Annotated in this window: 54 protein-coding genes and 1 riboswitch (1 of these 55 running past the window's edge); of the genes, 13 read left to right on the top strand and 41 right to left on the bottom strand. The window is 66.2% G+C overall.

Features of this window, described 5'->3' with window-relative positions; translation table 11 throughout:
- Both NNX38_RS16030 and NNX38_RS16025 read left to right on the top strand, forming a co-directional pair.
- Positions 1–491, top strand: partial view of a TetR/AcrR family transcriptional regulator gene (locus NNX38_RS16030; RefSeq protein WP_255798939.1) — the 3' portion only. Its footprint begins 106 nt before the window's first position; only the last 491 of its 597 coding nucleotides appear in the window; its start codon lies off the left edge, out of view; its stop codon occupies positions 489–491.
- Positions 492–548: 57 nt separating this feature from the next.
- Positions 549–1,529 carry a S41 family peptidase gene (locus tag NNX38_RS16025; protein WP_255798938.1) on the top strand — a complete coding sequence of 327 codons (981 nt, stop codon included), beginning with the start codon at positions 549–551 and terminating at the stop codon, positions 1,527–1,529.
- A gap of 114 nt (positions 1,530–1,643) precedes the next feature.
- Here the strand turns inward: NNX38_RS16025 and NNX38_RS16020 are convergent, their stop codons facing one another.
- Together NNX38_RS16020 and NNX38_RS16015 are read right to left on the bottom strand one after the other, a co-directional pair.
- Positions 1,644–2,549, bottom strand: coding sequence for a GNAT family N-acetyltransferase (locus tag NNX38_RS16020; RefSeq protein ID WP_229953219.1), 906 nt, complete (start codon positions 2,547–2,549; stop codon positions 1,644–1,646).
- Positions 2,549–3,937, bottom strand: a complete 1,389-nt coding sequence (locus NNX38_RS16015; protein ID WP_227924417.1) for a glycine--tRNA ligase — start codon at positions 3,935–3,937, stop codon at positions 2,549–2,551. Before NNX38_RS16015 ends, NNX38_RS16020 begins: the two co-directional genes overlap by 1 nt.
- Before the next feature lie 423 nt (positions 3,938–4,360).
- Here NNX38_RS16015 and NNX38_RS16010 point away from each other — a divergent pair, with 423 nt between their 5' ends.
- Together NNX38_RS16010 and NNX38_RS16005 are read left to right on the top strand one after the other, a co-directional pair.
- Entirely contained in the window at positions 4,361–5,980 is a 1,620-nt protein-coding gene (locus NNX38_RS16010; protein WP_255798937.1) for a hypothetical protein, read from the top strand.
- 23 nt (positions 5,981–6,003) lie between these two features.
- Entirely contained in the window at positions 6,004–7,968 is a 1,965-nt protein-coding gene (locus NNX38_RS16005) for an integrin alpha (protein ID WP_255798936.1), read from the top strand.
- A 115-nt stretch (positions 7,969–8,083) separates the two neighbouring features.
- Here the strand turns inward: NNX38_RS16005 and efeB are convergent, their stop codons facing one another.
- The 4 genes from efeB to NNX38_RS15985 form a co-directional block, all read right to left on the bottom strand.
- Positions 8,084–9,358 (bottom strand): iron uptake transporter deferrochelatase/peroxidase subunit, encoded by a 1,275-nt coding sequence (gene efeB / locus NNX38_RS16000; RefSeq protein ID WP_255798935.1) that lies wholly within the window; start codon positions 9,356–9,358, stop codon positions 8,084–8,086.
- Between the two features lie 10 nt (positions 9,359–9,368).
- Positions 9,369–10,520 (bottom strand): iron uptake system protein EfeO, encoded by a 1,152-nt coding sequence (gene efeO / locus NNX38_RS15995; RefSeq protein ID WP_255798934.1) that lies wholly within the window; start codon positions 10,518–10,520, stop codon positions 9,369–9,371.
- Between the two features lie 55 nt (positions 10,521–10,575).
- On the bottom strand, positions 10,576–11,418 hold the full coding sequence (gene efeU, locus NNX38_RS15990) for an iron uptake transporter permease EfeU (protein WP_255798933.1): 843 nt from the start codon (positions 11,416–11,418) through the stop codon (positions 10,576–10,578).
- A 175-nt stretch (positions 11,419–11,593) separates the two neighbouring features.
- Entirely contained in the window at positions 11,594–12,595 is a 1,002-nt protein-coding gene (locus NNX38_RS15985; RefSeq protein WP_255866569.1) for a DMT family transporter, read from the bottom strand.
- A 92-nt stretch (positions 12,596–12,687) separates the two neighbouring features.
- On the opposite strand from NNX38_RS15985, the gene NNX38_RS15980 reads away from it, so the two are divergent.
- Positions 12,688–12,918 carry an RNA-binding S4 domain-containing protein gene (locus NNX38_RS15980; RefSeq protein WP_255798931.1) on the top strand — a complete coding sequence of 77 codons (231 nt, stop codon included), beginning with the start codon at positions 12,688–12,690 and terminating at the stop codon, positions 12,916–12,918.
- Here NNX38_RS15980 and NNX38_RS15975 read toward each other — a convergent pair.
- A complete protein-coding gene (locus NNX38_RS15975; RefSeq protein ID WP_255798930.1) occupies positions 12,915–13,577 on the bottom strand; it encodes an alpha/beta hydrolase in 663 nt (220 codons plus the stop codon). The genes NNX38_RS15980 and NNX38_RS15975 overlap by 4 nt on opposite strands.
- Before the next feature lie 88 nt (positions 13,578–13,665).
- Between NNX38_RS15975 and NNX38_RS15970 the strand changes: the two genes are divergently transcribed.
- On the top strand, positions 13,666–14,508 hold the full coding sequence (locus tag NNX38_RS15970; RefSeq protein WP_255798953.1) for an SGNH/GDSL hydrolase family protein: 843 nt from the start codon (positions 13,666–13,668) through the stop codon (positions 14,506–14,508).
- A gap of 9 nt (positions 14,509–14,517) precedes the next feature.
- On the opposite strand, the gene NNX38_RS15965 is transcribed toward NNX38_RS15970, so the two are convergent.
- The 3 genes from NNX38_RS15965 to NNX38_RS15955 all read right to left on the bottom strand — a co-directional run bounded on the left by NNX38_RS15965 (position 14,518) and on the right by NNX38_RS15955 (position 17,485).
- Positions 14,518–14,958 (bottom strand): SRPBCC domain-containing protein, encoded by a 441-nt coding sequence (locus NNX38_RS15965; RefSeq protein WP_255798929.1) that lies wholly within the window; start codon positions 14,956–14,958, stop codon positions 14,518–14,520.
- A 63-nt stretch (positions 14,959–15,021) separates the two neighbouring features.
- Entirely contained in the window at positions 15,022–16,167 is a 1,146-nt protein-coding gene (locus NNX38_RS15960) for a homoserine O-acetyltransferase (protein WP_370646489.1), read from the bottom strand.
- A 1-nt stretch (position 16,168) separates the two neighbouring features.
- Positions 16,169–17,485 (bottom strand): bifunctional o-acetylhomoserine/o-acetylserine sulfhydrylase, encoded by a 1,317-nt coding sequence (locus NNX38_RS15955; RefSeq protein ID WP_255798928.1) that lies wholly within the window; start codon positions 17,483–17,485, stop codon positions 16,169–16,171.
- Positions 17,486–17,562: 77 nt separating this feature from the next.
- Positions 17,563–17,679, bottom strand: a riboswitch (SAM riboswitch).
- A gap of 160 nt (positions 17,680–17,839) precedes the next feature.
- Between NNX38_RS15955 and NNX38_RS15950 the strand changes: the two genes are divergently transcribed.
- The 3 genes from NNX38_RS15950 to NNX38_RS15945 all read left to right on the top strand — a co-directional run bounded on the left by NNX38_RS15950 (position 17,840) and on the right by NNX38_RS15945 (position 19,896).
- Entirely contained in the window at positions 17,840–18,490 is a 651-nt protein-coding gene (locus NNX38_RS15950) for a VOC family protein (RefSeq protein ID WP_229953226.1), read from the top strand.
- Between the two features lie 75 nt (positions 18,491–18,565).
- Complete coding sequence (locus NNX38_RS16975; RefSeq protein ID WP_370646488.1) at positions 18,566–19,492, top strand: type IV toxin-antitoxin system AbiEi family antitoxin domain-containing protein; 927 nt, start codon at positions 18,566–18,568, stop codon at positions 19,490–19,492.
- Positions 19,432–19,896: an endonuclease domain-containing protein gene (locus tag NNX38_RS15945; protein WP_255798927.1), complete on the top strand. Its 465-nt coding sequence runs from the start codon at positions 19,432–19,434 to the stop codon at positions 19,894–19,896. Before NNX38_RS16975 ends, NNX38_RS15945 begins: the two co-directional genes overlap by 61 nt.
- Before the next feature lie 123 nt (positions 19,897–20,019).
- On the opposite strand, the gene NNX38_RS15940 is transcribed toward NNX38_RS15945, so the two are convergent.
- The 7 genes from NNX38_RS15940 to NNX38_RS15910 are packed head-to-tail and all read right to left on the bottom strand — an operon-like array spanning position 20,020 to position 29,106.
- Positions 20,020–21,828 (bottom strand): glycoside hydrolase family 2 protein, encoded by a 1,809-nt coding sequence (locus NNX38_RS15940; RefSeq protein ID WP_255798951.1) that lies wholly within the window; start codon positions 21,826–21,828, stop codon positions 20,020–20,022.
- A gap of 32 nt (positions 21,829–21,860) precedes the next feature.
- On the bottom strand, positions 21,861–22,649 hold the full coding sequence (locus NNX38_RS15935; protein ID WP_255798926.1) for a CPBP family intramembrane glutamic endopeptidase: 789 nt from the start codon (positions 22,647–22,649) through the stop codon (positions 21,861–21,863).
- A 29-nt stretch (positions 22,650–22,678) separates the two neighbouring features.
- Positions 22,679–23,908 (bottom strand): imidazolonepropionase, encoded by a 1,230-nt coding sequence (hutI, locus tag NNX38_RS15930; protein WP_255798925.1) that lies wholly within the window; start codon positions 23,906–23,908, stop codon positions 22,679–22,681.
- The gene (locus tag NNX38_RS15925) at positions 23,905–25,320 is read right to left on the bottom strand and encodes a formimidoylglutamate deiminase (RefSeq protein WP_255798924.1); all 1,416 of its coding nucleotides are present in this window, start codon (positions 25,318–25,320) and stop codon (positions 23,905–23,907) included. The genes hutI and NNX38_RS15925 overlap by 4 nt, the downstream gene beginning before the upstream one ends.
- On the bottom strand, positions 25,317–26,516 hold the full coding sequence (locus tag NNX38_RS15920) for an allantoate amidohydrolase (RefSeq protein ID WP_255798923.1): 1,200 nt from the start codon (positions 26,514–26,516) through the stop codon (positions 25,317–25,319). The genes NNX38_RS15925 and NNX38_RS15920 overlap by 4 nt, the downstream gene beginning before the upstream one ends.
- A gap of 21 nt (positions 26,517–26,537) precedes the next feature.
- Positions 26,538–28,223, bottom strand: a complete 1,686-nt coding sequence (gene hutU / locus NNX38_RS15915) for a urocanate hydratase (protein ID WP_255798922.1) — start codon at positions 28,221–28,223, stop codon at positions 26,538–26,540.
- Between the two features lie 25 nt (positions 28,224–28,248).
- Complete coding sequence (locus NNX38_RS15910) at positions 28,249–29,106, bottom strand: IclR family transcriptional regulator (protein ID WP_255798921.1); 858 nt, start codon at positions 29,104–29,106, stop codon at positions 28,249–28,251.
- 124 nt (positions 29,107–29,230) lie between these two features.
- Between NNX38_RS15910 and hutH the strand changes: the two genes are divergently transcribed.
- A complete protein-coding gene (gene hutH / locus NNX38_RS15905) occupies positions 29,231–30,811 on the top strand; it encodes a histidine ammonia-lyase (RefSeq protein ID WP_255798920.1) in 1,581 nt (526 codons plus the stop codon).
- A 111-nt stretch (positions 30,812–30,922) separates the two neighbouring features.
- Positions 30,923–31,222, top strand: a complete 300-nt coding sequence (locus NNX38_RS15900; protein WP_255798919.1) for an acylphosphatase — start codon at positions 30,923–30,925, stop codon at positions 31,220–31,222.
- A 240-nt stretch (positions 31,223–31,462) separates the two neighbouring features.
- Here the strand turns inward: NNX38_RS15900 and NNX38_RS15895 are convergent, their stop codons facing one another.
- The 9 genes from NNX38_RS15895 to NNX38_RS15855 all read right to left on the bottom strand — a co-directional run bounded on the left by NNX38_RS15895 (position 31,463) and on the right by NNX38_RS15855 (position 40,468).
- Positions 31,463–32,377: a hypothetical protein gene (locus tag NNX38_RS15895; RefSeq protein WP_255798918.1), complete on the bottom strand. Its 915-nt coding sequence runs from the start codon at positions 32,375–32,377 to the stop codon at positions 31,463–31,465.
- Between the two features lie 183 nt (positions 32,378–32,560).
- Entirely contained in the window at positions 32,561–33,691 is a 1,131-nt protein-coding gene (locus tag NNX38_RS15890) for an FAD-binding oxidoreductase (protein ID WP_255798917.1), read from the bottom strand.
- Complete coding sequence (locus NNX38_RS15885; protein WP_255798916.1) at positions 33,688–34,422, bottom strand: protein phosphatase 2C domain-containing protein; 735 nt, start codon at positions 34,420–34,422, stop codon at positions 33,688–33,690. Before NNX38_RS15885 ends, NNX38_RS15890 begins: the two co-directional genes overlap by 4 nt.
- Before the next feature lie 61 nt (positions 34,423–34,483).
- Complete coding sequence (locus NNX38_RS15880) at positions 34,484–35,383, bottom strand: aminoglycoside phosphotransferase family protein (RefSeq protein ID WP_255798915.1); 900 nt, start codon at positions 35,381–35,383, stop codon at positions 34,484–34,486.
- Positions 35,384–35,500: 117 nt separating this feature from the next.
- Positions 35,501–36,142 (bottom strand): bifunctional 4-hydroxy-2-oxoglutarate aldolase/2-dehydro-3-deoxy-phosphogluconate aldolase, encoded by a 642-nt coding sequence (locus NNX38_RS15875; protein ID WP_255798914.1) that lies wholly within the window; start codon positions 36,140–36,142, stop codon positions 35,501–35,503.
- A gap of 8 nt (positions 36,143–36,150) precedes the next feature.
- Positions 36,151–37,296: a galactonate dehydratase gene (dgoD, locus tag NNX38_RS15870; protein WP_255798913.1), complete on the bottom strand. Its 1,146-nt coding sequence runs from the start codon at positions 37,294–37,296 to the stop codon at positions 36,151–36,153.
- A gap of 8 nt (positions 37,297–37,304) precedes the next feature.
- Positions 37,305–38,186 (bottom strand): carbohydrate ABC transporter permease, encoded by an 882-nt coding sequence (locus NNX38_RS15865; RefSeq protein WP_255798912.1) that lies wholly within the window; start codon positions 38,184–38,186, stop codon positions 37,305–37,307.
- Position 38,187: 1 nt separating this feature from the next.
- Positions 38,188–39,111, bottom strand: a complete 924-nt coding sequence (locus NNX38_RS15860) for a carbohydrate ABC transporter permease (RefSeq protein WP_255798911.1) — start codon at positions 39,109–39,111, stop codon at positions 38,188–38,190.
- Between the two features lie 73 nt (positions 39,112–39,184).
- Positions 39,185–40,468 (bottom strand): sugar ABC transporter substrate-binding protein, encoded by a 1,284-nt coding sequence (locus tag NNX38_RS15855; RefSeq protein ID WP_255798910.1) that lies wholly within the window; start codon positions 40,466–40,468, stop codon positions 39,185–39,187.
- Positions 40,469–40,597: 129 nt separating this feature from the next.
- Between NNX38_RS15855 and NNX38_RS15850 the strand changes: the two genes are divergently transcribed.
- Positions 40,598–41,371 carry a FadR/GntR family transcriptional regulator gene (locus NNX38_RS15850; protein ID WP_255798909.1) on the top strand — a complete coding sequence of 258 codons (774 nt, stop codon included), beginning with the start codon at positions 40,598–40,600 and terminating at the stop codon, positions 41,369–41,371.
- A 73-nt stretch (positions 41,372–41,444) separates the two neighbouring features.
- On the opposite strand, the gene gatB is transcribed toward NNX38_RS15850, so the two are convergent.
- The 5 genes from gatB to NNX38_RS15825 form a co-directional block, all read right to left on the bottom strand.
- The gene (gatB, locus tag NNX38_RS15845; RefSeq protein WP_227924395.1) at positions 41,445–42,962 is read right to left on the bottom strand and encodes an Asp-tRNA(Asn)/Glu-tRNA(Gln) amidotransferase subunit GatB; all 1,518 of its coding nucleotides are present in this window, start codon (positions 42,960–42,962) and stop codon (positions 41,445–41,447) included.
- On the bottom strand, positions 42,963–44,465 hold the full coding sequence (gatA, locus tag NNX38_RS15840) for an Asp-tRNA(Asn)/Glu-tRNA(Gln) amidotransferase subunit GatA (protein WP_255798908.1): 1,503 nt from the start codon (positions 44,463–44,465) through the stop codon (positions 42,963–42,965). It abuts the gene before it with no gap.
- An 8-nt stretch (positions 44,466–44,473) separates the two neighbouring features.
- Positions 44,474–44,770, bottom strand: coding sequence for an Asp-tRNA(Asn)/Glu-tRNA(Gln) amidotransferase subunit GatC (gene gatC, locus NNX38_RS15835; RefSeq protein WP_146363477.1), 297 nt, complete (start codon positions 44,768–44,770; stop codon positions 44,474–44,476).
- Between the two features lie 241 nt (positions 44,771–45,011).
- Entirely contained in the window at positions 45,012–45,506 is a 495-nt protein-coding gene (locus tag NNX38_RS15830) for a GNAT family N-acetyltransferase (protein ID WP_255798907.1), read from the bottom strand.
- A 120-nt stretch (positions 45,507–45,626) separates the two neighbouring features.
- The gene (locus NNX38_RS15825) at positions 45,627–46,148 is read right to left on the bottom strand and encodes a TraR/DksA C4-type zinc finger protein (RefSeq protein WP_255798906.1); all 522 of its coding nucleotides are present in this window, start codon (positions 46,146–46,148) and stop codon (positions 45,627–45,629) included.
- A 149-nt stretch (positions 46,149–46,297) separates the two neighbouring features.
- Here NNX38_RS15825 and NNX38_RS15820 point away from each other — a divergent pair, with 149 nt between their 5' ends.
- Entirely contained in the window at positions 46,298–47,047 is a 750-nt protein-coding gene (locus NNX38_RS15820; RefSeq protein WP_255798905.1) for a bifunctional 2-polyprenyl-6-hydroxyphenol methylase/3-demethylubiquinol 3-O-methyltransferase UbiG, read from the top strand.
- A gap of 77 nt (positions 47,048–47,124) precedes the next feature.
- Here NNX38_RS15820 and NNX38_RS15815 read toward each other — a convergent pair whose 3' ends face one another.
- The 10 genes from NNX38_RS15815 to NNX38_RS15770 form a co-directional block, all read right to left on the bottom strand.
- Complete coding sequence (locus NNX38_RS15815; protein ID WP_255798904.1) at positions 47,125–48,792, bottom strand: HNH endonuclease signature motif containing protein; 1,668 nt, start codon at positions 48,790–48,792, stop codon at positions 47,125–47,127.
- A 319-nt stretch (positions 48,793–49,111) separates the two neighbouring features.
- Entirely contained in the window at positions 49,112–49,966 is an 855-nt protein-coding gene (locus NNX38_RS15810; protein WP_255798903.1) for a phosphotransferase, read from the bottom strand.
- Between the two features lie 26 nt (positions 49,967–49,992).
- Entirely contained in the window at positions 49,993–50,787 is a 795-nt protein-coding gene (locus NNX38_RS15805; protein ID WP_255798902.1) for an inositol monophosphatase family protein, read from the bottom strand.
- Complete coding sequence (gene ligA / locus NNX38_RS15800; RefSeq protein ID WP_255798901.1) at positions 50,784–53,051, bottom strand: NAD-dependent DNA ligase LigA; 2,268 nt, start codon at positions 53,049–53,051, stop codon at positions 50,784–50,786. Before ligA ends, NNX38_RS15805 begins: the two co-directional genes overlap by 4 nt.
- 172 nt (positions 53,052–53,223) lie before the next feature.
- Positions 53,224–54,102: a hypothetical protein gene (locus tag NNX38_RS15795; RefSeq protein ID WP_255798900.1), complete on the bottom strand. Its 879-nt coding sequence runs from the start codon at positions 54,100–54,102 to the stop codon at positions 53,224–53,226.
- A 15-nt stretch (positions 54,103–54,117) separates the two neighbouring features.
- Positions 54,118–54,555 carry a hypothetical protein gene (locus NNX38_RS15790; RefSeq protein ID WP_255798899.1) on the bottom strand — a complete coding sequence of 146 codons (438 nt, stop codon included), beginning with the start codon at positions 54,553–54,555 and terminating at the stop codon, positions 54,118–54,120.
- Positions 54,556–54,602: 47 nt separating this feature from the next.
- Positions 54,603–55,034 (bottom strand): hypothetical protein, encoded by a 432-nt coding sequence (locus NNX38_RS15785; RefSeq protein WP_255798898.1) that lies wholly within the window; start codon positions 55,032–55,034, stop codon positions 54,603–54,605.
- Between the two features lie 105 nt (positions 55,035–55,139).
- Positions 55,140–55,589: a hypothetical protein gene (locus NNX38_RS15780; protein ID WP_255798897.1), complete on the bottom strand. Its 450-nt coding sequence runs from the start codon at positions 55,587–55,589 to the stop codon at positions 55,140–55,142.
- Positions 55,590–55,660: 71 nt separating this feature from the next.
- The gene (locus tag NNX38_RS15775; protein WP_255798896.1) at positions 55,661–56,095 is read right to left on the bottom strand and encodes a hypothetical protein; all 435 of its coding nucleotides are present in this window, start codon (positions 56,093–56,095) and stop codon (positions 55,661–55,663) included.
- Between the two features lie 89 nt (positions 56,096–56,184).
- Positions 56,185–56,616 (bottom strand): hypothetical protein, encoded by a 432-nt coding sequence (locus NNX38_RS15770; RefSeq protein ID WP_255798895.1) that lies wholly within the window; start codon positions 56,614–56,616, stop codon positions 56,185–56,187.
- Between the last annotated feature and the right edge of the window lie 185 nt (positions 56,617–56,801).

Below are 56,801 nucleotides of genomic sequence, written 5' to 3'. Positions count from 1 at the left end.
CCGGGGTGGCCAAGGGCAGCCTCTATTACAACTTCTCCTCCAAGGACAAGCTCTTCGAACAGCTCCTGCTGGAGGGCGTGGGCACCCTGACCGAGTGTCTCCGGAATGCGCGGAGCGGCCTGACCGGCTGGCAGGCCATCGAGTCGATGGTCCGCGCCCTGCTGGAACTGCTGTCCGAAAACCGTGCCCTGGCCAAGCTCATGGCCGCGGAGATCCTGCGCACCGACCGGACCTGGCAGCACTCCCTGCACCTGCTGCGGCAGGAGGCGCTGGCCGAGTTCGTGGAGCCCATCCGGCAGACCGGCGTGCCCTCCGGCCTGCCCGACGGCGGTTCCGACCGCGGTTCCGACCAGCTGACCCTGATTGCAGGCAGCGTCTTCGGTGCCACTCTGATGGGTGCGCTCGACTGGCTGGTGTTTGATCCGGAACGCTCCGTGGAAGACGTGGCCGCAGCCGTGCTGTACGCGTTGTCCGGGCGGCTGCAGGCCTGAGCGACGGGGACTAACCCTGTCCGTGACATTGCGGCATTCTGCAATAGCATCGACGCTATGCCGTCTAAGAGAATTTGGACCACAGGGGCAGTTGCCGTACTGGTGGCTCTTATCTTTGTGACGTTCTTTGGACCGTCAATCCACTCGAATGCGCCGGAAACGGTGGAAGAGAGGTATGTGCGGCGGGCCCTGGGCAGCATGGACAAAGGGATAAACGCGGACACCGCGCAGTGGAGACAGGCACGGGAGGATGCGCTGGCTGATGCAGGCGACCTTGAGAGTATGGCTGCGGCCCACGCTTTACTGGACCGCCTTGCTCGGATCGCAGGCGGGCCCCACAGTTCCTTCTCCGCACCGGAGCAAACGCTCGCATATCGGGAGGCCAACGGCGACCATGCCCTTCCGGAAGCCGAGGTCAAGGATCGGATCGGCGTCATCAAATTACCGGGGTTCGCCAGTGACGACCTCGAAGCACTTCAGCAGTACACCGATACCGGCATCCTGCAGATAGCGGAGGCCGCTCCGACAGTCCAGTGCGGCTGGATCCTCGATCTAAGAAGCCACTCGGGCGGGAGCATTTATTCGATCCTTGGTGCCGTCACTCCCTTGATTGAAGACGGCGAAGTGCTGTCCTATGCGTACCCGGATGGAAGCACCACCGGACTTAGGTTCGAGGGCCCCCGGATAATTGCACCGGATGGAAGCGTGTGGTCGGATTCTGCCGTTCCGTTTCCCCGGATAGATTCGCCGCGCGTCGCGATCCTCCAGGACAGGGGAACCGTCAGTGCCGGGGAAGCAATTATCGTCGCACTGGAAGGGCAGGACGGCGTCAGGAGCTTCGGACGGGACACACGAGGGTACCCTTCTTTGAACGACTTGATCCAGATGGACGACGGCGCCATCCTCGCCATCACGGTCGCTCATAACCAGGACCGGTTCGGGAAGGTCTATGACGGACCGATCCCCCCTGACGAAACAATCCTTTCGTACAACGACGACGAAGCATCGGCAAAAGAGTGGCTCATGGCTCAGTGTTAGCCGTCAACTACACGGTCCCGCGACCACCGTCCTGACACAAAAGAGGCGGCCCCCGCATTGCGCGGGGACCGCCTCTTTTCGTTCTGCTGAGAAGGACTATTCTGCTGAGAAGGACTAGTCGCTGAGGATCAGCGTTTCACTGCCGACCTGCCGGGCCACGCCCGCCTTGATCAGCGGTTCCAGGGCCCGGACCACCGCGGTCATGGACTCGTCCACTTCCAGCTGCACCGGGTACTGGTACGCGAGCATCGCCACCAGGGACTCCACCGCGGCCTGCGCCTCGTCGAGGTCCAGGGTGGTGTCGTAGCCCACCAGCACGTCGGCGGGTTCGTCCGTACGTTCCTGCGTGTAGCTCACGGCGAAGGCGGCAATCTTCCCGCCGTCCTTCTTCGGCTTGTCCCGCAGCACGACGGCGCCGGATGCTCCGGTGGCGTCGTTGAGCAGCATCTGCTGGGCACGGCCGAGGGTCATGTCGGCGCGGTCCCAGTCATGCACGGCGTTGTAGAACTGCGTGACCGACTGGGTGAGCTCCACCGAACCGGTGGCTGCCTCATCCAGCTGGGGTCCGTCGTCGGTGAACACGGGCAGTTTCAGCTTGCCCGGTTCCACCAGCACTACGCAGGACCGCTGGATCGGGGTGAGCCCGGCGGCTTCGGCGAACGCGGCGGCCGGGGTGCCCGGCTCCACCTTCGCGCGGAGCTTGGTTACGCCCGACGGCGCCGACTCGGCTTCCTTGCGCAGCATGTCCAGCAGGGTGGTGCCCAGACCGGCGCGCCGGTTTTCCCGGGCCACCTCCACGTAGGCCCACAGCCGGTCCGGGTGCAGGCTCGTCTCGTAAACGACGCCGGCGGCTACCGGAATGCCGTCGTCTTCGGCCACGATGCAGCGGCTCCACGGCTCGTTGGAGGACGGACGCAGCACGGCACGGAACTGCCCGGCCTGCGCACTCTCCGGGTCGCCCCAGAGCTGGTTGAGCTTGAGATCGTCATCTTCACGCCATTCGCGGAACGAAATAGCCATTACGCGCCGATCAGCCGTTCGGCCAGGTAGCCCTCGACCTTGTCCAGGCTCACGCGCTCCTGCGCCATGGTGTCGCGTTCGCGCACGGTCACGGCCTGGTCTTCGAGCGTGTCGAAGTCGACGGTGATGCAGAACGGGGTGCCGATTTCGTCCTGGCGACGGTACCGGCGGCCAATGGCGCCGGCGTCGTCGAAGTCGATGTTCCAGTTGCGGCGCAGCTGTGCGGCGAGGTCCTTGGCCTTGGGCGAAAGGTCCTCGTTACGGCTCAGCGGCAGCACGGCGGCCTTGACCGGGGCGAGGCGCGGATCCAGCTTCAGGACGGTGCGCTTGTCGACGCCGCCCTTCGCGTTGGGGGCCTCGTCCTCGGTGTAGGAGTCCACGAGGAACGCCATGAAGGAACGGGTCAGGCCGGCGGCAGGCTCAATCACGTACGGGGTGAAGCGTTCGTTTGTGGCCTGGTTGAAGTAGCTCAGGTCCGTGCCGGAGTGCTTGGAGTGCGTGCCGAGGTCGAAGTCGGTGCGGTTGGCGATGCCCTCGAGCTCGCCCCACTCGGAGCCCTGGAAGCCGAAGCGGTATTCGACGTCGGTGGTGCCCTTGGAGTAGTGGCTGAGCTTTTCCAGGGGGTGCTCGAAGAGGCGCAGGTTCTCCGGGTTGATGCCCAGTTCGGTGTACCAGTTGAACCGGTTTTCAATCCAGTACTTGTGCCATTCCTCGTCCGTGCCCGGCTCGACGAAGAATTCCATTTCCATCTGCTCGAACTCGCGGGTCCGGAAGATGAAGTTGCCCGGCGTGATTTCGTTGCGGAAGCTCTTGCCGATCTGGCCGATGCCGAACGGCGGCTTCTTCCGCGAAGTGGTCAGCACGTTATTGAAGTTCACGAAGATGCCCTGCGCGGTTTCGGGGCGCAGGTAGTGCATGCCTTCTTCATTGGCCACGGGGCCGAGGAAGGTCTTGAGCAGGCCGGAGAATTCCTGCGGCTCGGTCCACTGGCCCTTGGTGCCGCAGTTGGCGCAGGCAATGTCGGCCAGGCCGTTTTCGGGGGCGTGGCCCTTCTTTTCCTCGTAAGCCTCTTCGAGGTGGTCGGCCCGGTAGCGCTTGTGGCAGCTCAGGCACTCCACCAGCGGATCCGAGAACACCTCTACGTGTCCGGAAGCTTCCCAGACCTGGCGCGGAAGGATGACGGCGGAATCCAGCCCGACGACGTCGTCACGGCCGCGGACCATGTGCTGCCACCACTGCTTCTTGATGTTTTCCTTGAGTTCGACACCCAGGGGACCGTAATCCCATGCGGACCGGGACCCGCCGTAAATCTCTCCCGACTGGAAGACGAACCCCCGGCGCTTGGCCAGGGAGATGATGGGATCCAGCTTGGATTTGGTCGAAGCCATGGAATGGTACCGCCGTTCTATTCGTGTCGAGAGGGCCGCTGGGTGCGGTCCTCTTCTGGTGTCCCTGGGGCAGTATGTACCGGCAGGTTGCACGGCCAGGGACTGCGGAGGGCAGAAGCTACAACTACCAGCTTAAGGTCCCAGCGGCGAAAGCCGGCCATCGACGTCGCATCCGGGATACGGCCGCCGATGGGTCACAGATAACCGCTCCTTACTCCCACCCGGAAATGCGCCTTCCCTGCCGCGTTAAGACCGCGGTAATAATTAGCACACAAATTTGTTGCGTAACTCGGGTCTTTATACGATTCTCAAGCACTACTTAGGTCGTCCTCACCTAGGTGCGGCTCATCATTTCCGCGTTATTTCATCGTTTCCCCCCACTCACAAGGCCTGACCTATTGGTTGAGGCCGGATCAGGTTGTCTTGAAGAACCACACGAACGTTCGCGGCGAATCCGCCGCCGGAACCCTCCGCCGGTGGCATCCGCTGGCCGGAGCTATCGCCGCGGGCGCGCTGGCCGCGGGAGGCCTGGCCGCTCTGTCCCTGACCGCACCGTCGGCCCAGGCCCTGGAGCCGGCGCCCCAGGCACAGCAGGCCGAGGCCACGGCAGCCGCCGAAGCCGAGGATGACAGCCAGGAGGCCACGGCGCAGCACAATCCAGCCGTCGATTCAGGCCACGGGGTTCATGCGCCCGGTGCGCAGGAGACTGCCGCAGCGGAGTCCCTGCCCTCAGCAACGCCCGAGCCCTCCACAACGCCCGAGGCCTCCGCATCACCTGAGTCCACGCCCACGGCCGAGCCCAGCCACGAAGGCCACGAACCGTCCGGAGATTCCCAGTACTCAACCGCCTACACGGAGCGGAACTGGACGCCCACCGCTTATGACACCTGTTCCAAGGAACTCCACGCGAGCTACACCGCGCTGGGGCCCGACGGAAAGATTTATCCCACCTGGCACCCCGCCCAGGTCACCGACCCGGCCACCGGGACCCTGTGCACCTTCGGCCACGAGCACGGAGCGGATCCCGCGAGCTCCGATATCTACGGCTGGGTCGTAGACCACCTCACCCCCGAAGACACCGACGGCGGCAAGACCGGGATTCCCTTCGGTTACGCCAGCGAGGCGCTGATGACGTACGGGGCCAGCCACGAAGGCATGGCCATGCGGCACGAGGACAACGCCGGGCACAAGATCTTCATCGCCAATGATGTCCAGCTCATCGACGAGTTCCGCGACTGGGTGACCATCCCCGGAACCCAGGAGATCGTCACCTGCGACTTCCTGATCAAGCAGCACCAGGGCAGCTGGTCCCCCGACGCCACCTCGAACAACGCGCACGAGGCCATTTACGCCAGCCGCTGCTCGGACGGAACGGAAATCATCTCGACCACCCTCAGCAAATTCGGCAATTCAAATGAATTCCACCAGACCTGCGGCACCCTCGGTCCGGTAGCCACCGTCGGCAGCAAACTGCCCATGGGGTACGGCGGGCTCCGGCAGATTCCCGACGCCGAATGCGTAGCCAAGAACGCCACCGGGAATGCCGCCTCCCTCTGGGGCATGTACGAGCTGTGGAAGGGCGAAAACAAGATTATGGCCGCAGACGGCCAGACCGAGCTGGCGCACTTCGACCCCTGGTTCGGCCTGCGCAACCCCAGCCGCTACTACAACCCAGCAAACAGCACCGCCACCACCAACGGCATATCCCGGCCGGTGGACCTGGCCTGGGGCGACAACGCCGCCACGACTTACCCCTGGAACACCGTCGCCGCATCGGTTCCGCTGAACTGGCAGGATCCCGCCTCCCCGTTCGACGGCGCCCAGCGCGACTTCTATCTGACCCAGAACAAGGTCGCGGCAGGCACCCCCGCCACGGTCTACACGGACCCCTATGGTGCCGGCGCCACCGAAACCGAGTTCCCCGGCAGCATCCGCCAGCATCTGGTCTCCGGATCCGCCACCACCACGGCCAACCTCAGCACGCAGAAGTTCGACACCGATGCTGACTACGGCCACAACAACGGCGTCCACGCCCCCAACTAACGCCCGGAACGAGCAGAACACACATGAAGAAGCACTCCATCTCCGCACCGCGGAGACACCTGCTGGCCGGGACTGCCGCCGTCGCCGTCGGCCTCGGGTCACTGGCCGCCGCTGCGCCGGCCGCCGCAGAAACCACTGATCCCCCGCTTCTGGCCGCCAGCACCTGGCAGGGCGAGCCGAACGGCACTTTCGGTACCAGCGTCAGCCCGTCCACCTGCGACATCAACGGAGACGGCCTGGATGACACTATCCTGGGCGACTGGGGCTGGGACCGCCCCGGATACACCAATACCGGCGCCGCCTACGTGGCCTTGGGCGCCCCGGCGGGCAGCTCCTCACCCAGCGGCGGCGACGTCGCCAACCCTGAGGCCTCCGGAACCATCCGGATCGACGGACCGTCTGTCACCGTCCCCGCCGGAGCCTGGGTCGGGTGGTCGGTCTCCTGTCTGGGCGACGTCAACGGTGACGGACTCGACGACTTTGTCCTCGGCGCCGGCAGCCGCGGATACCAACAGGCCAGCGTGATCTTCGGCGCCCGGAACTTCACTCCCGTCGATCTGGATTTCCTGGGCACCCGGGGATTCTTCATCGAGGACTCCGGCGCCGCCGACAAGACCACCGGCGACAAATCCACTGATAACTTCGGCTTCTCCGTCGCAAACGCCGGCGACGTCGACGGCGACGGGCTGGCTGACATTGCCGTTGGCGACGTGCTGGCCGACTACAACGGCCGCACCAACAGCGGCCGGGTCTGGATCATCAAGGGGCAGACTTCCGTCCGCACCATCGACGTCCAGGCAGACTCCGCAAAGGTCATCCGGACTATTGACGGAGCGGCTGCGCAGGACCGCATGGCCGCAGTCAGCAGCGCCGGAGACGTGAACGGTGACGGCACCGCCGACCTCCTGGTGGGCGCCTACTCGGCCATGCCCTGGGGCCCCGACGTTGCTTCCCCCGGCGCCGCCTACGCCTTGTGGGGCGGACGCACCGGCGCCCTTGACCTCGCGGCCCTGCATGAGGATGGATTCATGATTGCCGGCCCCGAGCGTTCCCGGGACCGGCTGGGCACCTCGATCGCCGGCGTCGGCGATATCAACGGCGACGGCCTGGACGACATCGCGGTGGGCGCCGACGGAATTTCCCGGGCTGACGCTCCCCGCAACGGGGGCGTCGCGGTGGTGTTCGGCGCGGCGTCGTCTGCTCCGGTGATGACTGCGCCGGAGGCCGAAGGAGCCACAGTCTTTTCCTGCAGCACCGGCCGCGCCGACACCGGTTGCGAAACGAGCCGGGAACGCGGTTACTGGATCGACGGCAGCATGGACGGCGGACGGACAGGCGTTTCCGTGGCAGGCATCCCGGATCTCAACGCCGACGGCACACCGGACATCCTCATCGGCTCCGCCGGCGGAGCCGGTGAAGCCTGGGTCGCATACGGTGCCCGGACCGGCAGCGGCGTCCTGGACCTCGCCGCCCTGACCCAGGAAACCGGCGCGTTGCTCGGCACCCGCGGCGGAACATCCATCGGTTTTGCCGGGGACATCAACGCGGACGGCAGCCCCGATGCGGTGGCCGGCGGCGACAACGCGGTATCCCTTTACCTCCTGACCGCGGCCGCTCCGGCTGTCCCGTCGGATCCCGCGTCACCCGCTCCGACGCCGACGCCGATTCCGACTCCGACTCCGACTCCGACTCCGACTCCGGGCACGGTTCCGGGCGGGGGAAACGGCGGTAACGGCGAAGATACCGCCGAAGAAGGTAGCGGCACGGGCGCCGTTGACGACCCCGCCGACGGAACCACCGGCACGGCAACGGGGCAGGCCGAATCCGGGACCGGCCCGGCGGCTGCGGACGGCGCGTCCCCGGCCGCTCGATCGCAGGACCCGCTAGCCGCCACCGGACTGGGCCGTGGCTGGGCCTATGTGGCCGGAGCTGCCCTGCTGCTGGTTGCCGCCGGGGTTTGGCTTATCCGCAGGCGCCGGGCGGTGTAACGCCTGGCCCTGAGGGGCCTGGGCGTTAGATGAGAACAGCCGTCCGGTGGTATTCCACCGGACGGCTGTTTTTATCCTGCGTCCTTTTTCTGCCGTGCGCGTCCACGGTCGTTCCTCAGGCTTCGAACAGCCCCTGCCCGATGTATCCGCCGGGGGTAATTCCGGGCGGCACGGCAAACAGTCCGCTGCCGGTGTGGCGCAGATACTCGACCATCAGGTCGTTCTTGGCCATGGCCGACTGCATCGGAACATAATGGGTCCGCGGATCCACGAAATAGGCGATAAAGAACTGCCCGGCGTCCAGGCGGCCGAGCCCGTCGGAACCATCCGTATAGTTATAGCCGCGGCGCAGCATCCGGGCGCCGCCGTTATGGTCCGGATGAGCCAGGGCCAGGTGCGAGGCGGGATCGATCAACGGCCCGTCGCGGCCGGGCATCGAGAAGTCCGGAGCCGTGAATTCCGTACCGCCCGAAAGCGGAGCCCCCTCCCGTTTGGTGCGGCCCACCACCAGCTCCTGCTCGCGCAGCGTGGTACGGTCCCAGGTTTCGATATGCATCCGGATCCGGCGGACCACCATGTAGGTACCGCCGTTGAGCCAGGACTCGGCTGCCGGACCGCCGCTGACCCAGAGATGCTCCGCGAGCAGGTCGTCCTCCTGAACCTTGAGGTTGGAGGTGCCGTCCTTGAAACCGAACAGGTTTCGCGGGGTCTTCTGCTCCGCTGACGTGGACGCGGTGCGGCCAAAACCAATCTGCGACCACCGCACCCGTGCCCGGCCAAAGGCAATCCGGGCCAGGTTCCGCACCGCATGCACAGCCACCTGCGGATCGTCGGCGCAGGCCTGCACAATCAGGTCTCCGCCGCTGCGCCCCTCTTCGAGCGCATCTCCGGAAAACAGCGGGAGGTCGATCAGTGCCTCGGGCAAGTGTGCGGCCACGCCGTAGCGGTCCACCCCGTCCTTCACGAACAACGTCCGGCCGAACCCAAAGGTAATGGTCAGGTGCGCCGCGTGCAGATCCTGCGCTTCCCCCGTGTCCTCGGGCGGAGCGTCGTAGGCTCCGCCCGAGGCGCCGGTCTCCCCGATGTCCCGGCCCGCCGTCAACGATTCGGCGGCTTCGGTCCAATCCCGCAGCAGCGAGATCACGGACTGGCGGGTGGAAGCGGTCAGATCGAACGCCGCCGTGTGCATGCGGTCCTGTGCATCCGTGGTGATCCCGGCCTGATGCGCGCCGTGGAAAGGCACGACGTCGCCGGCCGCTTCCGCCCTGTCCTTGCCGAGAGCAAAGGCGCCGACGGCGCCCGCCGCCAGGCCGAGGCCGCCCGCCCCCGCCGCCGTGAACAGGCTGCGGCGGCTGAGGCGGCCCTTTCCGGGGTCAGCGTCGGAAGTCACTGACACCTGGCTACTTCACCACCGCGGCAGTCAGCTTGGACAGCGGTTCGCTGAGCGAATCAACGGCGGCACTCAGCTCCTGGACCTGCTCGTCGGTCAGTTCGGTGTAAAGCTTGAAGCCCTCGCCCACCCGGTACTGGTCCAGCAGTGCCTGCAGCGCGGAGAAGTTCTCCTCGAGGGCGGCGTCGAGTTCGCCGTCGTTCTCTGCCAGCAGCGGCTTGAGGTCCTCGTAGGCGATCCGGGCGCCGTCGACGTTGGCTTGGAAATCCCAGAGGTCGGTGTGGGAGAAGAACTCCTCCTCGCCCGTGACCTTGCCGGTGGCCACTTCGTCCAGCAGTTCCTTGGCGCCGTTGGCCAGCTTGTCCGCGGTGTAGGTCAGTTCCTGGGTACGGCTGTAGAGCTCGTTGGTGTCGGCGACCATTTTGTCCGCGATGTAGGTGCGTTCCTCGGCCGTCATCTTCGTGTAGTCCACCGGGGCCCAGAGGTCCTTTTCGGCCCGGTGCCAGCCGGTGAACTCGTCGCCTTCTTCCAGGTCGGCTTCGCGTGCGTCGAGGATCGGGTCCAGATCACCGAAGGATTCCGCAACAGGTTCGATGCGTTCCCAGTGCATACGCACCTGCGGGTAGAGGGTGCGGGCCGTGTCCTCGTCGCCGGCCGCAAACGCTGCAGCGAACTCACCGGTGCCTTCGACCAACTGCGCGGCCTGGTCCTTGACGTAAGCGGCGTAAAGGTTGACTGCCGTGTCCTGCAGTGCGGCACGGTCGGCGCTGACTTCCTGCCCGGCTGGAGCCGCGGTGACAGTGAATTCGGAACGGATTCCGTCGCCGACCATTCCCGGCTTGCATGCGGTGTAATAGTTTCCCTCGGGGGCCACGAGCACCAGGTCACGGGTGAGGCCTGGACCGATATTCTCGACCTCGCCCACAATGCGCAGGCCGTCTTCGGCCAGCAGGTAGAACTCCGTCACCTCAGATCCGTCATTGGTGACGTCAAAGCGGATTGTTCCGCCCGGGGTGGATTCCGTTGACACGGTGCAGGCGTCGGCGGTGCTGGTCACGGAAATTGCGCCGGAGATGCCGGCGCTGTTGTCGGTGCAGCCGCTGAGCGTCATTGCGGTGACCGCCAGGAGAGCGGCCGGTGCCAGGGACAGGTGCTTCTTCATTTTCTTTCCTTTGGTGCGGTGTCTGGGTGCGGCGGTATAAAGATGTGCAGGAGAATCAGGAGCCCGCGCTGACGGGCGCAGCTGTGACCGGACGGGCAGCCCTGCGGTTACGGCGGAAGTACAGGGCCATCACCGGGACGACGTAGAGCACCCAGGCGGCGGCTTCGAGCCAGGTGGTGGCCGGCGAGAAATTGAAGATCCCCTTCAGGAGGGTGCCCAGCGCACTGCCGGGCGCGACGATATGGGAAACATCGAACGCCAAGTGGTGCAGACCGGGAAGCACTGCCGCTTCCTGCAGGTCATGAATGCCGTAGGCCAGGACGCCGCCGGCCACGATTATCAGCGCGGCACCGGTCCAGGTGAAGAACCGGCTCAGGTTGATCTTCAGGACGCCCTTGTGCAGCAGTGCCCCCAGAGCCACCGCCACGAGCAGTCCGAGAGCGGCCCCGAGGATGGGCTCCCAGGTCTGGCCTGTGGCTCGGGCCGCGGCCCAGATAAACAGCGCCGTCTCCAGTCCCTCACGTCCGACGGCGAGTGCTGCCACCAGGACAATGGCCCAGCTGCTTCCTTGTGCTGCAGTGTCCACCCGGGACCGCAGATCAGCACCCAGGGACCGGGCAGCCTGCGCCATCCAGAACACCATCCAGGTCACGAAACCAACAGCAACGATGGAGAGGGACCCGCCGATGATTTCCTGGGCTTCAAAGGTCAGGCCGCGAGGGCCGAAGGTCAGCAGAGCACCGAAGGCCAGGGAGACGGCCGCCGCAACCCCCACTCCTCCGTAGACGCGGGGGATCAGCCGGCTGCGGCCGCTTTTCCTGAGGTAGGCCAACAGGAGAACAACAATCAGGACGGCTTCGAGTCCTTCACGAAGTCCGATGAGGAAATTAGCAGTCATTAGGTGCCTTGGATCGTGCCGCAGCACCGTCATTCACATTCCGAGCGCGGTCAATAATTACGCAAGGGAAGTATGCGCTATTAGAGATTAGCTTAGGCTCGGCTAAGTCAGGAATTTATTGCACCTGCGTGACATGCCAACGGTGCGGCCCTTTATCCGGGCATCAATGAAGCCGTTATTGGGGACGTTGGCGGGACGCCTTCGCCGGGGTGCGTGAGCCGCGACGGCGGAACGGCCCGCCGCCGGGCATGTTCCACGGCAGCGTGGCCAGCACGATGGCGAGCAGTGTCAGGAGCGTGCCGAGCACGGTTGCCGCCACCACCACGGAGCCCGGCGCCGGGAAGACAATGTCCAGCAGCAGCGAGCCGATCAGCTGCCCCCCGATGAGCCCGAGACTGGTGAGCAGGACACCCAGGCTGCGCACCAGCAGGGCGCCGACGCCGATGAAGATGCAGCCCAGCGGCCCGCCCAGGTACAGCCACCACTCGCCGGGCAGCGGGTTTCCCGGTCCCGAAACCGCAACCTTGATCCCCCACATCACGGCCAGCAGGACGGTGCCGGAAATGAAGTTCACCAGCGTGGCGGTGATGGGGGTGCCGTAATGCATGCCCGTGGTGCCGTTCATCGCCTGCTGGAAACTCATCAGCATGCCGGCGGTCAGTGGCAGCAATACCGGCAGGAGCCATTCGGAGGGCTCTCCCCCGGCTCCGAGCTTGGGGCTGACCGCCCAGGCCACGGCGGCAATGGTCAGGACCGCGCCCACCACGCGCATCACGGTCAGGGCCTTTTTGCCGGCCGGACCGATGCCGAGCCGGTCCACCACCAGCCCGGTGAGGGTCTGCCCGGCGACGGCGGCAACGGTGAACACAGCCACGCCCAGGACGGCGACGGTCAAGGTCTGGGAAAGCACGAAGTAGCCGCCGATCATGCCGGCCAGGACGTAGTAGCGCGGGAAGCGCCGTTCCCGCAGCGCAGGAATCAGCTGCCCGGCGCCGGCCCGGCCGCGGGGCAGGGCAAGACTGATTCCAACCATGACCACCAGCCCGACCAGGAAGCTGACCAGCGCGGCGGCCAGGCCGTCGTCGAGCCGTTCCCCAAGGGCACCGTTGACGCGGGCCTGGGACGGGATGGCAACCCCGGCGAGCAGGGACAGGGGCAGACCGATCAGCGGGGACATCCGCACAGCATTTGGCACCCGACTACCCTACCGCCCCGCCGGGCCGGACCGGCGGCAGAGAACCGGGGCGGAAAGTCGGGCAGAATGGAGGCATGAGTTCTTCCGATGCCCAAGACCTTCCCATCCGCGACGAAATGATCCGCCTGGGCCAGCTGCTCAAGCTCGCCAACCTGGCCGAGGACGGTATCGAGGCCAAACAGCTGATCGAAGACGGAATGGTCAAGGTCAACGGCGACATTGAAGAGCGCCGCGGCCGCCAGCTTCATGCCGGCGACCTGGTCTCCGTCAACGGCGAGACCGTGCGGGTTACCCGCGGGGGTTAGTTCGCCCGGGTGTTGGCGCGCAGCACCGTATGGACCAGGAACTCCTTCACATGGCCCAGCTCCTGCATATTGATGCCGTGGCCCATGTTGGAGTAGAGGATCTTGGTCAGCGCGGTGTGGGCATTGAGCCAGGCGTGCGTGTATTCGATCCGCGGCGCGTCGATGACCGGGTCAGCCTGGTCACGGCCCCAGAAGAACTGCATGCCGCCGGGCTGCAGTTCGTCGTCGTGGAAGAACGGGTTGTCCTGTGAAGGGACCACAAAGCCGGAGAGCCCGACGACGGCGGCAAAGTCCTGCGGCCGGTGCCGCATCAGGGTGGTGGCCACGGCCATTCCCATCGAAAAGCCCAGCAGGCTCACGCTGGTGTGACCGTCCCGAACGGTGTCGAGCCACGCGGCGACGTCCGCCACGGAGTCCACCACTGCGTCCACTGAGTAATCGGCGTCGCTCATCAGCGGGAACCAGGTGTAGCCCGGCCCGGAGGCCTGGGGTGCCCGGACCGAGGCGATGGTGAAGTCCGCGGGCAGGTAATCGGCCAGTCCCATCAGGTCCTCTTCATTGGCCAGGTATCCGTGGAAGAGCACCAGCAGCGGGGTGCCTGCCCGTTCAGCTTCGGGTTTGGACCAGAGGACAACAGGATTCCACGCGGATTTCGTCATGCTTTTATTCTGGCATGCCGGCATTTACAACCTACGGTCGCGTAGCCAGGGGCCGGTTTGCAAGTATTGACCGGTGAGTACAAATTCTTTGCCCGAAGCCGTTTCCGCCCCCGATTTCCGGCAGGAGCAGCGGCCCCCGCACCTTTGGTCCCGGTTCGTGGCCATGGGCGATTCCTTTACCGAAGGCATCGGCGACCCCAATCCGGACAGCCCGGGCGGCTACCGCGGCTGGGCGGACCGGGTGGCGGAGGAGCTGGCTTCGGGACAGCCCGACTTTGCCTACGCGAACCTCGCCATCCGGGGACGGCTGCTGAACCAGATCATCGACGAGCAGCTCGAGCCGGCCCTCGCCCTGAAACCGGATCTGGTCACCATCTGCGCAGGCGGCAACGACGTGATCCGCCCCGGCGGCGATCCGGACCGGCTGGCCGAACGCATGGACGGCGCCGTTGCCCGGCTGCGCGGATCAGGTGCCGGAGTTGTCCTGTTCACCGGTCCGGACCTCGGGAGCACCCCCGTCCTGGGCAGCGTCCGCGGCCGGGCGGCGATCTACAACGAAAACCTGCGGACCATAGCCAAGCGGCACGGCGCCATCATTGCCGACATGTGGGCACTGCGCGAGTTGAATGATCCGCAGATGTGGGCTCCGGACCGGCTGCACTTCTCCCCGCTGGGACACCACACCATTGCCTCCATGGTGCTGGACACGCTCCAGGTGCCGCATTCCCTGCAGCCGCTGGAAACCAAGCCGCTGCCCGCGAAGAACTGGCGGACGGCGCGCTCCGAAGACATGGTCTGGGCCCGCGAATTCCTGTTCCCGTGGGTGGTCCGCCGGGTGCGGCACCAGTCCTCGGGTGACGGGATCTCCGCGAAGCGGCCCGAGGCCGGCCCGATGTTCGGGCAAGGGATGCCGCAGGGGTCAGCCGACTAGAGCTGTTTTTCAGGAACCGCCCGACTGCTGTGCCTGGTCGGCTTTTTCGGCCTGTTCGATGAGGTTTGCCAGGTGGAAGGCCCACCCTTCCCGGTGGGCTGCGGAGAGTGCGGCGCCCGCTCCGGCGTCGAGCGCCGCAAAGCCGCTCTCCGTCACGGCTATCCCCGTGGCGTCTATCTCATCGGTCAGTTCGAAACTGACCACGGTGTGGGCGCCCCATTCGGGTGCCGTCCAGCGGAAGGAAAGCAGCCGGCCTGGGGCCACGGCCAGCACCGTACCGGTGGCCGTGTGCTCCACTCCGTCCTCGCTCCACCGTTCCTTCAGGGGCGCCCCCGGATGCGCAGCGAAGTCCATGTCCGGCCACCAGGACGCCCGGTTATCCACGAGCACGTGCCAGAGAACCTCCGGGGTGCACTGCGCCCGGCCGGAAAGCGAGATCCGATCTGCCATGGGGAATGTTCTCCCACGAATTGCCGCAGCGGGCAAGGGGGCAGGCCCCTGTTGTCCGCCGTCCTACCCGAACACCTCCCGTTTCAAGGCACCGGAAATCTCCCGGACGCTGGTCAGGAAACCGTCATGCCCGATGGGCGCCCGGATGAGATGGACCTGCGTTCCCCGGGGAAGGGCCGCTGCCAGATCCGCCGACTGCTGCGGAAGGTACAGCCGGTCCGATTCCACCGCGGCAATGAAGAAGTCCGCCGTCGTGCCTGCGAGCGCCGCGCGCAGGGTTCCCCGGCCCCGGGCGACGTCGTGGCTGACCAGGGCTTCGGTGAGCACCAGATAGCTGTTGGCATCAAACCGGTCGGACAGTTTACGGGCCTGGTGGTCCAGGTAGCTCTCCACGGAGTACCGGCCCCGTCCGGCCGGGTGAGCGGCGCCGAAGGGGTCTTCGGCGGCCTGCGGACTGCGCCCGAACCGGTATTCCAGTTCCGGTTCGGACCGGTAGGTAATGTGCGCGATCCGGCGGGCCAGGCCAAGGCCGGCCAGCGGAGGGGCGCCGTTGTAATAGTCCCCTCCGTTGAATGCCGGATCCAGGCGGATTGCTGCCAGCTGCGCCTGGGCAAACGCGATCTGCTCAGCGGTGCTGGCCGCGGTCGCCGCAATTACCCCGCAGTGCAGCACGCGGTCCGGCTCGGTCACCGCCCATTCCAGCGCCCGCGCTCCCCCGAGCGAACCGCCCAGCACGGTGTGCCACCTGGCAATGCCCAGCCGGTCCGCCAGCCGCGCCTCCGCCCGGACCGAATCCCTCACGGTGACAAAGGGAAACCGTGATCCCCAGGGCAATCCGTCCGGATCCGCCGAGGCAGGACCGGTGGAGCCGTAGCAACCGCCCAGCATGTTGACCGAGACCACGAAGTACCGGCGAGTGTCCACCGTCCGGCCCGGACCCACAAGCTCCTCCCACCAGCCCGCTTCGGCGCTGCTTCCGCGGGCTACGTGGGTGCTGCCGGTCAGCGCATGCGGAATCAGCACGGCGTTACCGGCGTCCGGGTCCAGCTGCCCCCACGTCTCGTAGGCCAATACGACGTCGGGCAGGTACCCGCCGGTTTCCAGTTCCAGTCCGCCGATGGAGGCGTACTGCAGCACCCCGTCCTTTTCGGCGGGGTGCTGCAGCGGCGTCTGCAGCGACTCGCGCTGCGGAGCCGGGTGCCGGGGCAAGCTACGCTCCCTTGCCGGCCCGGAACCCCGCGTCGAGGTCCGCGAGGATGTCATCGATGTGCTCAATGCCCACCGAGAGCCGGACCAGCCCCGGGCTGACGCCGGCGGCCAGCTGCGCTTCGGCACCCAGCTGGCTGTGGGTGGTCGACGCCGGGTGGATCACCAGGGAACGGACATCTCCAACGTTGGCCACGTGTGAGTGCAGTTCCAGTCCGTCCACAAAACGCTTGCCGGCGTCGATGCCGCCCTCAATCTCGAAGGAGACAATGGCGCCGGTGCCGCGCGGCCCGTATTTGCGGCCGCGCTCAAACCACGGACTGGACTCCAGCCCCGCGTACGCAACCGACACGACGTCGTCGTGCCCTTCCAGCCAGTTCGCTACAGCGACGGCGTTGGCTACGTGCCGCTCCAGCCGCAGGCTCAGCGTTTCCAGTCCCTGGGCAATCAGGAACGCGTTGAACGGCGACACCGCGGACCCGAGGTCCCGCAGCAGCTGCACCCGCGCCTTGAGGATGAAGGCAAGGTTCGCTCCGAGGGCTCCGTTGACGCCCAGGTCCCGGGCATAAACGAGCCCGTTGTAGCTTTCGTCCGGGGTGTTGAAGCCGGGGAACTTCTCCGGATCGGCGGAGAAATCGAAGTTGCCCGAATCCACGATGACGCCGGCAATGGCCGTCCCGTGCCCGCCGAGGTACTTCGTGGCCGAGTGGACCACAATGTCGGCTCCCCATTCAATCGGACGGATGAGGTACGGCGTCGACAGCGTGTTGTCCACGATCAGCGGCACGCCCGCCTCATGGGCCACGGCGCTGATGCCTTCCAGGTCCAGGACGTCCTGGCGGGGGTTGGAGACCACCTCGCCGAAGAAGGCCTTGGTGTTGGGCCGGACGGCGTCGCGCCAGTGGTCCAGGTTGTCCGGGTCCTGCACGAAAGTGGTCTCGATGCCGAACCGCTTCAGGGTGTGCTTCAGCAGGTTGTAGGTGCCGCCGTAAAGGCTGGGACTGGCGACCACATGGTCGCCCGCCTGCGCCAGGTTCAGCAGCGCGAAGGTTTCGGCCGCCTGCCCGGACGCGAGCAGCAGGGCGCCGACGCCGCCCTCAAGGGAGGCGATCCGGTTTTCCACCGCTTCCTGGGTAGGGTTGCCGATCCGGGTGTAGATCGGTTCCAGTTCGGCCAGGGCAAACCGGTTCGCGGCAGCCTCTGCACTCGGAAAAACGAAGGACGTGGTCTGGTAGATCGGCAGGGCACGTGCACCGGTGACGGCGTCGGGCTCCTGGCCTACATGGATCTGGCGGGTTTCAAATGACCAATCTGCACTCATGATGCTCCCTCAAACCAGGGGCCGCACAACGCCGCCGGGGTGCACCCGGGTACGCCGGATGTCCGGTGGGGCCGTGGGACCCGCGCTTGCCGGACGCCCGTTTGGCGTACGGCCAGGTCTTCACCCGGGGCACCCCACCGCGGTTGGAGGGTTGCCGGCCAGCAAGCCGGGGCTATCTGCTGGCACTCATGACCTGCACCTATGGAAACCGATATGCCGCCGTCGCGCAACCTCTATGACGCACCGTGAAACACCGGAGCTTTTTAGCCTTAATTCGGCACTGCGGCAGGGAACATTCCGCACTTAGGCTTCCCTTGGTCGAGACGCGTATCACAACGTGCCACAATGGGCCGCATGCGCTTGGACCATGTTTCTTATGCCTGTGAATCCGACGGTCTTTTGGCCACCACCGAGAGGATTGCTGCTGCTCTCGGCGCCGATTACGTGAAGGGTGGCGTCCACCCCCGATTCGGTACCCGCAATATGATCCTGCCCCTGGCCAACAACCAGTACGTCGAGGTGGTGGAGGTCCTGAACCACCCGGCGTCGGACAAAGCTCCGTTCGGCCAGGCCGTACGCCAGCGCTCCGAATGCGGCGGCGGCTGGATGGGCTGGTGCGTTGCCGTTGACGATCTCTCCCCCTTCGAGGAACGCCTCGGCCGGGCCTCCGTGCCGGGCAACCGCAAGTTCCCCGACGGCCAGGAGCTGACCTGGCGGCAGATCGGCATCAACGGATTGATTGCCGATCCGCAGGTGCCCTACCTGCTCCGCTGGGACGACGGCACCGACGAGCTGCACCCCTCCAACGCCATTCCCGGGATGCCCGGTTCGGTGAAGCTGAAGTCCCTGACCATTGCCGGCTCCGCTGCACGCGTCACCGACTGGCTGGGCCACCCCGTGGAGAAGCCGCTGGAGAACGTGGACGTCACGTGGATTGCCCCGGCCGGCACACCGGGCATCATGTCCGTCACCTTCGACACCGCGAACGGTCCTGTCGAGATCTAGTTCCGGGTTCTGCTGCTGGTTTGGGCTGGTTTGTCCCCGCGGTCTGTCCCCGCGCTGTGTCCGGATCCCTGCGGTATGTCCCTGCACAATGTCCGGATCCCTGCGGTCTGTCCCTGCACTGTGTCCGGATCCCCGCGGTATGTCCGGTTCCCCGCGGAATGTCCCTGCACTCTGTCCGGTTCCCTGCGGATGTCCCCGCACTGTGCCCGGATCCCCGCGGAATGTCCCTGCACTCTGTCCGGTTCCCCGGGGAATGTCCGGATCCCTGCGCCGCGCGGCGCAGGGATTGTCACAAACCGCAGGGATCGCGACAAACCGCAGGGCTTTCCAGTGCCGGCAGGCTCCACAAACCGCAGGGATCGCGACAAACCGCAGGGCTTTTCCAGACCGAGGCGCCAGAAGGGTTGTCCACAATTGGGAGGCTTACCCTCGCGGGTCCCCGGTTTCCCATCCACCTTTGAGTCCATGGATCCGGAGCTCATTTTCACAGCCGATGCTGAGGCCCACGGTACTGACCGCCGCGCCTTGGCCTCGAGCTGCCGGTCCGGTCAGCTGATCCGCCTCCGTCACGGCGTCTATATGCAGGCGGATGAGTGGCAGGGTCTTTCTCCCTGGGAACAGCAGCGGGTGCGGATCCGGGCAGCCGTGGAACAGGGGCACGGTCAGCGCGTCCTTATCCAACAATCTGCTGCCGTCATGTGGGGGCTGCCCGTCATTGGAAACTCTGCTGAGGTTCTGCTGTTGGCCGTACCTCCCATTCATGGCCAGCGCCGAGGCGGGCTCCACTGGGTTGAGCGGCAGCTGTTGGAACCGCTCACTGCGTTGGAAGATGTGCCCCTGACATCCCGGGCGCAGACCGTTCTGGACATGGCTGCCTATCTCCCTTTCGAGCACGCGGTACCCGCCATGGACCACGTGCTGCGGCCGATCCTGTTCGTGGTTTGCCTCCTCTGGGAAAGGAACGCCTGCGGGAAACAGCCACCAACCTGCCCAGTCAGGTAAAGCGGCTGCGGGCCCGACAGGTAATCGACTTCGCCGATGCACGCTCCGAGTCGGCCGGCGAATCCTATTCCAGGGCCGTCATTCACATGCACCGCTTCCTTCCGCCCGAGCTCCAGCAACAATTCAACACCTCCGCCGGCCGTTTTCGGGTCGACTTTTACTGGCGAGAGCAGAGGCTCGTTGGGGAGTTTGACGGCGCGGTGAAATACGGCCGGGGCGATGCAGCCCTTGCCCCTTCGTGGGACACACTGCGTCAGGAGAAACGGCGCGAAGATGCCATCCGTGCAACAGGGGTCAGTTTTGTTCGCTGGTCCTGGGACGACGTCTCCAGACAGCCCCAGCACCCGGAATCCCTCGTGCAGCGCCTGATCCGCGCAGGGCTGCCCCGCGTCCGTCGCCGCTGATTCCCTCCGGGTTGTCCAGATCCCTGCGGTTTGTGGCAATCCCTGCTCCGCGCGGTGCGGGGATCCGGACAATCTGCGGGGATCCGGACAAAGTGCAGGAACCCAGGCAGGCGCTCGGGCGGGTCAGCCCCCAGCGGCCCGGCGAAGCCCCGCATTGATCCGGCGCACCAGTTCGGCATCGAGCTTCACCACCCGGCGGTCATAGGTAAGCAGCCCGTTGACCTCGTCCTCGACGTCGGTGAGCTGGGTGTAGACCGTGGCGGCAAGCCCCCGGCCCGCCGCAGGTTCAATCTGCCGCCGGTGCAGCCGCTCGTACGCCCGGGCCAGGGCACGCCGGGACCGGAACCGCCGGTAGCCGAACTCCTTGTCGTTGAAGGTGTGCCCGGGGATCCGCAGGCTGTACCCGCCGTATTCGGACAGCACCACTGCACGGGACCCGGCCAGCCAGCTCTTCCGCAGCCGGAACGGCACAAAGTAGACGTGCACGCTTTTGAGGTCTCCGCCGCCCTGATCGTGCCAGCCGCTCGCATGGTCGATGGTCCGGGTCGGGTCCAGGCACCGCATCAGCTCGGCGACGGCGTTGGCATCGAACTGGCCCCATCCTTCATTGAACGGCACCCACACCACGATCGACGGGCTGTTGCCCAGCAGCTCCACCGTGCCGTGCAGTTCGGCCAGGAACTGTTCCCTGCCCTGCTCGTCGGCCCGCCCGAAGGCCGCGTAGTCGTCGTCGGACCGGTGCGGTGCACCCACCGCGGGGGCGGTGACCACGGCGTGCTTATAGGCCGTGCCGCCGTTGACCTGGTCCTGCCAGACGAGGATGCCCAGCCGGTCGGCATGGTAGTACCAGCGCAACGGTTCGATCTTGATGTGCTTACGCAGCATGTTGAAGCCCAGGTCCTTCGCGGCACGGATGTCGGAGGCCAGTGCCTCGTCCGACGGCGCGGTGTACAGCCCGTCCGGCCAGTACCCCTGGTCCAGCAGGCCCGCATGGAAATACGGCCGCCCGTTCAGCAGCAGCCGCAGGTGCCCGGCGTCGTCGGGCCCCGTGCCTACGGTCCGCAGCGCCGTGTAGCTGCGGACGCGGTCGGTTTCCTTCCCATCGGCGAGCAGCCGCACGGTGACGTCGTAGAGGAACGGGTCCTCCGGGGACCAGCGGTGCGGATCCGGAACCGGGATCCGTACCGGGGTTCCGGGAACGACGACGGCGTCCGCCACCGGGCGCCCGTCTGTGGACACGGTGACTTCCGCCTGCAGGTCGGTGCTGTCCGGGGCGGACCGGATGTCGTCGACCAGCACGGTGGCGGTCACTGAGCCCAGGTCCGGCACGAGGAGCAGGCGGGAAATGCTCGCCTGCGGCACCGCTTCCAGCCAGACCGTCTGCCAGATCCCGGACTGTGCCGTGTACCAGATGCCGCCGCGGTCCAGGGTCTGCTTGCCTCGGCTGGCGGAACCGGTGTTGCTCAGGTCCCGGACCCGGACTACTACTTCGTGCTGGCCGCCGGAGGAATTGCCGTCCGGACCCGCAGCCAACGCATCGGTGATGTCCAGGGAGAACGGCAGGTAGCCGCCGTCGTGCCCGCCCACGGGAATGCCGTTGACCGTGACCCGGCAGCCGGAGTCCACGGCACCGAAGTGCAGCAGGACCCGCTCCCCCGCGAAGCCCTCCGGCAGGCTCACCGTCCGCCGGTACCAGAGCAGCTGCTGCGGCTGGAGGTGCCGGTTCACCCCGGAGAGCGGCGCCTCAGGTGAGAACGGCACCAGGATGCGTCCGTTCCAGTCCCCGTCCCCGGGCGGCTGCTCCCGATGGGCGCCGGTGATGGCGTACTGCCAGTAGCCGTTGAGATTGAGATAGCTGTCGCGGGCCAGCTGCGGTCGGGGGTATTCCGGCAGGACGGCTTCGGGGTCCAGGGCTGCGCCCCACGGGGTCATCAGTGTCACCGGGCCATCCTATGTGCCTCTGCTCAGTCGCCGATCCCGATGGCCGACCCAAACAGCGCAAACCCGACAAACCCGGCAATGTCCACCAGCGCGTGCGCGATCACCAGCGGCATCACCCGCCGCGTCCTGGTGTAGACGTAGCCGAAGAGCAGGCCCATCAGGAAGTTCCCGATGCCCGGACCGATCCCCTGGTAGAGGTGGTAGCTGGCCCGGATCAGGGCGCTGGTGAGGATGATCGCCGGCGTCCCCCAGCCCAGTTGCCGCAGCCGCAGGAACAGGTAGCCCACCACAATGACTTCCTCCAGCACCGCGTGCCGCATGGCCGAGAGGATCAGCACCGGCAGCGTCCACCAGTAGGTGTCCAGGGCTGCCGGAACCAGGGCGGTGGTGATGCCCAGGGCCCGCCCTGCGGCGTAGACGCCAAGCGTGCCGATACCGATGACCGCCGCCAGGGCAACACCCAGGCCGAAGTCCCTCAGCGGCCGGGCAAACGTGAACCCGATCCGGCGGAAGGCGGACTTGCCCGGTTCGGTAAGCAGGAACAGGACCAGCGCCACCGGCAGCAGGGAGAAGAAGATCCCCAGCAGCTGGTACACCAGGTCGAAGTACGGCCGATCATCGAGGACGGGATTCAGCGTGGTGGTCTGATCGCCCAGCGGCGCTTCGGTGGCCTTTTCAATGAGTTCGACGACGGCGTAAACACCTGATCTGCCGAGCGAAAGCCCCAGCACAATCAGGATTTCGAACACCAGCATCCGGCGTGCCCGAGGATCCAGGGATTCGGCGGGGGCGGAGGGGAAAGCAGCGCGCATGGACACCATTGTGCCGGACGGGGCCCCGGTCAGCGGCGGACCGGCACCTGCACCCCGGCCCGAAACACCATGCCAGTCAGGGGCATGCCGGGCCGGTACGCCAGATGGGCAGCCGAGGGAGCGTTGAGCAGCTGCAGGTCGGCGCGGTGCCCGACGGCGAGCGACCCGACAGCGCGTGCACCGTCCCGGTCGGCGCCGGTGTGCGCCCGCAGTGCCAGAGCGCCGCCGTAGGTGGCGGCGCGGACGGCTTCCTGCACGGTCAGTCCCATCTGGAGCACGGCGGTGGCGACGCAGAAAGCCATGGAGCTGGTGAAAGACGTTCCCGGGTTGCAGTTGGAGGCCAAGGCCACCTGCACCCCGGCGTCCAGCAGCTGCCGTGCCGGAGCCAGCGGTGCCCGGGTGGACAGGTCACAGGCCGGGAGGCACGTCGCGACGGTCCCTGGGACTCCGGCACCGGAATCCCGCCCGGACCAGCTGTCCGCGAGCGCGGCGACGTCGTCGTCGGACAGGTGGTTCACGTGGTCGACGCTGGCCGCCGCGAACTCCACGGCGAGCTGCACCCCCGCCCCCGGGCCGAGCTGGTTGCCGTGCACCCGCAGCCCCAGGCCCGCATCCCGGGCTGCCTGCAGCACCCGGCGCGACTGTTCCTCGGTGAACGCGCCCTTTTCGCAGAAGACATCCGCCCACTGCACGTACGGGCGCACCGCGGCGAGCATGTCGGTGCAGACCAGGTCCGTGTACTCGTCGGCGTCGGCTCCATCCGGCACCAGGTGCGCGCCCAGGAACGTGACGGCGTCCGCCACCGTCGAGGCGATCCGGGCATGCCGGCGTTCCTCTTCCACGCTCAGCCCGTAGCCGGTCTTGGTTTCCAGGTACGTGGTCCCGCCCGCTGCGGCTTCGGCGGCCCGGGCCAGGAGCATCCGGGTCAGGTCATAGTCCGACGCCGCCCGGGTGGCTTCCGTGGTGACGGCGATCCCGCCGGCTTCGTAGGCCTGCCCCGCCATCCGTGCCTCGAACTCCGCGCTGCGGTCCCCGGCAAACACCAGGTGGGTGTGCGAGTCCACCCAGCCCGGCAGCCCGGCGCGTCCGCCGGCGTCGACCACCTCATCGGCCGCCGGTGCGTTCCCCGCCGGGCCGATCCAACTGATCCGTTCCCCCTCGAAGACCATGGCGGCGTTCTTCAGCACCGGAGCGTCCGCTGAATAGTCCTGGGTGGAAAGTTCGCCGATGTTGGTGATGAGTGTCGAGGCGGAGCTCATGGGCGCCGGGTTCCTTCCAAGCGGGGTTCGTGCACTGATGCGGCAGCAGAGTCGACGGCGGCAATGGCCTCCCGCAGCAGGGCGGCCGGGTTTCCGAGGAGAGTGTGCGAACCGTTCCGGGCGCGCAGCCGGCCGCCGACGACGACGGCGGTTACGTCCGCAGCGGTGGCGGAGAATGCCAGCTGGTCGGGCCGAGATCCGGCGGTGCGCAGGCTGTGCGGGTCCACCGCCATGAGGTCGCAGGCCTTCCCCGGTTCCAGCCCGGGTGCGGTCCGGCCCTGGGCGCGCGCACCGGCGTCGGACGCGGCGAAGTGCAGATCGCTTGGAGCAAAGGCCCCGCGCCTGCCGGTCCGCAGCCGCTCTCCGTATTCCAGGGCCCGCATTTCCAGCCACGGATCGACGACGGCGTGCTGGTCGCTGCCCAGCGCCAGGGCAACTCCGGCGTCGCGCAATGCTGCCGCCGGTCCGAGTCCGTCAGCGAGGTCGGCTTCCGTGGTGGGGCAGAACACCGCGGTGGCCCCGGCCTCTCCCAACAGGGCGATGTCGGCGTCGGTCAGGTGCGTCGCGTGGACCACTGAGAGCCGGGGGCTGAGCAGCCCGTGCCGGTGCAGCAGCCCGGTGGGGGTCAGCCCGGTCGCCGTCTGGCAGTCTGCGTTTTCCTGCGGCTGTTCGGACAGGTGGATGTGCAGCGGAATCCAGGCCGGCAGCCGCTGCGCGATGTGTGCCAGCGCAGCTTCCGGTACGGCGCGGACCGAGTGCAGGGCGGCCCCGACACTCACCTGCTCCGGATCGAACCGCTCCCCGACCGCCGCCTGCAGCGAAGCTAACCGCAACAGCCAGACATCGGCGTCGGCGTCCCCGAACCGCTGCTGCCGGGCGTCCAGCGGCGTGCCTACTCCATTGGCCCCGAAACCGCCGGAAAGGTAGCAGGTGTCCAGCAGGGTCAGCCGGATGCCGGCGGCAACCGCGGCTCGGGCCAGGGCCAGTTCCATCCCGTGGTTCGGATAGGCGGACCCGTCCGGGGCGTGGTGCACATAGTGGAATTCGGCCACGCTGGCGTATCCCGAGACCACCATTTCAGCGAACACCGCCGTCGCCAGCTGCTCGTAGAGTTCCGGTGTGAGGGCGCCGGCCGCCGAATACATCTGCTCGCGCCAGCTCCAGAAGTCCCCGGCCGCGTGGGTGCGTCCACGCAGTATCCGGTGGAAGGCGTGCGAGTGACCGTTCGCGGCTGCCGGTACGACGACGCCGGGCAGCACCAAGTCCCCGGGTTCGGCTTCCGTTCCGGTGACGGCTGCAGTGACCCTGCCTGCGGAGTCGACCGTCAGCCGGATGCGTTCCCGGATACTGCCCTCGTACCACCCGGCCTCGCACCAGACGGCAGCACCCGACGGACCCGCGGCACCTTTCACAGCAGCGCCTCCAGCGCGTCGGCGAGCGCCACGGCTCCGGCTTCGGCGTCCTCGGCCTCCACATGTTCTTCCGGGGAATGCGAGATCCCGGTCGGGTTGCGCACAAACAGCATTCCGGAAGGCACGTGTCCGGCGAGGATGCCGGCGTCGTGCCCCGCCCCCGTGGCGAGCACCGGAGCTCCGGGCAGAGCCATTTCCAGGCTGCGGCCCAGTGCGGCGTCGAAGGTCACCGAACCGGTCCAGGATTCCGGCGTCAGGGACACGGTGCAGCCCTCGAACGCGGCGATTTTCTGCGCCTTGCCGTGGATGGTTTCCACGAGGGCCAGCGCGGCGGCGTCGTCGGGGTGCCGGGCATCGAGCCAAACGTCCACCCGGGAAGCGATGACGTTGGTACCCCCGGGGACGGGCGAGATCCGGCCCACTGTCGCCCGGGCGCCGTCGACGGCGGCGGCGGCCTTCTGCACGGCCACGATGATCTGTGCGGCGGCGACCATGGGGTCGGCGCGGTCATCCATCGCGGTGGTTCCCGCGTGGTTTCCCTGCCCGGAGACACTGATCCGCCAGCGGCCGTGGCCCAGGACGGATCCGCCTACTGCCACCGCCGGTCCGTCCTCGCCCAGCCCGCGGCCCTGCTCCACGTGCAGTTCCACGAAGTCGCCGATCCGGGCCAGCGCCTCGTCGTCGCGTCCCAGCCGTGCGGGGTCGAGTCCGTTGGCCCGGGCGGCGTCCGCGAAGGTGGTTCCGTCCGCATCGCGCAGGTTCCGGGCCTTGTCGGCATCAATGTCGCCGGTCAGCAGCCGCGAGCCGAGACAGGCCACGCCGAAGCGGGACCCTTCCTCTTCCGGGAAAACAGTGATGGCCAGGGAGCGGTTGCGGCTAATTCCCCGCTCGCGCAGCAGGTCCACGGCGGCGAGCGCGGAGGCCACCCCCAGCGGCCCGTCGAACGCTCCGCCGCCCGGCACCGAGTCCAGGTGGCTGCCGGTCACGAGTGCCCCGCGTTCCGGTTGCCCCCACCACGCCCAGAGGATGCCGTTGCGGTCCGTCTCCACATCGAGTCCGCGGCGCTGTGCCTCCGCTTTGAACCACTCGCGGAGCGTCAGCTCGGGCGTCGAGAACACCGGGCGCGAGTATCCGCCGCGCCGGGAATCCCGTCCGACGTCGGCGATGGAAGCGAGCAGGCCGGTAACAGTGTCCATGGTTCTCTCCAGGCGGGATGCTTATTCGTTCATGGGGATGCGAATGCCGCGCTCGGCGGCGACGTCCGCGGCCCGGGAATACCCGGCGTCCGCGTGCCGCATAACCCCGGTGCCCGGATCATTGGTCAGCAGGGTTTCCAGTTTACGGGCGGCCAGCTCGGTTCCGTCGGCCACGCCCACCTGGCCGGCGTGGATGGACCGGCCGATGCCCACACCCCCGCCGTGGTGCAGGGACACCCAGGTGGCCCCGGACGCGGTGTTCAGCAGGGCGTTGAGCAGGGGCCAGTCCGCGATGGCGTCCGATCCGTCCGCCATGGCTTCGGTCTCCCGGTACGGGGAGGCCACCGACCCCGAATCCAGGTGGTCCCGGCCGATCACAATGGGGGCGCTCACCTTGCCCTCGGCGACGAGCCGGTTGAACAGGAGCCCGGCCTTGGCACGGTCGCCGTAGCCCAGCCAGCAGATCCGCGCGGGCAGGCCCTCGAACTCCACGTGTTGGGCAGCGGCGTCGATCCAGCGGTGCAGGCGCAGGTTCTCCGGGAACAGCTCCTTGATGGCTGCATCGGTCACCGCAATGTCCTGCGGATCCCCGGAGAGTGCCACCCAGCGGAAGGGCCCCATTCCCTCGCAGAACAGCGGACGGATGTAGGCGGGGACGAAGCCGGGGAAGTCGAAGGCGCGGGCATAGCCGCCCTGGCGTGCTTCGTCGCGGATGGAATTGCCGTAGTCGAACACTTCGGCGCCCGCGTCCTGGAACCTGACCATGGCGGCAACGTGCCGGGCCATGGATTCGCGGGCCTGCTTGGTGAAGCCTTCCGGATCAGCGGCGGCTTCGGCCTGCCAGCGGTCCACGGGGATGCCGGCGGGCAGGTAGCTCAGCGGGTCGTGGGCGGAGGTCTGGTCGGTGACAATGTCCACCGCGACCTCCCCGGCCTGCTGCCGGCGCAGCAGTTCCTCGAACACTTCCCCGGCGTTGCCCACCAGCCCCACGGACAGGGCACGTTTTTCGTTCCGGGCGGCCATGACGCGGGCGACGGCGGTGTCCAGGTCCGGTGCCACCTCGTCCAGGTAGCGCTTGCCGACACGTCGGCGCAGGCGCGCCTCGTCGACGTCGACAATCAGGACCGCTCCCGCGTTCAGCGTGACTGCGAGCGGTTGCGCGCCGCCCATTCCGCCGCAGCCGCCGGTCAGGGTCAAGGTGCCGGCCAGGGTGGCGTTTTCGTCGGCGAACAGCTTCCGGGCCACGGCAGCGAAGGTTTCAAAGGTGCCCTGCAGAATGCCCTGGGTGCCGATGTAGATCCACGAACCGGCGGTCATCTGGCCGTACATCAGCAGGCCCTCCGCTTCCAGCCGGCGGAACTCGGGCCAGGTGGCCCAGTCCCCCACCAGGTTGGAGTTGGCGATCAGCACGCGCGGCGCCCACTCATGAGTGCGGAAAACCCCCACCGGTTTGCCCGACTGCACCAGCAGCGTTTCATCGTCGGCCAGTGTGGACAGGGTCCGGATGATGGCGTCGTATGCTTCCCAACTGCGGGCGGCCCTGCCGGTGCCGCCGTAGACCACCAGGTCCTCGGGACGTTCGGCCACTTCAGGGTCCAGATTGTTCATCAGCATCCGCAGCGGAGCTTCGGTCTGCCAGCTGCGCGCGGTGAGCGTGGTGCCGCGCGGTGCCCGGATGCGGCGGGACGGGTCAGAGGTAGTTGCCATAGCCAGACCGTAGCCCCGGGGCGATTCAGGGCGCAGCCGGCCCGGGATGGTTGTCTGGCATATCAGACACATTTGGAGCAGGCCGCGGGCGGGCGCCAAGCCGGCGGGAAAGCTCGGCGGCGCAGCGCAGCAGGTCGGGCAGGACCCGGTCCGCCATGGCCTCGATCCGGTGCGCCGGAGCCGCCTCGATGCCCGCTGCCGGTGCGCGGTTTGGTGCGGTCAGGGTCAGGCCGGCGACCGTGTGCCCGGAGCGGTCCGGCACGGGTACGGCAATGGACGAGAATCCCTCGGTGACTTCGTTCTCCTCCCAGGCGTAGCCGCGCCCCCGGATCTCCTCCAGCAGGCCCGGCAGGCCGGCACCACTGCTGCGGGAGGACCGGACAGCCCCCGGGTCCGGATAGAGCGCCCTCAGCTGCGCACCTGTCATCCCGGCCAACAGGACCCGGCCGCTGGCAGTGCGGTGGGCCGGAAGGCGGATGCCGGCGTCGGTCACCAGCGGCTGCTGGCGCGGCGCCCGTTCCTCGATCACGTAGATCACGTCCGTTCCCTGCAGCACCGCCAGATGCGCGGTGAAGCGGGTCCGGGCCACCAGCCCGCGCAGCGGGAACCGGGCAATGCGCTGCAGCGGAGCCTGCCGGGCATAGCCGGTACCCAGTTCATGTGCGGTGGCGCCGAGGGCATACCGCCGTTCTTCCGGCAGGTGCACGGCAAAACCATCGCTTACCAGCGCTGCGAGCAGGTGGTACGTGGTGGAGCGCGGCAACGAAAGGTCCCGCGCGACGGCGGACGCACTGACCGGTCCGGCCTGCTGTCCCAGATAGCGCAGGATGGCCAGGACCTGCGCTGCGGCCGGGACCTGGACACGGGCATAGGCAGCGGGCATGCCCAGAGTCTAGGCCAGTGTCTGGGATCCCAGAAGCTGAATCCGCCCGGGTCCGCCCCTGCGCCGGGTTGAACGGGCAAGATGGATAGCAACCGCCGGCCGTCCAAGCGCAGAAGGAACAAGCATGCAGCTACGCAACAACGTCGTGGGCACCGCCGCCGTGGAACTGGGGGTTGGTCCGCTCTCCGGCGAGGATATCCTCGCCGTCGCCCGGCACGGTGCGCGGGTGACGCTGGCTCCCGAGGCCCTGGCTGCCATGGCCGCCTCGCGCGGGGTCATCGAGGCTCTCGCCGCAGATGACAAGCCGCACTACGGCGTCTCCACCGGGTTCGGTGCCCTGGCGGTCAAGCAGATCCCGCCGGAGCAGCGGATCCAACTGCAGCGCTCGCTGATCCGCAGCCACGCGGCGTCGTCGGGGTCCGAAGTGGACCGGGAGGTGGTGCGTGCCCTGATGCTCAACCGCCTGGCTACGCTGGCCACCGGCCGGACGGGAGTGCGTCCCGCCGTCGCCCTGGCATACGCCGGGATGCTCAACGCGGGCATCACTCCGGTGGTGGGCGAGTACGGCTCCCTGGGCTGCTCCGGAGACCTCGCTCCGCTCTCCCACTGTGCCCTGGCGCTGATGGGCGAAGGGGAAGTGCGCGACGCCGGCGGGCAGCTGGTGCACGCTTCGGCAGCGCTCGCCGCGGCCGGGCTGGAACCGGTGGAGCTGCAGGAGAAGGAGGGGCTGGCGCTCATCAACGGCACGGACGGGATGCTGGGCATGCTGACCCTGGCCATTGCGGACCTGCACCGGTTGCTGGCCACGGCGGACCTCGCGGCCGCCATGAGCGTGGAAGGCCTGCTCGGCAGCGACAGCGTGTTTGCCGCGGACCTCCAGGCACTGCGGCCCCAGCCCGGGCAAAGCGAATCAGCAGCGAACATCCGCTCGGTCCTGTCCGGATCCGTCTTGATCGAGGAGCAGAAGACCGGCGGGTTTACCCGGGTGCAGGATGCCTACTCGCTGCGCTGTGCACCCCAGGTCCACGGGGCCGCCCGCTCCACGCTGCTGCATGCCGAAGCTGTTGCGGCAGCCGAGCGGGCCTCAGCCATCGACAACCCGGTAGTGACGCTGGACGGACGGTTGGAGTCCAACGGCAACTTCCACGGTGCACCGGTGGCCTATGTGCTGGATTTCCTGGCCATCGCCGTCGCGGACGTTGCGTCCATGAGCGAGCGGCGCACCGACCGGTTCCTGGACCGGGCCCGCAGCCACGGCCTCAATGCGTTCCTCGCCCACGACCCCGGTGTGGACTCCGGGCACATGATCGCCCAGTACACGCAGGCAGGCATAGTCTCGGAGCTCAAGCGCCTGGCGGTGCCGGCGTCGGTGGATTCCATCCCGTCCTCCGCCATGCAGGAGGACCACGTCTCCATGGGCTGGGCGGCAGGGTTGAAGCTCCGCCGGGCACTGGACGGACTGACCCGGGTACTGTCCATTGAGCTGCTGACCTCGGCACGGGGGCTGGACATGCGCGACGGCGGCACGGCCACCTCCCGCAGCGCTCCCGCAGTGACGGCGGCGCGGGCCGTGATCAGGACCGTTGTGCCCGGGCCCGGTCCGGACCGGTACCTCGCCCCGGAAATCGAGGCTGTCAGGGTGCTCGTCGAGGGTGGTTCCCTGCTGGCAGCGGTGGAGGACGAACTGGGAACCCGCCTGCACTGATTTTGTCTTCGAAGAACCTCCCGCCGTCGGAGTGCTTTCCCGGCCCTCCCCCGGCCCTCCCCGGCGCTAGGCTGTGCAGCTACGCTGTGTCGATGCAGCTACGCTGTGCACATGAATGAGCAAGAGAATCCGGAAGGCACTGCCCGCCGTCTGACGGCACGGGTCACCGGCGAGGTCCAAGGCGTCGGTTTCCGATACCGCACCCTTCGGCAGGCCGTGCAGTTGGGCTTGACGGGCGTGGTCTCCAATGCGGCGGACGGATCCGTCCACGTGGTGGCCGAGGGCAGGGAACCGGCCTTGGACGGGCTTCGTGAATTCCTGCGCGGCCCCAAGGCACCGGGCGTAGTAGCCGGCGTCGAAGAATCCTTTTCTCCCGCCACCGGGGAATTCCGCGATTTCAGTGCCGAATAGCGCCGGGGGTGCTGCACTGCCTGCCGGGGTGCTGCCGGACCTGCGGGTTAAAAGGAAAAACGCCGGCAGACGTGGGGCTGGTTGGGGGAAACAACCCTAGTCTGCCGGCGTCCGGACCGGTCACTACTCGGTCCATTCATCACTCGCACCCTTATGAGGTACTAATGACGATAAACGGCCCATCTGGGTAGCTGCTGAAGACAACCTGACAACTACCTGAGTATCTGGCCCGGCGGAACGTCAGGCGGCGACGAGCTGACGCGGTCCTGGACCGCCGAGACGGGTTGGGCCGGCGGCGAGACCGCAGGACGGTGCACCGGTCTGGCGGGGAAGAATGTCCTGCTGAGCCGTGCGGATACCCGGCATGCTCATGCCGGTCTCGAAGGGGGCGGCTTTCACTTCCGGAGCCGTAGCTCGTTCAGGCTTTTTGGTTCCGGCAGACCCGCTGTTCGAGGCCTTATCTCCGCCTGCACCTTTCCCGGCCGAACCAGGCTTCTTACCGCCGGTGCTCTTTTTCGGAGCGGTGGAGGCCTGGTTACCGGTGCCGCGCGAACCGTTGTTGTTGGCGGGACGGGTCTTCGCAGCCTGGGCCTTCGTGGGCTGGGCCGGCTGCTTCGGAGCAGCCTTCTTCTTGCTGGCTGACTTGTTCACGACGGACTTGTTCATGACGGACTTGGCCGCACTACTCGACTTCCCGGGAGCAACCATCGCAGCGGCGGCAGCGGCAGACTTCTCGGCGGCGGCGGCAGAGGTCAATGCAGCCGTGCGTGCTGTCAGTGCGGCAGCCACATCCAGGGCATCCACCGTCGAGGGCATCCGCACGGATGCCCCAGGGGTGCCGTAGGGTGCGGCCGGGCGGAGGGCGGCCATGATTTCTTCGGTCGCTGACCGGGTGGTGTCCACGAACACTGCGGCAGCGCTGTCATCGGGGACGGCTTCAACCCGCTGACGTGCGGCCCGGGACAGGACGCGGTAAAGGGCCGAGATGACAACCAGCAGAGCCGCGCCCGTGCTGTACAGAAGAATCAGGGAAAAGGCGAGCGATGTGGTCCCGCCGGAAAAGAAACCAACGCCGATAACGGCAGAAATCAGCCACAGCGTACTCAGAATTTCCAGGATTGAACGAACCCGGATGTAAAGCGGACGCTGCTGCACGCCAACAAATTTTGGCGGCAAGAAATCTGGCACTGAGACTGACCTTTCGGGCACCGAATTATTAATCTATTCGGGTTTTAGGGGATGCACTTGTTACTACAACTCTAGGCATGTCTCGGGAACCTAATGACCATACGCGCACACCTTGGCTGATTCGTTACGCGCCGATTGGTGAGACTTTGGTCACACTCGGTCGCGGGCGGGGCTGAGGGCTTTCCGGGCACCGTTTTCGACGTCCTCAGCAAGCAGGATTCCCGCGGCCAGCTCGGCAACGGCGGATGAGGTCTGGAACCCGTATCCGCCCTGCCCGGCCAGCCAGAAAAACCCCGGAACGGCCGGATCCCAGCCCACCGCGGGCAACCCGTCCGGTGTCTCCGTACGCAGGCCGGTCCAGGCGCGGGCAACGCCGGTGATTCCCATGGTCGTGACACTGTTGACCAGTTCCACCAATGCCTGCACATCTGTGTCGCGGGGCCGGGAGTCCTCCGCCACGCTTGGTTCGCGTTCCGACGGCGATATAAGTACCTGCCTGCCTTCGGGCCGGTAGTAGAACCGGTCGCCTGCGTCCGCCACCATGGGCGCCCCGGCATCCAGCGGCCGTTCAACGTCGACGACGGCGGCGGTGCGGCGGTAAGGCGTGAGCCCCTGGGGACGGGCCCCGAAGGTTTCCGCGACGATATCCGCCCAGGCACCGGCCGCATTGACCACCACCGGAGCCTCAAACCGCAGTCCGTCAGCCGCGGCTTCCCAGCGCTGTGCGCCCGGGTCCCCTACGCGCACTGCTGCCTGTACTCGCCGGCCCGTGACGATGCGGCCGCCCGCCGCGGTCAACCGCTCCCGGTGGTAGTCCAGCAGTGCATCGGTATTGCAGGCCACTGATGTGTTGTCGAGCCCGGCAGCGCTGAAAGCCTCCGGCCGCAGCTCCGGAGCCAGCCCCAGGGCTTCAGCCGGCATTACCGGATGCATATGGGCACTCGCCCGGTCCCGCACCGACTCGTCGTCTCCGATCAGCAGGAAGCTCCGAGGCGCCAGGACGGGTTCCGGCAGGTCCGCCTCCGCCGCCCGAATCAAGGCCAGGGTCCGCAGGGTCAGGTCCTGGATCACCGGCGGCCCGTAACTGGGGATCAGCTGCCGGGCGGAGCGGGAGGATGTGTGGTAGCCCAAGGCCGGTTCAGCTTCCACCAGGACAACCCCGCCTCCGCTCCCCCGGGTCTGCGGGGCCGCGGCCATCCGGGACGCGACCTCGGCGGCCAGCGAGAGACCGGCGATGCCGCCGCCGATCACCAGGATGTCGCAGGAAATGTCAGCGGTCATGGGGAAATCCTTTCCAATGTGAGAAGGGTGGCGTCGTCGGCGTTTTCGCCCAGCTCCGCCTGCAGAGTGCGCAGCGCCAGGAGCAGCTCCTGGGCGGCGACCGCGGAGCCTGCCGCCGCAAGGAACCCGCCGGGCCCGTCGACGATTCCCAGTTCCACCGCCCGCCAGGCGCCGTCGGAGGCAAGCACAACCCTCCGTGCCGGGCCAAGCCGGACGGTGCGTGCCTGGTATGCGGCTTCTGCTTCCCGCCGGGCCACCCACAGCCGGCCCGGGGTATTGCGCAGTTCGCGGTCCAGCACCCGCAGCTCGCGTTCCCGCACCGGGTCCGCCGAATGTTCGGTGCCGATCCGGATGTCGGCCGGTTCGTGGGTGACATGGACCAGCGAGCCGTCCGCCAGTTCAACCACCGCGTGGCAGTCCGCCAGTGCGAGGATCTCCACGCCGTCCCCGGTCAGCGCCGCCAGGCACAGGGCCGCAGACGGGAAGCGGATCCGCTCCTCGCCGGCCAGGGTGCGGGCCAGCTGGTCCATCCGGGTCAGGGCGTCGGCCAGCACCTGCGGGGCGGGTGCAACACCGGCCGCCACTGCGGCATCAGTCAGCAACAAGTCAAGATTCCGGGCATACCAGGCCGGGTCCGAGGGGCCAGGCAGCCCGAGCTGAGGCAAGAGGGAGCTGGCGCCGTCGATTACCCAGGCTGTGGAGCCCGCATAGCCGCAGGTGTCCTCCTGCACGTGCCCGTCGCCTTCAGTGGAGATCCGGACAGAATGCTTCCAGCTGCCGACCGCCACCGGGCTAGAACCTCTCCCGGTCGCCGGTGAGGATCTCCATCAGGGTTTCCGAGCCCACCAGGTACAGTCCCGGAGCATCATCGGAGTTCGCCAGCAGAATGGTTGCCATGCAGATCGCCCAGCCGCGGGCCCGTTCCCAAACGTGCGGGTCGCCGTCGTACTGGCTGCCCAGGCTGCGGCGGAAGATGTCCCGCCCTTCGGCGTCGAATACCAGCCAGGCTGCTGCCAGGTCCGTGGCCGGATCGCCCGCGGTGAGGTCGCCGAAATCGATGACCGCCTGCAGGGTGTTGTCCTTGGCGACGAGATTCGCGGGGTGCAGGTCTCCGTGCAGCCACAGCGGGGGTCCGGTCCAGGCCGGGATGTCCTGGGCCTCGTCCCAGAGTTCCTGCACCCGGGCGGCGTGGGGCACCATGCCGCTGTTCAGCCTGCCCTGTACGGCTTCATCCCGCCCGGACAACGGTCCGCCCCGGAACGGATTACGGGGAAAATCCGGCGGTGCCGGCCGGTGGAAGGCGTTAAGGAAGCATGCCAGCGGTTCGGCGAGGGCAACGTTGCGGTCCCGCGGCGACAAGGACACATCCTGGCCGTCAAACCAGGCCGTGATGCTCCACGGCCACGGGTAGAGCTCACACGGCGCCCCGCAGAACAGCGGGGCGGAGGTCGGTACGGGCACGTCGGCGGTGAGCTGCGGGAGCCAGCGCTGTTCGTTGGCCGTCAGTCCGGCCGCAGACTTCCGGCGGGGCAGCCGGATGGCGTACTCCGTGCCCAGCCGGTAAATGTAGTTGTCCCATCCGCTGGCAACCTGCTCCAGGTCCTGCCCGCCCAGGTGCGGGTGCTGCTCCCGCACCAGCTGGCTCACCAGAGCGGCGTCGGCAGAGATTTCGGCAGCGGGAAGGTTGGCCATTGCGCCAGCGTACCCGCCGGGTGTGCAGCGGGCCACAAACTATAGGGCCCCGGCAGACACAATGCCTACCGGTGCCACCGCCCCCTCCCTTGCAGTGTCGGCTAAGGCGCCGGGAGGTCAGCGGGCAGCGGCCTCGTCAACGACCACTTGAATAAACTGCCGTGCCCGTGTCCGAAGGCTGGCCAGGTTCCCTGCCGGCGTCGCGGCGTCGCCCACCAACGGACTGCCAAGGCCCAAGGCCACCGCACCGGCGCGGAAAAAGCCGGGTGCATCCGCCAATCCAACCCCGCCGACGGCGATAAAGGGAATGCTCGGCAACGGTCCCCGAAGCGCCGACAAATACCCGGGACCGGCTGCCGAGGCCGGAAACAGCTTGACCGCGCTGGCTCCCCGCGACATGGCGTCCATGGCTTCGGTAGCGGTGAATGCCCCGGCGAGGACGGGCAGTCCCAGGCCCGCGGCCGCCGGGATCGACTCAGTCACGCCGGGGGTCACCACGAACTGTGCGCCCGCCGCCGCAGCGTCCATGGCGTCCGCCGCCGTGAGCACCGTTCCCGCGCCCACCCAGGCGCCATCCGGGAGTTGCCGCCGGATCTTTTCGATTGCCTCAAGCGCGCCCGGAGTGGTCAAGGCAATCTCTACGCAGCTGATCCCTTCTTCGAAAAGAACCAGTGCAGCGGCCGCGGCTGCGTCACGGTCCGTCCCGCGGATAATCGCCACGAGCCTGCTGCGGGTCAGTTCCGTCATGAAAGCTGCCATGTCGCCGCCTACCATTCTGCGAAGGACCCATCATCGTGCCGCCAGAGCGGTCCGCGCCATGCATGGCCGTGCTTATCTGCCGACCGCACGGCCTGTTCATCCACCTCGATACCCAGGCCGGCACCGGTAAGCCGTTCGATGCTGCCGTCCACGAACTTCAGCGGTGTCTTGTCAACAACATAGTCCAGGACCTCGGCGCCCTGGTTGTAGTGGATGCCGATGCTCTGTTCCTGGATCAGGAAGTTCGGTGTCGCGAACCCCACCTGCAGGCATGCAGCCAATGCCAGCGGGCCCAGCGGACAGTGCGGCGCGAGCTGCACATCGTAGACCTCGGCAAGGGAGGCGATCCGGCGCACCTCCGAGATGCCGCCGGCGTGGGACAGGTCCGGCTGCGCCACGGCAATCCCCGCCTGGAGAACGGGCAGGAACTCCTGCCTGCTGTACAGCCGCTCCCCCGTGGCGATGGGAATGCTGGTGGCGGAGGTGACGGAGCGGAGAAGATGCGGGTTCTCAGGCAGCACCGGTTCCTCCAGGAAGAACGGACGGTACGGTTCCAAAAGCGGCGCAACCCGGCGGACGTTGGCGGCGGAAAAGCGTCCATGGAAATCCACTGCCACATCCCGGCTGCCGCCGAGCACCTCGCGGGCCGCCGCAACCCGCCCGACGACGGCGTCCAGTTCCGCGGTGGTGGCAATCGGTCCCATCCTGCCACTGGCGTTCATTTTCACCGCGGTGAGGCCTGCCTCCACCTGTGCACTGACTGCGTCCGCAATCTCCCCGGGATCGTCGCCCCCCACCCAGCCGTACATCCGGATCCGTTCCCGGACATGCCCGCCCAGCAACTGGTGCACGGGTGTGTCGAAATGTTTGCCGGCGATGTCCCACAGCGCCTGGTCCAGACCGGACACGGCGCTGGCCAGGATGGGCCCGCCCCGGTAGAAGGAACCCTTGGTGAGCAGCTGCCAGTTATCCTCGATCCGCAGCGGATCCCGCCCCAGGAGCAGCTCCGAGAGCTGGTCCACCGCAGTCCGGACCGTTTCGGAACGCCCCTCGCAGGTGGCTTCTCCCCACCCTGCCAGTCCGGAGTCGGTTTCCACCCGGACAAACAGCCAGCGCGGCGGGACCATGAAGGTTTCGATTCGGGCAACCCGCATACTTCTGCCTATCCCTTGGTCGCGCCGGCGGTAAGGCCGCTGACTACGTATTTTTGAGTGAACAGGGCGATAACCATGATCGGTATGGTGACCACGGTGGCGGCGGCCATGAGTCCGCCCCAGTCGATACTTGCGTAGGACACAAAATCGAAGATCGCTACCGGAAGGGTCTTGGTGGAAGACCCCGAAAGCACCAGGGCGAACATGAAATTGTTCCAGGAGAAGATAAAGGACAGGATGCCGGCGGTCATGATCCCCGGTACGGAGAGCGGCAGCGTGATCAGCCGGAAGGCACCGATGGGTGAGAGCCCGTCCACCTGGGCCGATTCCTCCAGCTCCAGCGGGAGCGAATCGAAGTAGCTCATCATGATGTAGACGATCAGGGGCAGCGCCACGAACATGTGGCTGAGGATGAGGACGCTGAACCCGCCCACCATCCGCAGGTTCGAAAAGACGTAGTACCACGGCACCAGCAGGCTCACGCCGGGAATGATCCGCGCCATCAGCACCACCAGCGCGGAACGCTGCATGGAGAAGCGGCTCATGGCATACGCCGCCGGCACGCCCAGCAGCAGGGACAGCAGCGTGGAGGCGAACGCCACCCAGAAGCTGTTGAAGATGAAAACGAAATAGTTGTTGCGCGCCAGGACGTTCGCATAGTTCTCGAAGGTGGGTGTGAAGATCAGTGACTTCGCGGCGTCGTAAATGTCCACGTTCGTCTTGAATGATGCCAGGACCATCCAGGCCAGCGGTGCCAGGAGCAGCAGGACCACCAGCACCAGGGCGCAGACGCGGAACCATTTGTAGGCGCGGCTGCGCAGGGGTTTGCGGCGGCGGCCGGTTGCCTCAACCGGGGCGAAGGACTCGGGCAGCTCGGTAACGGCACTCATTTCAGTTGGTTCCTTTCCGGCGCCGGGTCAGGAAGAACATGATGCCGACAATGATCAGGAAGAACAGGATCAGCACCGTGGATGACAGCCCGTATTTGTTGTAGTCGAAGCTCAGGCCGTAGGCGTAGATGTTCAGCGTTTCCACTTCGTTGAAGGACCCGCCGCCCTTGCCCTTGGTGGCGTAGAGGATGTCAAAGGTTTTCAGTGCGTCGATGCTGCGCAGCAGCACTGCCACAATCACTGTCGGCATCATCAACGGCAGCGTCACGTACCGGAAGCGCTGCCAGGCACTCGCACCGTCGATGCGTGCCGCCTCGTCCGGTTCGTCGGACAGCGAAGTCAGGCCCGCCAGCAGAATGAGCACGATCATGGGTGTCCACTGCCAGATGTCGATGAAGATGGTGGTCGGCAGGGCGGACTCAACACCCGAGAGCCATGGCTGCGGCGGAATCCCCACCCAGCCGAGCATCTGGTTCGCAAAACCGATGTTCGGGTCGAAGATCAGCCGCCACATCATGCCCACAGCCACCGGTGTCGCCACCAGCGGCAGCAGGATCGCAACGCGCACCCACTTCTCGCCCCGGAACGGCCGCCACAGCAACAGGGCAATACACATCCCCAGGACCAGTTCCACGGCCAGGGCGGTGACGGTGAAATACGCGGTACGGCCGGCGGCGGGCCAGAAGCGGTCGGTGTCCGTCAGCACGGTCAGGTAGTTGTCCAGGCCAATGAAATCCGAATCGGCCCGCACCGAGCCGGATGCGTCCGTCAGGCTCAGATACAGGGTCCAGGCCACCGGGAAGACAATCAGCAGCCCGACGAAGATCATGGCGGGTGCAGCAAACAGCCATTTGCGGTGGGCGTTGGCCCAGTCGGAAAAGGATTGTCCGGCTGTCTTCCGGACCGGGGTTAGAACAGCAGCCATCGTTTCGCCTTTGAAAGCAGTTGCGGGAACCGGGGCTGCCGGTCCGGGGAGCCCCGGCCGGCAGCCCCGGGAGTTACTGTTCGCCCTCGAGGAATTTCTCGAAGTCCGACTGTGCGGTGTCTGCCGCGTTGTCGGAATCCTCTCCGGTGATGGCGGCGACAATAGGACCGCCGACGATCTCGCGTGCTTCAGCCACCGACTTCACCAGGGGCCGGTCATGTCCCACCCCGTTCTCGGCGCTGACGGTGATGGCTTCCGCCAGATCCTCCGGATACGTGGACGTGCCCGATTCATCCGCCCAGACGGAGGACCGTGGCCCCGGGACGCCGCTCTGCTGGATCTGCAGGGTCATGTCCTTGCTGGTGGCCCATTCGATGAACTTCCACGCGTTGTCCTGGTTCTGCGATGCCTCGTTGATGGCCAGGCTCCAGGACGGAATGTTGTACGGCTTGGACCCCGCCGGCCCGGCGGGCAGCGGGGCGAACCCGACGGTGTCGGCCACCTTCGACTTGGCCGGGTCCGTAGCGTTCTTGTAAAGGGAATCGGCCTCGGTGTAGAACGCTGCGCCGCCCTGGGTGAAGATCGCCATGGCTTCGGACCAGCTCATGTCTGTGCTGACGTTCTCCGGACCGTATTTATTGATCAGCCCGCCGTAGAAGGCATAGGCCTCTTTGGCTTCTTCGGAGCCGACGGCGGACTTGCCGTCCTCCAGGAAGTCTCCGCCGAAGCTGAACAGGAAGCTGGAGAACTGCGTGACTGCTGCTGATTTGCCGGTCCGGGCCACAAAGCCCGCCGTGCCTGGATTCTGTTCGGAGATGGTCTTCGCTGCAGCTTCCAGTTCCTCCATGGTCGCGGGAATCTCCAGTCCGGCCGCCGCCAGCAGGTCCTTGCGGTAGTAGAGGACTTCCCGCTCGGTGATGATGGGAACCCCCACCACCTGGTCTTCGAAGGTTGTGGCTGTGACGGGACCTTCCTGGAAGTCGCTCCAGTCCCAGTCCTCGTTGCTCTCCACCCGTTCGCTCAGGTCAGCCAGATAGCCGTTGTCCGCAAAAAGGCGCCCTTCCTGCAGGGGGCGGTACATCATGACGTCAATTTCATCCGATCCCGCATTGAGTTTGACGTTGTACTGATCCGACAGTTGGTCTTCTCCCAGCTGGGTCAGTTCCACCTTGAGGCCGGTTTCCTCTTCAAACTCGGGTATCGCGGCCTTGATTGTGTCCGTCCAGACGTGGTTCGCCACGGTTACCCGGATGGTGTCCGAGCCTTCGGCTCCCTCGTCTGAACTGCCGCAGGCTGCCAGCCCCAGCGTTGCCGCCGTGAGTATTGCCGCCGTTCGTGCAAGTTTTTTGCGCTCCACGCCGTCTCCATCCGTCCCTGGGGCGGTCCGGGCCCCCGCGCCGGCGCCTCGTTACGCCTGCGGTGAGCAGAGGTTTAGCTGATAAATCATACTTATTCAACAGTGTTTTGGAAGCCGTATGATTCGGGGATGACCACGACTCCACGGGGCACCGCCGCCCCCGGCGCCGCTGCCGTGAACAGCACCCAGGCTCCGTCCGGTCTGCATGCGCAGGTGTTGGAGCATCTGGGCATGGCGATCTGCGGCGGGAAGCTGGCTGCCGGTGACATCCTGCGCAGCGAGGAGTTCGAGGAAAAGCTGGCGGTTTCGCGTTCCGTCATCAGGGAAGTGCTGCGGGTGCTGTCCGCCCTGGGAATGGTCGCCTCGCGCCGGAGAGTGGGGGTGGAGATCCTGCCGGCAAGGGAGTGGAACCTCTTTGATCCGCTGGTCATCCGGTGGCGGCTGGCCACCAACGACCGGCTCGGGCAGCTGCGCTCCCTTGCGGAGCTGCGGACCGCCGTCGAACCCCAGGCAGCCCGTCTGGCGGCCGTCCGCGCCGAACCGGACCAGGTGTCGGAACTGCTTCTTCTCTCCGGCCGGATGTGGGCTGCGGGCCAGTCCGGCGATGCCGCGGAATTCCTGCGACTGGACGTGCAGTTCCACCAGCTGCTGCTGACCGCGTCCGGCAATGAAATGTTCGCCCAGCTGCATCGCCTGGTCGCCGAGGTCCTGGTCGGGCGGGCACAGTACGGCCTGATGCCGGATCTGCCCCACCATGAGGCGCTGCAGCTGCACATGGACATTGCGGTTGCGGTCCAGGCTGCGGACGGGTCCGCAGCCCAGGCGGCGATGGAACGGATCGTCGAGCGCAGTATGGAGGAGACCTCTGAGTTCTGGGCGCGGCACGGGACCGGAAGCCGTTAACGCGCCGACCCCCGTCCGGCCCTAAGGCCACACGGGGGTCAGCGGTTGCTCGGCAGGCCGGGAGCCCGGACTATCAGCCCTGCACGCCGAGGCGTTCCAGGATCAGCTCGCGGACGCGGCCGGCGTCGGCCTGCCCGCGGGTGGCCTTCATAACGCCGCCCACGATGGCGCCGACGGCCTGGACCTTGCCGCCGCGGATCTTGTCTGCAACGTCCGGCTGGGCCGCCAATGCTGCGTCGATCGCTTCAAGCAGGGGGCCGTCGTCGGAAACCACGGCCAGGCCGCGCTTGTCGATGACTTCCTCCGGGGTGCCTTCGCCGGCGAGGACGCCGTCGAGGACCTGGCGGGCCAGCTTGTCGTTGATCTTGCCGGCTTGGACCAGGCGGTCCAGTTCCACGATCAGCTCAGGCGTGACGCCTACGTCCACCGGATCCACTTCGGCTTCCTTGGCGCGGCGGGCAACCTCACCCATCCACCACTTGCGCGCCACCTGTGCGGAAGCGCCGGCGGCAATGGTTTCCTCGATGGCTTCCATGACTCCGGCGTTGACGACGTCGCGGAACTCGGCGTCGGAGTAGCCCCAGTCTTCCTTGAGCCGCTTGCGGCGCTCGGCCGGCGGCTCGGGCAGGCGGGAGCGCAGCTCTTCGATCCATTCCGTGGTGGTGACCACGGGCAGGAGGTCCGGTTCCGGGAAGTACCGGTAGTCGTCGGCGTCGGACTTCGGCCGGCCCGAGGTGGTGGACCGGGTGTCCTCGTGCCAGTGGCGCGTTTCCTGGACAATCTCGTTGCCGGAGTCCAGGACGGCGGCGTGGCGCTGGATCTCGAAGCGGACGGCGCGTTCGACGGCGCGCAGCGAGTTCACGTTCTTCGTTTCCGAACGCGTGCCGAACTTTTCCTGGCCGTACGGACGCAGCGACACGTTGGCGTCGCAGCGGACGTTGCCGCGCTCCATCTTGGCGTCGGAGACACCGAGGTTCTTCACGATTTCCCGGATGGCGGCCACGTAGGCCTTGGCCAGTTCGGGGGCACGCGAGCCGGCGCCTTCGATCGGCTTGGTGACGATCTCGACCAGCGGCACGCCGGCGCGGTTGTAGTCCACCAGGGAGAAGTCGGCGCCCTGGATGCGGCCGGCGGCGCCGCCCATGTGGGTCAGCTTTCCGGCGTCCTCTTCCATGTGCGCGCGTTCAATCTCGACGCGGAACACGGTGCCGTCTTCGAGCTCAATGTCCAGGTAGCCGTCGTACGCGATGGGGTCTTCGTACTGGGAGGTCTGGAAGTTCTTGGGTGTGTCCGGGTAGAAGTACTGCTTCCGGGCAAAGGTGCAGGATTCGGCGATCTTGCAGTTCAGGGCCAGGCCGATGAGGATCGAGTACTCCACGGCCTTCTTGTTCACCACCGGCAGCACGCCGGGCATGCCCAGGTCCACCGGGGTGACGGCCGTGTTGGGCTCGTCGCCGAAGATGTTCGGGGCGTCGGAGAACATCTTGGTTTTGGTGTTCAGCTCCACGTGGACCTCGAACCCCAGCACCGGGTCGTACTTCTCCATGGCCTCTTCGAAGGACAGGGTTTCATCCTGGATATGGACGGACATTTACTTCACTCCTCCGAGTACGGGTGCCGAGGCCAGCAGCGGGCCGCCCCACTTCTGCTCGAGCATGCCCTCAAGGGCGGCGCCGGCGCGGTAGAGGCGGATGTCTTCGCGGGCCGGGGCCAGGAACTGGATGCCGACAGGCAGGCCATCGGACAGGCCACCGGGGATGGAGATGCCCGGCACGCCGGCCATGTTGGCCGGGATGGTGGCGACGTCGTTCAGGTACATGGCCAGCGGATCGTCCAGCTTTTCGCCGAGCTTGAACGCCGTGTTGGGCGAGGTCGGGGAGATCAGCACGTCGGCCTGCGCGAACGCGGCGTTGAAGTCGCGCTGGATCAGGGTGCGCACCTTCTGGGCCGAGCCGTAGTAGGCGTCGTAGTAGCCGGCGGAAAGGGCGTAGGTGCCCAGGATGATGCGGCGCTTGACCTCGTCGCCGAAGCCGGCGGCGCGGGTGGCACCCATGACGCGTTCGATGGTCAGCGGCGGCTCGGCAGGCAGTTCGCGCATGCCGTACCGGACGCCGTCGTACTTGGCCAGGTTCGAGGAAGCCTCGGACGGCATGATCAGGTAGTAGGCGCCGAGTGCGTACTTGAAGTTAGGGCAGGACACCTCAACGATTTCCGCTCCCGCGTCCCGCAGCATGTCCAGGGACTCGGTGAAGCGGGCCTGGACTCCGGCTTCGTAGCCTTCGCCCTGCAGTTCCTTGATGACGCCGATCCGCATCCCGGCGACGCTGCCGTTGCGGGCGGCGTCGGCCAGTGAACCCACGGGGTCCGTCAGGGAGGTGGAGTCGCGGGGATCGTGGCCGCCGATGAGTTCCTGCAGCAGGGCAGCATCCAGCACGGTGCGGGAGACCGGGCCGATCTGGTCCAGCGAGGAGGCCATGGCGATTGCACCGTAGCGGGAGACGCCGCCGTAGGTGGGCTTCACGCCCACGGAGCCGGTGACGGCGGCCGGCTGGCGGATGGATCCGCCGGTGTCGGTGCCCAGCGCCAGCGGAGCTTCGAAAGCAGCGACGGCGGCTGCGGAACCGCCGCCGGAGCCGCCCGGGATACGGTCCAGGTCCCACGGGTTGCGGGTGGGGCCGTACGCGGAGTGTTCCGTGGAGGAGCCCATGGCGAACTCGTCCAGGTTGGTCTTGCCGAGCATCGGCATACGCGCGGCACGGATCTTCGAGATCACCGTGGCGTCGTAGGGGCTCATCCAGCCCTCGAGCATCTTGGAGCCGGCCGTGGTGGGCTGGCCCTTGGTGACGATCAGGTCCTTGATGGCGATGGGCACGCCGGCCAGTTCGTGCAGTTCCTCGCCGTTGGCGCGGGCCTTGTCGACGTCGGCGGCAACCTGCAGCGCCTCGTCGGTGTTGACGTGCAGGAAGGCGTTGATGGCGCCGTCCACCTCCGCGATGCGGTCCAGGTGGGCCTGCGTGACCTCGACGGCGGACACTTCGCCGGCAGCCAGCTTGGCGGCCAGCTGTGCGGCGCTTGATGTAATCAGTTCACTCATGGAAGCTTTTACTCCTCATCCAGGATGGCGGGGACCTTGAAGCGGCCGGCGGCGTTGTCCGGGGCGCCGGACAGGGCTTCTTCATTGGTCAGCGTCTGCCCCACAACGTCTTCACGGAAGACGTTGGTCAGCGGGATGGGGTGGGAGGTTGCCGGGATGTCCTCGCCGGCAACTTCGCTTACGGATTTGATCGAATCCACGATGACATCGAGTTCGCCGGCCATCTTGTCCAGCTCGTCGTTGGTCATCTCAATGTGGGCCAGCCGCGCCAGATGCGCCACAGCCTCACGATTGATCTCAGACATGAGTCTCCCATGCGTCTTTTAGGAACGTTTTTCGGCTTTACGCCGGTATCCGTTCCAGTCTACGGCGTTTCGGGGCAGGGCATGGAGGCCGCCGCCACACGCTGCCGACGTGCTGCCGCCCGCTGCAGACGTGCAAACGCCGTCCCGCCGCCGTCGGGCACCGGGACGGCCGGGCCGACGCACAAAAGCCGTCCCGCCGCCGTCGGGCACCGGGACGGCCGGGCCGCGTACCGCTGGAGGATTAGACCGCCTTGCGGAACACCCAGAGAATGTAGTCCTCGCCGGGAACGGTCCAGTCCCGCTCCGGAACGCGTTCAAACCCGCAGGACAGGTAGAGGGCGTGGGCGTTCAGCATGGTGGTCATGCTGGTGAGGCTGACCGCGTTGATGCCGTCCTTGTTCCGGGCATAGTCGACAATGGCGTTGACCATCGCACGGCCCACTCCCCCGCGCTGGACGGCCGGATCCACGGCGAGCATCCGGAATTCCAGTTCGCCTTCAATGGCGATGTCCGTGTAGGGCTGGCCGGCGTAGGTGATTGCGGCGGAGGCTGCCACCTTTCCGTCGAGCTCGGCTACCCACAGCTCGGTGTGCTTGGCGCGGTCCTCGACGTTTTCCAGTTCCTTGACGTAGGGATTGTCGGCCTCGATGTGGTTGCCGTGCAGGTAAGCCTCACGGGTAATCCGGCGGATGTCGTCAAAGTCAGCCTCGGTGGCAAGCCGGATGGTGATGCTCATGCGTGTTACGGATCCTTACGGTCTTGGTTGAAGTGCACGTAGATTCTATCCCCGCCCTGCCGCGTTTCCGGACGGCGGTGAGGCGGCGCACATGGTTCAACCGCACCGGCGGCGTCGCGCTCACCTTCTGCGGACTGAAGCGCACTCCACGCAGAAGCGGGTTTCCGGGCGGATCTCGAGCCGTGCCGTCGGGATCGCTGTCCCGCAGCGTTCGCAGATGCCGTAACTATCCGTGTTCAGGCGTTCCCGTGCCTCCATCAGTTCAATCAGGGATGTTTCCGCTGCGGCCAGCAGTGCCACCTCGTTGGCCCGTTCCACAGACACGGTGGTTCCTTCGGGGTCGTGTTCGTCGTCTGCCGGAATGTCCTTGGCTGCCAGGGTAACTTCCCGGATCACAGCCGTCAGCGTACTGATCTGCTCGCGGGTGTGTTCCATTCGCTCATCGATCAGGCGGGCGAAGTAGGCCGTATCCAGTTCCTGTGGGGTCGGCGGGGTCTGCTGGGTCGGCGGGGTCTGCTGGGTCGGCGGGGTCTGCTGGGTCGGCGGCATCTGCTGGGTCGGCGGGGTCTGCTGGGTAACCGGCGCGGGCTCGGGTGTCCCTCGGATCGTCGTCCGCGGTGCCGTGGGTGCTTTTCGGGGCATGCGTTCCTCCTGCGAGTCGGTGCTGCACTGGATGCATCGGGATAAATTATCCGTCGCACGAACGCGCAAAACGGTTGCTCTGGACCGTCCTTTCCTCAGGGCTTAATCCCGGTAAGATTCGGGTCAACTGTCCGGAATCCGGGGGAATGATGGTTGACACGAATTACAACGAGCCGCGGCTCGTGGCTCTCTATGACGAAGACAATGCCGGGCAGTGGGACACCGACTTTTACGCCGGCCTGGTCGGAGATAAGCCGCTCCGCATCGCCGACGTCGGATGCGGCACCGGCAGTTTCGCCGTGCGTCTGGCGCTGGCGGGCCACACGTTGACCGGCATCGATCCGGCCCGCGGCATGCTGGAGGTGGCGCGGTCGCGTGCCGGCGGTGAGAAGGTTACTTGGCTGCAGGGCACCGCTGCTGATCTTCCTTCCGGTCCGTTTGATGCTGCCCTGATGACCGGGCATGCATTTCAGTGCCTTCTGACGGAGGCCGAGATCCTCGAAACCCTGGTGGCTGTTCGGTCCCGGCTCGTCTCCGGGGGAACCTTCTATTTCGAAACCCGAAATCCTGCGGCGAAGGCATGGCTGGCGTGGGACAGCGGCAGTACCGGGCCGAAGATCCAGGAATCCTCTGCGGGCACGCTCGAAGTGGAGTGGGAGCTCATCTCTGCCGAGGAGCAGTACGACGGCGTGTTGGTCACTTTCGAGGACCGTACCCTCTTCCGGTCCGACGGCGAGCGGTTCGTCAGCCGGAGCATCCTGAAGTTTGTGCGGGCCGAGGTACTGAAGGATCTGCTGGACCGGGCCGGCTTCAACTCCGTGGACTGGTACGGGGACTGGGAGGGTGGTCCGTTCATGGAAGCGTCCAGCCGGGAGATCATTGTGGCTGCTCGGCGGTAGCCCGGTAGGCGGGCCAGTAGGCAGCTGCGGCGGTAGCGACCGCAGTCCGGTAACCACCAGAATCAGCTGCACCCACCTCAGAATGGCGGCGTCTGTTCCTGCCGGGAATCGTCCTGCCCTGAATCCTTCGGTCTGGAATGCTCACTCCGATCCAATGCCGGACCCGGCGGGTCCAGTTCCAAGAAGGGCTCGGTCCGGTAGACGCGTCCGGTTGGCGAGGTCCACTCGATCACCCCGGGCACGGGTTGGTTTGCCTTCCAATAACCCAGGGTCTTGAACCGGTGGTGGCGACGGCAGAGGTGTTCCAGGTTTCCGTGATCCGTGGGGCCACCTTTCGCCCAGTCGACGGTGTGGTCGATGTCCGCATTTGCGGTGCTGACCCGGCAGCCAGGGAACCTGCCGGTTCCGTCCCGGGCACGCAGCCAGCGGCGGAGCCCGGCTGGGACCTTTCGGCGTCTCCCTACTCCCAGGATTTCACCTGTCTGTGGGTCCTGGGCGAGTCCGGTCCATCCGGCAGCGTTGCGGGCCAGTCTTTGGGCGGCTTCTGCGCTGATAGGTCCGTAACCGTGCAGTTCCGCTGGCTGGTCGTCGGCGCCGAAAAGGGTTTCTGCGTTGATCAAGACCATAATCTCCGCGCGGGGCACGATCACCTCGTCCGGCCCTGAGCCGTTGCCGCCGGTTCCGCTCTCATCTGCCACCGCACCGCTGCCGTCTCCCCCGTCAGCAGGCGATGAGCCGGTACCGGTAGCGCCGCCCGCCCGGCTGGCTCCGCCCATATTTCGGACGTGCGTTGAACTCAGACCGCCCATCAGCAACTGGGCCAGGATGTCGGCACGCAGTTGGTCCGTGGAGCGGCCATCGCCGGCGGCCTGTTCACCCCGCGCTGCGGTGCTGAGGGTCGTGTAGATCTGCTGGGCTTCCTCGGCCCGAAGATAGGCGGAGAGGCAGGACATGCCGTCCTCTTCGCGGTCCAGGGTGACTTTGCGCTGCTCGAAGGCGGTCAGATGCCTCTTGCTGATCGTGTCCGGAAACTTCCTCTCACGCAGTCGCCGGGCCTTAGCGGAGAACTGCGCCCGGGTCTTCCCCTCTGCAGCCTCCAGCAGATCGGCTTCAAACCCGGGCAGTTTCTCGGCGGGAACGTTCTCGCATTGCTCCAGCACCACCTGCGCATGCTGGTACGACAAGCGCCCGTCCTCCAGCCCGGCCAGGGTGGCGGCATGGGTCCCGCACAGCATGCCAGCTTCGAACATCATCCGCTGGGCGGTAACCTGCGGAACATTCAGGATGGCGGCACATTCGGAAGATGCCAGGCTGAATGCCATCGCGGGCTCGAGTTGCCCCGACGCGGCGTGGAAGTCGTCCCGAAAGATCTCATTCATCCGGTTCACCAGACGCGCCTGAAGCGCCTGAACCCAGGACATCAAATGCGCCATCCGGAACAGGGCATCGCCCACCATGTCCTCGTCAAAGGCTTCAAGGTTCTGCAACGCCAATGTTCCGGTAAAACCGTCTGGGAAACCACCGGCATCCTCTCCGTTCGGACGCACGCGGCCAGCGCCTTCAGGCTCTGTGGATGCGGTTGCTGCGTCGTCGGGAGTGGAAGTGTCCTCGGACAGTTCCGCCCGGTAAACCGACAGGGTGCAGGCCACACGGGGCTCATCCGTTTCACCAGCGGTGCCATCCGGCTGCTGGTCTTCACTGCCTGGTTCTTCGGTTATCCGTTCGGTGTTTCCGAGCTGATCCATACCTCACAATTTCATCCCGCACTGACATTTCCGGGCCAAAAACAGCCTCAAACAGCCTCCTCCGAAAACCGGAAATACCCGTCTTTTGAACGCAACTACCTACCCACAAACCAAGCCGTCGGCGGCGCCCAGTTAGCACGCTCAACCCTGACACCGTGCCGACCGCCCGGCTGGGTGGCGCGGAGGACCAGACTACTAAGGGACAAGCAGCGGACGACCCGGCCACCACGGAGCAAGCCATGTAGCAAGCCATGTAGAAGCAAGCCACCGAGGACCAGACCACCGAAGATCGCTTCTGAATAAACCCTGCAGACGCAACCTACTGGAAGTTCGTCAACGCATCCCGGAGCATCCGGTGGCCTTGTGCCTCGAACTTATGGTCGCCAACTTGGTAAGCCCAGGCAGCAGTGGAGACAGCTTCGCGCAGCAGCGTTACGTTCCAGAGTTCAGTGTCCCTGGAGTCCGGTCCGTACCCCTCAAAGAAGGCGGCCTCCAGATAACTGCTGGACCTCCATTGCTGCACCGCCAAGCGACAAAGATCGGTTGCGGCAGGCCTCAATTCGAACCTGCCGAAGTCGATGACCCTCAGCTCGCTGCCGTCCATGAGCCAGTTGCGAGGTTGCCAGTCACCATGCGTCGGAACGAGAACCACCGGCTTGGGCCGGTAGCCGTCGAGGATGGCCCTAACCCGGGCAACGTGGGATTGGGAAATGCGGTGCGGCTTCTCCAGCCAAGACAACGCTTTGGCAGTGGCCCGCACCTCATAGTCGACGTCAGTACGCGCGGTTAGGTCATGGAATATCCGCAAAAGATGCCCGGCCTGCCGATACGTCTCGGGGTCGTATTCAGCTGCGGTTCCCTCGACGAGGGAACCGTCCAAATACTCCGTGACCAAGATGTTCTCGGAACGGTCCGCCTGGACAAGTTTGGGCGCACGGTTCTGCCGGGACCATACGCTGACCCACGATTCATGGGCGTCGATCTCGCGGCCTATGTGGTGGTTGGAGGGCCCGACAGCTTTGACTACATACCTGCGGTGCGTGTCCGCTACTTCAAGGACCGCAGTATCCAGAATGTTCCAGGAGAGATCGGTAACGAGACGCACTCCCGGCAGCCAAGACTCGACAAGTTCAGCCTGCCGCACGCTCAACCGGTTCCGATGCCAGGGTTCCATTCCAGCAGACTAGCGTCCAGCCACAGCTAACCCAGCAGCGCAGCCCCGGCGACAGTGACGGCGTCGAGCCGCTCGGCGTCATTGGCAGGCTGCGGAGGACGCTGGACCGGCACACCGGCTTCCTCGGCAATCAGGGCACCGGCGGCGTAGTCGTATTCGTTGAGACCGCGCTCGATATAGGCGTCCAGGGAACCGTCCGCCACCATGCACAGGTCCAGGGCCGCGGACCCCAGCCGCCGCACATCAGCGAAATCCCCCGCCAGCTGGGGCAGCGCCGCGTACTGCTCAGACCGCACGCCGGCGTCGTAAGAGAACCCGGTGCCGAGCAGCTTCCCGACCCTCTGCGGATCGGGACCGGTCAGCTTCCGGACGCTGCCGTGCTCGGCCAGCCAGGCTCCGTGTCCGCGGGCGGCCGAATACACGCGCACCAGCGCCGGAGCATGGACGACGCCGGCCAGCCACTCGCCGTCGTCGTTCACCGCCGCCACTGAGGTGCCGTAATAGACGATGTCTCGGATGAAGTTGGTGGTGCCGTCCAGCGGATCAATGGACCAGCGAATCCCGGAGGGATGCACCGGGACGGCCGGTTCCAGCTCCTCCCCCATCACTGTGTCGTGCGGACGCAAGCGGGCCAGGACCTCCCGGACCGCTACCTCGGCGGCGGTGTCGAAATCGGTGACCCAGTCGCCGTCGGCACTCTTGTTCACCGCGTTGAGGCCGCCGGCAGAGCGCTGTGCCAGCACAGCGGCACCCGCTGCGGCCGCCTCGCGGGCCACTTCGAGCAGTTCCAGCGGGTCCGCCGCGTCGGGCAACGGCATCATTCGGACTCCCCGGCCGGCACGGACTCCGGCCCGGATTCAGCAGCCGGAACCGGCCCGCCCGGTACGGATCCCTCGGCCAGCAGCGTGCGGAAGCCGTCTTCGTCGATTACGCGGACCCCCAGCTGCTCGGCCTTGTCCAGCTTGGTGCCGGCGTTCTCCCCGGCCACCACGTAGTCGGTTTTCTTGGAGACCGAGCCCGACGCCTTGCCGCCACGGGTCAGGATGGCTTCCTTCGCTTCGTCACGGCTGAAGTTCGGCAGCGTGCCCGTGACGACGACGGTCAGGCCCTCCAGCGTCCGCGGCATGGATTCGTCGCGCTCGTCGGCCATCCGCACCCCTGCAGCGGCCCAGGTATCCACGATCTCGCGGTGCCAGTCCTCGGCGAACCATTCCTTCAGGGCGGCCGCGATGGTCGGGCCGACGCCGTCGACATGCGCCAGCTGCTCTTCCGTGGCGGCGCGGATGGCGTCCATGGAGCCGAAGGCACCCGCCAGGGCGCGTGCCGCCGTCGGGCCTACGTGCCGGATGGACAGGGCCACCAGGACCCGCCACAGCGGCTGGGTCTTGGCCTTCTCAAGCTCGGTGAACAGCTTGTGCGTGGTGGCGCTGGGCACGGACGGCTTCTTGGCGGTGCCCTTGGTGTAGAAGTAGGGCACGAGTTCGGTGCCGTCCACCACGCCCTTGACTCGCTTCGGCCGTTCGATCCGCACGTCCGCCAGGTCTTCGATCTTCAGGTCGAACAGACCCGCCTCGCTGGTGAGCGGCGGGGTTTCCGGCTCGGCCGGCGAGGTGAGCGCGATAGCCGCTTCCCAGCCGAGCGCTTCGATATCGAAGGCACCGCGGCCGGCCAGGTGGAACACCCGCTCGCGCAGCTGCGAGGGGCAGGACTTGGAGTTGGGGCAGCGGATGTCCACGTCCCCTTCCTTGGCCGGCTTCAACTCCGTGCCGCAGGAGGGACAGTGGGTGGGCATCACGAAGTCGCGTTCGGTGCCGTCACGGAGTGCGACGACGGGGCCCACGATTTCCGGAATCACGTCACCGGCCTTGCGCAGCACCACTGTGTCGCCGATCTTCACGCCCTTGGCCTTCACCACGTCCTGGTTGTGCAGCGTGGCCATCTCCACCGTGGACCCGGAGACCAGCACCGGCGTCATCATCCCGTAGGGCGTGACCCGGCCGGTGCGGCCAACGTTCACGCGGATGTCCAGCAGCTTGGTGTTCACTTCCTCCGGCGGGTACTTGTAGGCCACGGACCAGCGCGGCACGCGGGATGTGTTGCCCAGGGCGCGCTGCAGGCCGAAGTCGTCCACCTTGACCACGATGCCGTCGATTTCGTGGGAGAGATCGTGCCGGTGCTCGCCGTTGTCGGCAATGTACTTCAGCACTTCTTCGTAAGTGTCCAGCACCTTGTAATAGGGCGACGTCGGCAGTCCCCACTGCTTCAGCAGTTCGTAGGTCTCGGACTGGCTCGCCACGTTGAGTCCTTCGCGTGCCCCGATACCGTGCACGTACATGCTCAGCGGGCGCCGGGCGGTGACTTCGGGGTCCTTCTGCCGCAGGGAACCGGCGGCGGCGTTGCGCGGGTTGGCGAACGGCGCTTTGCCCGCCTCAACCATGGTTTCGTTCAGGTGCGCGAATTCCTTCGAGGGGATGAAGACCTCGCCGCGGATTTCCATTTCCGCCGGGAGGTCCTCGCCCTTGAGAGTGCGCGGGATGGAGGCGATGGTGAGTACGTTGTGGGTGATGTCCTCACCCGTGGTGCCGTCCCCGCGGGTGGCAGCCCGGACCAGTTCGCCGTTGCGGTAGAGCAGGTTGACCGCAAGGCCGTCGATCTTGAGCTCGGTGAGCCACTTGATCTTCGCACCGGGGGCAATGTTGGCCACGGAAGCCTCGGCCTTGCGTACCCAGGCGTCGAGCTCGTCGAGGGAGAAAACATCCTCGAGGCTGTACATGCGCTGCAGGTGTTCCACCGGGGAGAAGGCCGCGGATACTTCGCCGCCTACTTCCTGGGTGGGTGAGTCGTTGGTGACCAGTTCGGGGTGCAGCGCCTCGATCTCTTCCAGGCGGCGGTAGAGCCGGTCGAATTCCGCGTCCGAAACCAGGGGTGCGTCTTCGTTGTAATACGCGAAGCGGTAGCGGCGCACCTGCTCGGCGAGCGTCTGATATTCCTCGCGCAGGTCCCCGGCGGGCGGGGTGTCTGTGCTGACCGACTCGACGGCGGCTTCGGTGTCCGTGGGTTCAGGGGAAGTCTTGGCTGTGCTCACCTAACCAATCTTGCCGTATAGCGTCCGGTTCTGGGAGCGGTGCGGGACTACGACGCCGGGGCGAGACTTCCCCTGCCCGTCATCACGCCTCATGGTTGCCAAGCCCAAGCTTCGTTCCCGCCGGACACGCTTCGAACCTTAAGGACTGCCTGCGTACCCCCTCGTATGTGGCCTAGCCCGCGACGGGCTTGAGCCGGTTCTGGAACATCTCGACATCCGTGACGGCGGACTCCGGCTGAACCGTCCAGTAGACCCCGGCATCTGCCTTGTTCAAGCCCAGCGACTCTGCGACGTCAGCGTTGTGCCCGGTGTAGAACAACCGGAAGATGCGGGCACCGCCGTCGTGCGCCACATCCGTAATCCGGAAGGGATGCCCCTGCCACCGGCACACCGCATTGACCTCGAACAGGTCGTCCAACTCGGAGACCGGCACCTCCCGGCTCCAGCAGCCGCGCATCGTCCGCCGGAACCCGGTAATCTCAGCCGGCGGCTCCGACGCCGCAGCCAGCACCGCCTTGTCACCCACCACGTCCGCCGGGAACTGGAAACCGTCCCAGACCGCCACCCAACCGATCACCGTCTGCGGCACCGTGTGCGCAGGACTGGAGATACCGGAACCCTCGAGGATGCCCCAGCCCGAAGCTGCGTCAATGTACATCGCCAGCAACTGATCCTGCTGACCTTCCCGGATCCGCCACAGCTGCGCACGCGGGGGAATCCGGCACTCGTCCAGGAACCACACCGGCGCAACGCCCCCGCCCCAGCGGGCAAACCCGGTACCGGTGAACGGCGGCCGGTCCACGAACTCCGGCGCCGTCGCCGAATGCACGTAGACCGACGGCGGCGCCTGGAACCGCAGCACGTCGAGGTAGCCGGCGGCCGGATCCCACGGCGAGCCCGGGAAGCCCAGCCCGTGGGCCTCGTACAGCTCCCGGGGCGACTTCATCTGTGCGACGTCGGCGGCGTTCAGGACAAACCCGGCGATCGTGTCGCGGTTGCCCTCCACCATCGTGCCCACATGGGCCGGGCTTAGCGGCTTTTCAAAAATCAAGATTCCCTGCTTTCTTTATGAAACATGGCCGCCAAGCCCGAGCTTTGGAGCCAGCCACGCCGGGATATGCTCCGGATCACGTGGAAACTTCTGCTGGTCCTGCTGATAGGACTGGTCGGCAAGCGGGAAACTCCAGTCCGCTTCATGGTCAAAGTTGTAGTGCGTTTCCACATGGCCATGGCTATCAATACGCATTTCCATGGAGAACCATGTGCCGTACCCCGGCCGATACATTAGCTTGCGTAGCTGCCTCAGCAGAGCGAAGTCATCGTCCAACGAGTCGACAGGTTGCACGACGCCGTTTCGCTCAACGCGGAGAAGACCTTCCGTCACCCTTCCCGCGGACGCCGCCTCGTACTTCAAGGATTGCCATCCCCCCGCCACGCTCGCGTCAAGGACCTGGGCCAGATCCCTTTCCAACTCGGTCCTCCGCAAGACCGCATCAACTGCCACTGACTCCTCAGACACAGGCCTATCCCCTCATCATTTGATGGTTACCGCTACTGCACGGGTGCGTTGGAAGCGCTGCCAAGCCCGAGCTTCGGAGCCAACCACCCCGAAATATGCTCCGGGTCCCGCGGAAACTTCTGCTGGTCCTCTACGTAGGACTCGTCATCCAGCGGGAAACTCCAGTCCGCTTCCTCGTCAAAGTTGTAGTGCGTTTCCACGTGGCCCTGGTCATCGATCTTCATAGTCAGGGAGAACCAGGTGCCGTACCCCGGCCGATACATGAGCTTGCGCAACTCTCGGATGAGGTCGAGCGTGTCATCCGAAGGTTCGGCCCCCTTCGTCGTGCCGTTCCGGTCAACGAAGAGCTGGACCTCCGACACGGTGCCGGCCGAGCGCCCCTCGAACCTGAGCGACCGCCAGCCCGCCGGCACGCTCCCTTCCACCTCGCGCGCCAACGCCGTCTCCAATTCGGTCCTTCTCAAAACCAATTCCAGACCCGCCAACTGTTCGGACACAGGCCAACCCCCTCATCGTCGAATGGTTACAGCTACTGCACGGGTGGGAGTCGGGGCTCCCACCCGGTGGAACTAGTTGGAAGCGCCGCCAAGCCCAAGCTTCGGCGCCAACCAGGCAGGAACATGCTCCGGATCCCGCGGGAACCTCTGCTGGTCCTGCTTGTAGGACTGGTCGGCAAGCGGGAAACTCCAGTCGGGTTCCTCGTCGTAGTTATAGTGCGTCCCCACATGCCCCTGGTCATCGATCCGCATGGTCAGGGAGAACCACGTACCGCAGCCTGGTCGGTACATCAGTTTGCGCAAAGGCCTTAACAGCGAAAAGGCGGCTTTCGAGTTTGCACGCTCTTCAACACCATTACGGTCAACATAGATCATGGATTCCGTTACCTTGCCTGCAGAACGAGCCTCAAACTTCAGGGACTGCCAGCCCTCCCGGACACTCTCGTCGAGAACGCGAGCCAAATCCCGTTCCAACTCCGTCCGACGCAAAATCACATCCACTGCCACTGACTCTTCAGACACGTCCCTGTTCCCCCTCATGAAACGGATGATTACAGCTACTGGCGGAGGAGCCGGAGCTCCCACCGGTGGAACTAGTTGGAAGCGTCGCCACGCCCGAGCTTTGGAGCCAGCCACCCCGGAATATGCTCCGGATCCCGCGGGAACTGCTCCTGGTCTTCTACATAGGACTCGTTATCCAAGGGGAAGCTCCAGTCCGCTTGCTCGTCAAAGTTGTAGTGCGTTTCCACATGTCCCTGGTTATCAATGTGCATCTCCAAAGAGAACCAGGTGCCGTACCCCGGCCGATACATCAGCTCGCGCAACTGGTCCAGCACAGAAAAGGCATGTTTCGAGTTGGCCCGCTCTTCAACACCATTACGGTAAACATAGGTCAGCGATTCCATCACCGTTCCTGCAGCAAGCGCCGCGAACTTCAACGACTGCCACCCCTCCGGCACACTCTCATCCAGAACACGGGCCAAATCCCGTTCCAGCTCCGTCCGACGCAAAACCACATCCGCAGCCACTGACTCTCCAGACACGACTCTGTCCCCCTCATGAAACGGATGAATAAAGCTACTACTCGGGCGGGAGCCTGGGCTCCCACCCCGTGGAACTAGTTGGAAGCGCTGCCAAGCCCGAGCTTCGGAGCCAGCCACGCAGGAATATGCTCCGGATCCCGCGGGAACTGCTTCTGGTCTTCCACATAGGACTGGTCAGACAGAGGGAAAGTCCAGGCTGCCTCTTCGTCATAGTTATAGTGCGTCTCAGCCTGCCCCTGGTCACCGATCTTCACGGTCAGGGAGAACCAGGTACCGTACCCCGGCCGGTACATCAGCTTGCGCAACTCCTCGACGAGGTCGAAGGAGTGATCCGAGGGTTCCTCCTTCTTCACCACGCCGTTCCGGTCGACGAAGAGCTGGACCTCCGAAACAGTACCGGCTTCACGCCCCTCGAAGCGGAGTGACCGCCAGCCAGCCGACGCACTCCCGTCCACCTCGCGCGCCAAAGCCGTCTCCAGCTCGGAACGACGCAGAATCAAATCCAAGCCCCCCAATGCTTCAGGCATTAGTTAGCCGATGTTCTGGACGGCGGACTTCGCCCGCGCACCCGCACCCGCAGCCGTCTCATCATTCTGCGACAGCGTCTGCTTCACCAACGCAATAATGTTCCGCGTCTCGTTGGCAGCATTCCGGAAACGGTTCTCCACCGCCTGGTAATCCTCCGACACAC

The organism is Arthrobacter sp. zg-Y238, assembly GCF_024385525.1.
Lineage (GTDB): Bacteria > Actinomycetota > Actinomycetes > Actinomycetales > Micrococcaceae > Arthrobacter_B > Arthrobacter_B jinronghuae.
The sequence above is the reverse complement of the archived record's forward strand: the minus strand, read 5'-3'. Positions and strand labels throughout refer to the sequence as shown.

Coding starts and splice junctions, on each gene's coding strand:
- NNX38_RS16025 (WP_255798938.1), top strand. CDS start 549: ATGCCGTCTAAGAGAATTTGGACCACAGGGGCAGTTGCCGTACTGGTG.
- NNX38_RS16020 (WP_229953219.1), bottom strand. CDS start 2,549: ATGGCTATTTCGTTCCGCGAATGGCGTGAAGATGACGATCTCAAGCTC.
- NNX38_RS16015 (WP_227924417.1), bottom strand. CDS start 3,937: ATGGCTTCGACCAAATCCAAGCTGGATCCCATCATCTCCCTGGCCAAG.
- NNX38_RS16005 (WP_255798936.1), top strand. CDS start 6,004: ATGAAGAAGCACTCCATCTCCGCACCGCGGAGACACCTGCTGGCCGGG.
- efeO (WP_255798934.1), bottom strand. CDS start 10,520: ATGAAGAAGCACCTGTCCCTGGCACCGGCCGCTCTCCTGGCGGTCACC.
- efeU (WP_255798933.1), bottom strand. CDS start 11,418: ATGACTGCTAATTTCCTCATCGGACTTCGTGAAGGACTCGAAGCCGTC.
- NNX38_RS15985 (WP_255866569.1), bottom strand. CDS start 12,595: ATGTCCCCGCTGATCGGTCTGCCCCTGTCCCTGCTCGCCGGGGTTGCC.
- NNX38_RS15980 (WP_255798931.1), top strand. CDS start 12,688: ATGAGTTCTTCCGATGCCCAAGACCTTCCCATCCGCGACGAAATGATC.
- NNX38_RS15975 (WP_255798930.1), bottom strand. CDS start 13,577: ATGACGAAATCCGCGTGGAATCCTGTTGTCCTCTGGTCCAAACCCGAA.
- NNX38_RS15965 (WP_255798929.1), bottom strand. CDS start 14,958: ATGGCAGATCGGATCTCGCTTTCCGGCCGGGCGCAGTGCACCCCGGAG.
- NNX38_RS15955 (WP_255798928.1), bottom strand. CDS start 17,485: ATGAGTGCAGATTGGTCATTTGAAACCCGCCAGATCCATGTAGGCCAG.
- NNX38_RS15950 (WP_229953226.1), top strand. CDS start 17,840: ATGCGCTTGGACCATGTTTCTTATGCCTGTGAATCCGACGGTCTTTTG.
- NNX38_RS16975 (WP_370646488.1), top strand. CDS start 18,566: ATGTCCCTGCACAATGTCCGGATCCCTGCGGTCTGTCCCTGCACTGTG.
- NNX38_RS15940 (WP_255798951.1), bottom strand. CDS start 21,828: ATGACCCCGTGGGGCGCAGCCCTGGACCCCGAAGCCGTCCTGCCGGAA.
- NNX38_RS15935 (WP_255798926.1), bottom strand. CDS start 22,649: ATGCGCGCTGCTTTCCCCTCCGCCCCCGCCGAATCCCTGGATCCTCGG.
- hutI (WP_255798925.1), bottom strand. CDS start 23,908: ATGAGCTCCGCCTCGACACTCATCACCAACATCGGCGAACTTTCCACC.
- NNX38_RS15920 (WP_255798923.1), bottom strand. CDS start 26,516: ATGGACACTGTTACCGGCCTGCTCGCTTCCATCGCCGACGTCGGACGG.
- hutU (WP_255798922.1), bottom strand. CDS start 28,223: ATGGCAACTACCTCTGACCCGTCCCGCCGCATCCGGGCACCGCGCGGC.
- NNX38_RS15910 (WP_255798921.1), bottom strand. CDS start 29,106: ATGCCCGCTGCCTATGCCCGTGTCCAGGTCCCGGCCGCAGCGCAGGTC.
- hutH (WP_255798920.1), top strand. CDS start 29,231: ATGCAGCTACGCAACAACGTCGTGGGCACCGCCGCCGTGGAACTGGGG.
- NNX38_RS15900 (WP_255798919.1), top strand. CDS start 30,923: ATGAATGAGCAAGAGAATCCGGAAGGCACTGCCCGCCGTCTGACGGCA.
- NNX38_RS15890 (WP_255798917.1), bottom strand. CDS start 33,691: ATGACCGCTGACATTTCCTGCGACATCCTGGTGATCGGCGGCGGCATC.
- NNX38_RS15880 (WP_255798915.1), bottom strand. CDS start 35,383: ATGGCCAACCTTCCCGCTGCCGAAATCTCTGCCGACGCCGCTCTGGTG.
- NNX38_RS15875 (WP_255798914.1), bottom strand. CDS start 36,142: ATGGCAGCTTTCATGACGGAACTGACCCGCAGCAGGCTCGTGGCGATT.
- dgoD (WP_255798913.1), bottom strand. CDS start 37,296: ATGCGGGTTGCCCGAATCGAAACCTTCATGGTCCCGCCGCGCTGGCTG.
- NNX38_RS15865 (WP_255798912.1), bottom strand. CDS start 38,186: ATGAGTGCCGTTACCGAGCTGCCCGAGTCCTTCGCCCCGGTTGAGGCA.
- NNX38_RS15860 (WP_255798911.1), bottom strand. CDS start 39,111: ATGGCTGCTGTTCTAACCCCGGTCCGGAAGACAGCCGGACAATCCTTT.
- NNX38_RS15850 (WP_255798909.1), top strand. CDS start 40,598: ATGACCACGACTCCACGGGGCACCGCCGCCCCCGGCGCCGCTGCCGTG.
- gatB (WP_227924395.1), bottom strand. CDS start 42,962: ATGTCCGTCCATATCCAGGATGAAACCCTGTCCTTCGAAGAGGCCATG.
- gatA (WP_255798908.1), bottom strand. CDS start 44,465: ATGAGTGAACTGATTACATCAAGCGCCGCACAGCTGGCCGCCAAGCTG.
- gatC (WP_146363477.1), bottom strand. CDS start 44,770: ATGTCTGAGATCAATCGTGAGGCTGTGGCGCATCTGGCGCGGCTGGCC.
- NNX38_RS15830 (WP_255798907.1), bottom strand. CDS start 45,506: ATGAGCATCACCATCCGGCTTGCCACCGAGGCTGACTTTGACGACATC.
- NNX38_RS15825 (WP_255798906.1), bottom strand. CDS start 46,148: ATGCCCCGAAAAGCACCCACGGCACCGCGGACGACGATCCGAGGGACA.
- NNX38_RS15820 (WP_255798905.1), top strand. CDS start 46,298: ATGGTTGACACGAATTACAACGAGCCGCGGCTCGTGGCTCTCTATGAC.
- NNX38_RS15815 (WP_255798904.1), bottom strand. CDS start 48,792: ATGGATCAGCTCGGAAACACCGAACGGATAACCGAAGAACCAGGCAGT.
- NNX38_RS15810 (WP_255798903.1), bottom strand. CDS start 49,966: ATGGAACCCTGGCATCGGAACCGGTTGAGCGTGCGGCAGGCTGAACTT.
- NNX38_RS15805 (WP_255798902.1), bottom strand. CDS start 50,787: ATGATGCCGTTGCCCGACGCGGCGGACCCGCTGGAACTGCTCGAAGTG.